This is a genomic window from Phaeovibrio sulfidiphilus (assembly GCF_014861485.1).
GTDB lineage: Bacteria > Pseudomonadota > Alphaproteobacteria > Rhodospirillales > Rhodospirillaceae > Phaeovibrio > Phaeovibrio sulfidiphilus.
Genome location: NZ_JACZHT010000001.1, coordinates 1 through 57,671, shown reverse-complemented (window position 1 = coordinate 57,671; position 57,671 = coordinate 1). Strand labels below are relative to the sequence as shown.

General features: G+C 67.3%; 49 protein-coding genes (1 of these 49 running past the window's edge). 36 read left to right on the top strand and 13 right to left on the bottom strand.

Translation table 11 applies throughout. The features are described from left to right. On the top strand, positions 1-908 hold the 3' portion of the coding sequence (locus tag IHV25_RS00245; RefSeq protein ID WP_192532974.1) for an acetyl-CoA carboxylase carboxyltransferase subunit alpha. The gene continues 46 nt to the left of window position 1, outside the view; 908 of the gene's 954 nt are visible here — the last part of the coding sequence; its start codon lies beyond the left edge, outside the window; the stop codon is at positions 906-908. Between the two features lie 77 nt (positions 909-985). Further along, positions 986-1,231 carry a YgaP family membrane protein gene (locus IHV25_RS00240; RefSeq protein WP_197974899.1) on the top strand — a complete coding sequence of 82 codons (246 nt, stop codon included), beginning with the start codon at positions 986-988 and terminating at the stop codon, positions 1,229-1,231. Positions 1,232-1,323: 92 nt separating this feature from the next. On the opposite strand, the gene IHV25_RS00235 is transcribed toward IHV25_RS00240, so the two are convergent. The 4 genes from IHV25_RS00235 to lgt all read right to left on the bottom strand — a co-directional run bounded on the left by IHV25_RS00235 (position 1,324) and on the right by lgt (position 5,421). Continuing rightward, positions 1,324-2,367: a hypothetical protein gene (locus IHV25_RS00235; protein ID WP_242018718.1), complete on the bottom strand. Its 1,044-nt coding sequence runs from the start codon at positions 2,365-2,367 to the stop codon at positions 1,324-1,326. Next, positions 2,364-3,137 (bottom strand): peptidoglycan editing factor PgeF, encoded by a 774-nt coding sequence (pgeF, locus tag IHV25_RS00230; protein ID WP_192532972.1) that lies wholly within the window; start codon positions 3,135-3,137, stop codon positions 2,364-2,366. The genes IHV25_RS00235 and pgeF overlap by 4 nt, the downstream gene beginning before the upstream one ends. 326 nt (positions 3,138-3,463) lie before the next feature. Continuing rightward, a complete protein-coding gene (locus tag IHV25_RS10520; RefSeq protein ID WP_338048558.1) occupies positions 3,464-4,573 on the bottom strand; it encodes a class I SAM-dependent methyltransferase in 1,110 nt (369 codons plus the stop codon). Next, a complete protein-coding gene (gene lgt, locus IHV25_RS00220; RefSeq protein ID WP_192532971.1) occupies positions 4,570-5,421 on the bottom strand; it encodes a prolipoprotein diacylglyceryl transferase in 852 nt (283 codons plus the stop codon). The genes IHV25_RS10520 and lgt overlap by 4 nt, the downstream gene beginning before the upstream one ends. Positions 5,422-5,676: 255 nt before the next feature. Between lgt and IHV25_RS00215 the strand changes: the two genes are divergently transcribed. The 13 genes from IHV25_RS00215 to panC all read left to right on the top strand — a co-directional run bounded on the left by IHV25_RS00215 (position 5,677) and on the right by panC (position 20,986). After that, positions 5,677-6,597 carry a peptidylprolyl isomerase gene (locus tag IHV25_RS00215; protein WP_192532970.1) on the top strand — a complete coding sequence of 307 codons (921 nt, stop codon included), beginning with the start codon at positions 5,677-5,679 and terminating at the stop codon, positions 6,595-6,597. Between the two features lie 348 nt (positions 6,598-6,945). Continuing rightward, positions 6,946-8,187: a bifunctional glutamate N-acetyltransferase/amino-acid acetyltransferase ArgJ gene (argJ, locus tag IHV25_RS00210; protein ID WP_192532969.1), complete on the top strand. Its 1,242-nt coding sequence runs from the start codon at positions 6,946-6,948 to the stop codon at positions 8,185-8,187. Between the two features lie 19 nt (positions 8,188-8,206). Further along, a complete protein-coding gene (locus IHV25_RS00205) occupies positions 8,207-8,662 on the top strand; it encodes a (deoxy)nucleoside triphosphate pyrophosphohydrolase (protein ID WP_192532968.1) in 456 nt (151 codons plus the stop codon). Positions 8,663-8,963: 301 nt separating this feature from the next. Further along, positions 8,964-9,722 carry a competence/damage-inducible protein A gene (locus IHV25_RS00200; RefSeq protein WP_338048557.1) on the top strand — a complete coding sequence of 253 codons (759 nt, stop codon included), beginning with the start codon at positions 8,964-8,966 and terminating at the stop codon, positions 9,720-9,722. Positions 9,723-10,285: 563 nt separating this feature from the next. After that, positions 10,286-12,082: a flagellar hook-length control protein FliK gene (locus IHV25_RS00195; protein WP_192532966.1), complete on the top strand. Its 1,797-nt coding sequence runs from the start codon at positions 10,286-10,288 to the stop codon at positions 12,080-12,082. A 14-nt stretch (positions 12,083-12,096) separates the two neighbouring features. Further along, positions 12,097-13,035, top strand: a complete 939-nt coding sequence (locus IHV25_RS00190) for a flagellar hook assembly protein FlgD (protein WP_192532965.1) — start codon at positions 12,097-12,099, stop codon at positions 13,033-13,035. 187 nt (positions 13,036-13,222) lie between these two features. Further along, a complete protein-coding gene (locus tag IHV25_RS00185) occupies positions 13,223-15,730 on the top strand; it encodes a flagellar hook-basal body complex protein (protein WP_192532964.1) in 2,508 nt (835 codons plus the stop codon). 122 nt (positions 15,731-15,852) lie between these two features. Next, positions 15,853-16,572: a ThiF family adenylyltransferase gene (locus IHV25_RS00180; RefSeq protein WP_197974898.1), complete on the top strand. Its 720-nt coding sequence runs from the start codon at positions 15,853-15,855 to the stop codon at positions 16,570-16,572. A gap of 88 nt (positions 16,573-16,660) precedes the next feature. Beyond that, the gene (locus IHV25_RS00175) at positions 16,661-17,200 is read left to right on the top strand and encodes a hypothetical protein (protein WP_192532963.1); all 540 of its coding nucleotides are present in this window, start codon (positions 16,661-16,663) and stop codon (positions 17,198-17,200) included. 352 nt (positions 17,201-17,552) lie between these two features. Next, positions 17,553-18,200 (top strand): hypothetical protein, encoded by a 648-nt coding sequence (locus IHV25_RS00170; protein WP_192532962.1) that lies wholly within the window; start codon positions 17,553-17,555, stop codon positions 18,198-18,200. Continuing rightward, the gene (locus IHV25_RS00165; RefSeq protein WP_192532961.1) at positions 18,200-18,976 is read left to right on the top strand and encodes an NAD kinase; all 777 of its coding nucleotides are present in this window, start codon (positions 18,200-18,202) and stop codon (positions 18,974-18,976) included. The genes IHV25_RS00170 and IHV25_RS00165 overlap by 1 nt, the downstream gene beginning before the upstream one ends. A 141-nt stretch (positions 18,977-19,117) precedes the next feature. Further along, positions 19,118-19,939: a 3-methyl-2-oxobutanoate hydroxymethyltransferase gene (gene panB, locus IHV25_RS00160; protein WP_192532960.1), complete on the top strand. Its 822-nt coding sequence runs from the start codon at positions 19,118-19,120 to the stop codon at positions 19,937-19,939. A 72-nt stretch (positions 19,940-20,011) separates the two neighbouring features. Then, the gene (gene panC / locus IHV25_RS00155) at positions 20,012-20,986 is read left to right on the top strand and encodes a pantoate--beta-alanine ligase (RefSeq protein WP_192532959.1); all 975 of its coding nucleotides are present in this window, start codon (positions 20,012-20,014) and stop codon (positions 20,984-20,986) included. Positions 20,987-21,358: 372 nt separating this feature from the next. Here the strand turns inward: panC and accC are convergent, their stop codons facing one another. Then, positions 21,359-22,699, bottom strand: a complete 1,341-nt coding sequence (gene accC, locus IHV25_RS00150; RefSeq protein ID WP_192532958.1) for an acetyl-CoA carboxylase biotin carboxylase subunit — start codon at positions 22,697-22,699, stop codon at positions 21,359-21,361. A 53-nt stretch (positions 22,700-22,752) separates the two neighbouring features. Then, on the bottom strand, positions 22,753-23,208 hold the full coding sequence (gene accB / locus IHV25_RS00145) for an acetyl-CoA carboxylase biotin carboxyl carrier protein (protein WP_192532957.1): 456 nt from the start codon (positions 23,206-23,208) through the stop codon (positions 22,753-22,755). 299 nt (positions 23,209-23,507) lie between these two features. On the opposite strand from accB, the gene IHV25_RS00140 reads away from it, so the two are divergent. The 15 genes from IHV25_RS00140 (at position 23,508) to puhE (ending at position 41,423) form a co-directional block, all read left to right on the top strand. Continuing rightward, on the top strand, positions 23,508-23,783 hold the full coding sequence (locus IHV25_RS00140) for a hypothetical protein (RefSeq protein ID WP_338048556.1): 276 nt from the start codon (positions 23,508-23,510) through the stop codon (positions 23,781-23,783). Between the two features lie 200 nt (positions 23,784-23,983). Next, the gene (locus tag IHV25_RS00135) at positions 23,984-24,343 is read left to right on the top strand and encodes a cell division protein ZapA (RefSeq protein ID WP_192532955.1); all 360 of its coding nucleotides are present in this window, start codon (positions 23,984-23,986) and stop codon (positions 24,341-24,343) included. Positions 24,344-25,411: 1,068 nt separating this feature from the next. Then, positions 25,412-26,029, top strand: coding sequence for a 5-formyltetrahydrofolate cyclo-ligase (locus IHV25_RS00130; protein WP_338048555.1), 618 nt, complete (start codon positions 25,412-25,414; stop codon positions 26,027-26,029). Beyond that, positions 26,026-26,850, top strand: coding sequence for a TIGR00282 family metallophosphoesterase (locus IHV25_RS00125; protein WP_192532954.1), 825 nt, complete (start codon positions 26,026-26,028; stop codon positions 26,848-26,850). The genes IHV25_RS00130 and IHV25_RS00125 overlap by 4 nt, the downstream gene beginning before the upstream one ends. A 474-nt stretch (positions 26,851-27,324) precedes the next feature. After that, positions 27,325-27,831 (top strand): 2-vinyl bacteriochlorophyllide hydratase, encoded by a 507-nt coding sequence (bchF, locus tag IHV25_RS00120; RefSeq protein ID WP_420825410.1) that lies wholly within the window; start codon positions 27,325-27,327, stop codon positions 27,829-27,831. Continuing rightward, entirely contained in the window at positions 27,828-29,105 is a 1,278-nt protein-coding gene (locus IHV25_RS00115; RefSeq protein WP_192532952.1) for a ferredoxin:protochlorophyllide reductase (ATP-dependent) subunit N, read from the top strand. Before bchF ends, IHV25_RS00115 begins: the two co-directional genes overlap by 4 nt. Positions 29,106-29,109: 4 nt before the next feature. After that, positions 29,110-30,720 carry a ferredoxin:protochlorophyllide reductase (ATP-dependent) subunit B gene (gene bchB / locus IHV25_RS00110; RefSeq protein ID WP_192532951.1) on the top strand — a complete coding sequence of 537 codons (1,611 nt, stop codon included), beginning with the start codon at positions 29,110-29,112 and terminating at the stop codon, positions 30,718-30,720. After that, positions 30,695-34,405: a magnesium chelatase subunit H gene (locus tag IHV25_RS00105; RefSeq protein ID WP_192532950.1), complete on the top strand. Its 3,711-nt coding sequence runs from the start codon at positions 30,695-30,697 to the stop codon at positions 34,403-34,405. The genes bchB and IHV25_RS00105 overlap by 26 nt, the downstream gene beginning before the upstream one ends. Positions 34,406-34,456: 51 nt before the next feature. Beyond that, on the top strand, positions 34,457-35,338 hold the full coding sequence (gene bchL / locus IHV25_RS00100; protein WP_192532949.1) for a ferredoxin:protochlorophyllide reductase (ATP-dependent) iron-sulfur ATP-binding protein: 882 nt from the start codon (positions 34,457-34,459) through the stop codon (positions 35,336-35,338). Next, positions 35,338-36,039 carry a magnesium protoporphyrin IX methyltransferase gene (gene bchM, locus IHV25_RS00095; protein WP_192532948.1) on the top strand — a complete coding sequence of 234 codons (702 nt, stop codon included), beginning with the start codon at positions 35,338-35,340 and terminating at the stop codon, positions 36,037-36,039. The genes bchL and bchM overlap by 1 nt, the downstream gene beginning before the upstream one ends. Next, the gene (locus tag IHV25_RS00090) at positions 36,036-37,799 is read left to right on the top strand and encodes a BCD family MFS transporter (protein ID WP_242018717.1); all 1,764 of its coding nucleotides are present in this window, start codon (positions 36,036-36,038) and stop codon (positions 37,797-37,799) included. The genes bchM and IHV25_RS00090 overlap by 4 nt, the downstream gene beginning before the upstream one ends. Before the next feature lie 22 nt (positions 37,800-37,821). Further along, positions 37,822-38,562 carry a photosynthetic reaction center subunit H gene (gene puhA / locus IHV25_RS00085; protein ID WP_192532947.1) on the top strand — a complete coding sequence of 247 codons (741 nt, stop codon included), beginning with the start codon at positions 37,822-37,824 and terminating at the stop codon, positions 38,560-38,562. Between the two features lie 6 nt (positions 38,563-38,568). Next, positions 38,569-39,282 carry a photosynthetic complex putative assembly protein PuhB gene (gene puhB, locus IHV25_RS00080; protein ID WP_192532946.1) on the top strand — a complete coding sequence of 238 codons (714 nt, stop codon included), beginning with the start codon at positions 38,569-38,571 and terminating at the stop codon, positions 39,280-39,282. An 80-nt stretch (positions 39,283-39,362) separates the two neighbouring features. Further along, on the top strand, positions 39,363-39,854 hold the full coding sequence (gene puhC, locus IHV25_RS00075; protein ID WP_192532945.1) for a photosynthetic complex assembly protein PuhC: 492 nt from the start codon (positions 39,363-39,365) through the stop codon (positions 39,852-39,854). A 126-nt stretch (positions 39,855-39,980) separates the two neighbouring features. Next, entirely contained in the window at positions 39,981-41,423 is a 1,443-nt protein-coding gene (puhE, locus tag IHV25_RS00070; protein ID WP_192532944.1) for a putative photosynthetic complex assembly protein PuhE, read from the top strand. 257 nt (positions 41,424-41,680) lie between these two features. Here the strand turns inward: puhE and IHV25_RS00065 are convergent, their stop codons facing one another. Both IHV25_RS00065 and IHV25_RS00060 read right to left on the bottom strand, forming a co-directional pair. Further along, a complete protein-coding gene (locus IHV25_RS00065; RefSeq protein WP_192533536.1) occupies positions 41,681-42,166 on the bottom strand; it encodes a threonine/serine exporter family protein in 486 nt (161 codons plus the stop codon). Further along, positions 42,166-43,149, bottom strand: a complete 984-nt coding sequence (locus tag IHV25_RS00060) for a threonine/serine exporter family protein (protein ID WP_192532943.1) — start codon at positions 43,147-43,149, stop codon at positions 42,166-42,168. The genes IHV25_RS00065 and IHV25_RS00060 overlap by 1 nt, the downstream gene beginning before the upstream one ends. Before the next feature lie 276 nt (positions 43,150-43,425). Here IHV25_RS00060 and rpsB point away from each other — a divergent pair, with 276 nt between their 5' ends. Together rpsB and tsf are read left to right on the top strand one after the other, a co-directional pair. Next, positions 43,426-44,214 (top strand): 30S ribosomal protein S2, encoded by a 789-nt coding sequence (rpsB, locus tag IHV25_RS00055; RefSeq protein WP_192532942.1) that lies wholly within the window; start codon positions 43,426-43,428, stop codon positions 44,212-44,214. Positions 44,215-44,316: 102 nt separating this feature from the next. Next, positions 44,317-45,246, top strand: coding sequence for a translation elongation factor Ts (gene tsf, locus IHV25_RS00050; protein ID WP_192532941.1), 930 nt, complete (start codon positions 44,317-44,319; stop codon positions 45,244-45,246). A gap of 303 nt (positions 45,247-45,549) precedes the next feature. On the opposite strand, the gene IHV25_RS00045 is transcribed toward tsf, so the two are convergent. Continuing rightward, complete coding sequence (locus IHV25_RS00045) at positions 45,550-46,158, bottom strand: LOG family protein (RefSeq protein WP_192532940.1); 609 nt, start codon at positions 46,156-46,158, stop codon at positions 45,550-45,552. A gap of 166 nt (positions 46,159-46,324) precedes the next feature. On the opposite strand from IHV25_RS00045, the gene IHV25_RS00040 reads away from it, so the two are divergent. The 4 genes from IHV25_RS00040 to IHV25_RS00025 all read left to right on the top strand — a co-directional run bounded on the left by IHV25_RS00040 (position 46,325) and on the right by IHV25_RS00025 (position 51,076). Next, positions 46,325-46,915 (top strand): HdeD family acid-resistance protein, encoded by a 591-nt coding sequence (locus tag IHV25_RS00040; RefSeq protein ID WP_192532939.1) that lies wholly within the window; start codon positions 46,325-46,327, stop codon positions 46,913-46,915. Positions 46,916-47,046: 131 nt separating this feature from the next. Continuing rightward, positions 47,047-48,852: a translation elongation factor 4 gene (lepA, locus tag IHV25_RS00035; RefSeq protein ID WP_192532938.1), complete on the top strand. Its 1,806-nt coding sequence runs from the start codon at positions 47,047-47,049 to the stop codon at positions 48,850-48,852. 331 nt (positions 48,853-49,183) lie between these two features. Beyond that, a complete protein-coding gene (locus IHV25_RS00030; protein ID WP_192532937.1) occupies positions 49,184-50,110 on the top strand; it encodes a hypothetical protein in 927 nt (308 codons plus the stop codon). A gap of 60 nt (positions 50,111-50,170) precedes the next feature. Next, the gene (locus tag IHV25_RS00025) at positions 50,171-51,076 is read left to right on the top strand and encodes a hypothetical protein (protein WP_192532936.1); all 906 of its coding nucleotides are present in this window, start codon (positions 50,171-50,173) and stop codon (positions 51,074-51,076) included. Positions 51,077-51,345: 269 nt separating this feature from the next. On the opposite strand, the gene IHV25_RS00020 is transcribed toward IHV25_RS00025, so the two are convergent. The 4 genes from IHV25_RS00020 to IHV25_RS00005 all read right to left on the bottom strand — a co-directional run bounded on the left by IHV25_RS00020 (position 51,346) and on the right by IHV25_RS00005 (position 57,096). Beyond that, positions 51,346-52,560: an NADP-dependent isocitrate dehydrogenase gene (locus tag IHV25_RS00020; RefSeq protein WP_192532935.1), complete on the bottom strand. Its 1,215-nt coding sequence runs from the start codon at positions 52,558-52,560 to the stop codon at positions 51,346-51,348. Between the two features lie 311 nt (positions 52,561-52,871). Next, complete coding sequence (locus tag IHV25_RS00015) at positions 52,872-53,414, bottom strand: helix-turn-helix domain-containing protein (RefSeq protein ID WP_192532934.1); 543 nt, start codon at positions 53,412-53,414, stop codon at positions 52,872-52,874. 216 nt (positions 53,415-53,630) lie between these two features. Then, positions 53,631-55,559: an apolipoprotein N-acyltransferase gene (lnt, locus tag IHV25_RS00010; protein ID WP_242018716.1), complete on the bottom strand. Its 1,929-nt coding sequence runs from the start codon at positions 55,557-55,559 to the stop codon at positions 53,631-53,633. A gap of 271 nt (positions 55,560-55,830) precedes the next feature. Beyond that, positions 55,831-57,096 carry an MFS transporter gene (locus tag IHV25_RS00005; RefSeq protein WP_192532933.1) on the bottom strand — a complete coding sequence of 422 codons (1,266 nt, stop codon included), beginning with the start codon at positions 57,094-57,096 and terminating at the stop codon, positions 55,831-55,833. Positions 57,097-57,671 lie beyond the last annotated feature (575 nt).

The window sequence follows — 57,671 nt, the reverse complement described above, 5'->3', positions numbered from 1 at the left end:
AGATTGAGGAGCTGCGGCACCTGTCCGATGCGGACGGCCTGAATATCGCCGAGGAGGTCGGCCGCCTCCAGGTCAAGGTCGACAAGCAGCTGAAGGGCGTTTACGCCAAGCTGACCCCCTGGCAGAAGACCCAGGTGGCCCGTCACCCGAACCGGCCCCACTGCATCGACTACCTGAAGGCCCTGTTCACCGACGTCACGCCGCTGGCCGGAGACCGGGTGTTCGGCGAGGACCGGGCGATTATCGGCGGTCTGGCCCGCTTCCGGGGCCAGGGCGTCGTGGTTGTCGGCCAGGAGAAGGGCGACGACACGGAAACCCGCCTGCGCCACAACTTCGGCATGGCCATGCCCGAGGGCTACCGCAAGGTCTGCAAGCTTCTGGATCTGGCCGACCGTTTCCAGCTTCCGGTGCTGACCCTGGTGGACACCGCCGGCGCCTATCCGGGCGTGTCCGCCGAGGAGCGCGGCCAGGCCGAGGCCATTGCCCGCTCCATTGATGCCTGCCTTGATCTGCGCGCGCCCCTGGTGTCGTGCGTGATCGGCGAGGGCGGATCGGGCGGCGCCATTGCCATCGCGGCCGGCAACACGGTCATGATGCTGGAGCACTCCATCTACTCGGTGATTTCCCCCGAGGGGTGCGCCTCGATCCTGTGGCGCTCGGGCGGCATGGCCCAGCAGGCGGCCGAGGCCCTGCGCCTGACGGCTCAGGATCTTCTGGAATTCAAGATCATTGACGAGGTCATTGCCGAGCCCATGGGCGGTGCGCACCGCGACCGCGCTGCGGTTTTCGCCTCCGTCGGGGATGCCTTCGAGCGGCACCTGAGGGAACTGGGGACGCTGGACGGGGCCACCTTGCGCCAGAAGCGTCGCGAGAAGTTTCTGCGTATGGGGCGTGAGGGGCTGGCCTGACCGGGCCGGTTCCGGCGGCGCCCTTTCCGAGGGAAAGGACAGACTCCATGGCTTTTTTTGATCGTTTTCCAAAAAATATGAGCTCCAGGGACCGCACGGTCCGCATTATTGTGGGCATTGCCTTCCTTCTTCTGGCCATCACCAACAACGTGGGCTTTTTCGGCCTGTTCGGGCAGGTGCTGGTCGGACTGATCGGCGCGGCCCTGCTGGCCAGCGCCTGGCTGCAGTTCTGCTTTCTCTACACGATCCTGGGTCGGGATGGTGACGGGGACGGGGACGGGACGTCGCCCCCCGAGGACGACGACAGCCGCTTTCAGGGCTGAGGCCCGCTGACGGAGCCGGTTTCCGGCTCCGTTTTTTTTTGTCCGGATCCGGGCCGCGCGGTCCTGGCGCCTTCGGGCCGTTCCGGGCCGTCTCAGGGCGGCGGGGCGGCCAGGATTTCGCCGATGCCCTCCAGGGCTCCGGCGGCGATGGTGTCCGCAAGCGGTCCCCAGGGCTGGTCCAGAAGACCGGCCGGGATGAAGTTCTCCTGGGTGGCGGTTCCCAGCACCGCGCCGGAGCGTGGATCCTGAACCTCCCAGACCAGGGTCACCTTCTCTTTCTTTCCCGCCACAGGTTCCGTGGTGACCGTGCCCACAATGGCGAAGGTCGCCTTGGCCGGGTTTTCCGTCAGGCGGACCCCGGCGGCGGTGATCTGTGCGCTCAGGGCGCGGGTCAGCGCCTGGACCCCGTCCCCGGGGGCCCGGGTGATCCGGGGCTTGAGGGCCACCACCGTGGCGGCCTCGGCGGCGCGCTCGCGCTCGCGGCGCTGCTCCTCGGGGCTTGTCCGGGCGGCAGGGGGCACACGGGGCGGGGCCTCGGCCCTCGCGTCCGGGCGGGGCGGGGCTGCGGGACCGGCACCGGGTTCGCTGTCCGCTGATGCCTGTGCGCGGGAGCGGGGCTCTTCCGGTCCGCCGCCCAGCTGCCGGGCCAGGGCCTCCACCACCGGGCGGGCCACGGCGATTGCGGCTTCCGGAGCGGCCCGGTCCCACAGGACGGCCTCGACGGGTACCGTCACCGGCTCGCCGGGCTCACCGTCCAGGGTCCAGGCCAGGCGGATCACGCGCGGTCCCTTCGGCGCGGAGGCCCCGGCCGCAGGGGTATCGGTGGCCATGGGCGCGCCGTCCAGGGTCCAGGTCAGGGTGTGCCCGAGGGGGCTTGCGGTTCCGGTTTCCGCGGGGATTCCCTGTCCGTGCAGAAGCTCCACCGCCTCCAGGGCGATCAGGCGGTTCCAGGGAACGGGCAGCCCCTCCACCGGCCTGACCGTGACACCGGCGCCGGATTTCAGCGCCACCAGCGGGTTCTCCAGCCGGCCCAGGTCCCGGTGGGCGTAGGGCCCGGGCATTTCGGCGCACCCCGCCAGCAGGGCGCCGCACAGGCCGCCCAGAAGCGCAGTCCGGCGGGCGTGGCGGGGGGTCATGGCTCCAGGGCTATGGCGGAGAGCTGGCGGCCGCAGACGCCGCCCGAGTGCAAGGTGGCGTGGCGGTAGCTGAAAAACAGATCCTGCTCCTGGAAGGTGTCCCGGTCCAGGCGAATGACCTCGCCCACGTTCATGGCGTTGAGCCGGTCCTCCACAAAGCCGTTCAGGTCGAAGTGCCAGGGGCCCGCGTCGGTGGCGCGGGTGAAGAAGCGGGCGCTGGCCTCGTCCTTCTTCAGGAACGGGGCGCGGAAGTCGTCGCCGACCTCGTAGGAGGCGGTCCCGATGCAGGGCCCGATGGCGGCCAGAATGCGCGACGGACGGGCGCCGGCGGATTCCATGGCCTCAACCGTGGCCTCGACGATGCCCACCAGCGCGCCCTTCGATCCGGCGTGGCAGGCGCTGATGACCCGGGCCTCCGGATCCACCAGAAGGATCGGCGCGCAGTCGGCGGTCATGATGCCCAGAAGAAGCCCCGGGGTGCGGGTGACCAGGGCGTCCGCCACCGGTGGCGTTTCCCTGGGCGAGAAGGGAGCGTTGACGCTCAGGGCCGTGTTGGTGTGATCCTGGGTGACGGTCAGGAGCCCGCCCTCCCCGTAGCCCAGGGCGCGGGCGGCGCGTCTGCGGTTTTCCTGCACGGCCTTCGGGGAATCCCCGTTGGAGCGCGACACGTTCAAGGAGGCGTGGACGCCGGTGGAGACCCCGCCCTGGCGGGTGAAAAAGCCATGCTTCAGCTTGGGAAGGGAGGCGAGGACGGGGACTGTGATCAACATGGCGGGAACCCTCTGAAAATGCGCATGGTTCAAACGATGCCCGAAGGCGCAGGGGGCGTCAATCACCCTGCGGAGGATGCGGCCGAGTGACGGGCGTGGGCAGGACAGGCGGGCACCGGTCGCGCTCCCCCGCTCCGGGGTGCGGCTGCGTGAGACCTCCGGAACCGGGGACAGGGGGCGGGGCGGGGCCCTCCGCCCGGGGGGTGGAGGACAGGGGGGCCGGTCCCTCTGTTGTGCCGCATCCCCGCGCACCCGCTGGCTCCATCCGGGCCGCCGGGCTCCCGGGGTGCGGAAGACGCGTCGGCCAGCGGGGTGCGGAAGGCGCGTCAGCCCGCCGGGCCCGAGAATCCCGGCAGGGGCGCGAGGCCCTCGGAGCGCATCCCCATGACCTTGAACAGGCTTCCCATCTGGAGGGGATCCACCAGGCGGCGCACCGCATCTGCAATGGCGAGCTTTTGGGACTCGTCGGCGGTGCCCGCCTGAAGGGCCCGGGCGCGCTCCAGCAGGCCCAGGCTGGTGAGAAACGCACCCTGCCGGACAAGGGGCTCGACCCCCGCGCCCGCAGCCCGGGCCGTGTGGGCCAGGGCCTGGAAGTCCACGTGGGCGGTCAGGTCCACCGCACCCGGCTCGTCGAGCAGGGGGGCATAGGCGTGCCCCTTCAGGGCCTGGAGACTGTCGCCGGGCGCACTGGCCGCCGGGCCGTAGTCCAGGAACAGGGCGGCGCCGGGGCGGGTGGCGAAGCGCCGCGCCAGAGCCTCCACCACGGCGTGGGCGGCGGGACAGGTCTCCACCCACTCTCCCGGCTGGGCCTTCCGGTGGGCCGGCTGCAAAAACGGCGGATCCCCGGCCAGCGGGGGCGAGAGGCAGAAGGCCAGGCGCAGGGGGTCCGGGCTCTCCATCCGGACCCGGCGCTCGCACCAGCCATCAGCGCTCCGCTGGTATTGCCGGATGGGCAGGGCGTCGAGAAACTCGTTGGCCAGAAGGATCAGGGGCGCGTCGGGCAGATCCTCCAGGCGGTCGAACCAGCGCACGGGAACCGGGCTGTCGGCAAGGGCCTGCTCCTGCTGGCGGCGCAGGGCGGGGCTTGTCTCCACCAGGGCCACCGACACGGCGGCCCCGAACGCCGGGACCAGGCGGCTGGCCCGCAGCGCATCGCGCATCAGGGTGCCGCGCCCGGGTCCGGCCTCGGCCAGGATCAGGCCGGCGGGGCTTCCCATGCTTTGCCAGACCACCACGGCCCACAGCCCCAGAAGCTCGCCGAAGATCTGGGTGCACTCGGGGGCGGTGATGAAGTCCCCCCGGGCTCCGATGGCGGTTCCCCGGGCGTAGTAGGCCTGGGCGCACAGGCCCATCCATGTCTCCACCGGGATCTCGCGGGCCTGCTCCAGAAGGGCGCGCAGGCTGTCCCCGGCCGGGGTGTTGGTCCCGGTGCTCACGACGCCCGGCCCCGCGCGGGGGCGTTCGTCCCGGTGCCGGCGCTCACCGGAGGCCGCCGGAGGGCCATGACCAGGAACACCAGCCCCGCAAGGATCAGGGGCACCGAGAGTACCTGGCCCATGGTGAGGCCTGCCTCCAGGAAGCCAATCTGGGCGTCGGGCTCCCGGAACAGCTCGCAGACGGTCCGCGCCGTTCCGTAGCCCATCAGGAACACGCCGGTCATGGCGCCCGGGCGCCGGGACAGGCCCGTGAAGCGCCACAGAAGCCCCAGGAGCACCAGCAGCAGGAGTCCTTCCGAGAAAGCCTCGTAAATCTGGCTGGGGTGCCGCGGCTCGGGGCCGCCGCCGGGGAAGATCACCGCCCAGGGCACGTCCGTCGCCACCCGTCCGAACAGCTCGCCGTTCACGAAATTCGCAAGCCGCCCCAGGAAAAGGCCCAGGGGCGCCACGGTGACCACCGCATCCGCCATGCGCAGGAACCGGGTGCCCGTGCGTCGGGAAAACAGCCACAGGGCTCCGATGACCCCGAGCACGCCCCCGTGGAAGCTCATGCCCCCTTCCCAGACCTTGATCACGTCCAGAGGGTTCTGGAGATACCAGGTCGTGTTGTAGAACAGCACGTAGCCCAGCCGGCCGCCCAGGATGACGCCCAGGGTCACCCAGACCAGCAGATCCTCGGTCTGGCGGTCGTCCATGATGGGGGGCGATGAGCGGCGGCACAGCGCTCTCAGGTACCACCAGCCGAACAGAAGTCCGGCCACATAGGCGAGGGCGTACCAGCGTATGGCGACCGGCCCCACCTGAAGCAGGACCGGGTCGATGGCGGGAAACGGAATCGCAAGGGTCATGACGGACCTTTCGGGGCGCTGCCGGAGAAAAAACCGAAGAAAAAAACAGTTTCGACTTACTTTGTACGATTTTCCCTCAGGTGAAAAAAGTATAAGGTGCTTTTTGCCTCCGGAAGCTGGACACCTCGTGTTGCGGAGCTCGGCGGGATCCGTTATCGGCCTGCCGCGACGGTTGAGTGTTCACAGTGTCTCTTGTTTCACCTCTGTCCGACTTCCCGGGTGTTCCGGGGCTGTCCATCTGTAAGGAAATTGACGATGTCCCTCTCTCGCTTTCGCCGCCTTGCCCTTGCGGGTGCCGCTCTTCTTCCGCTGAGCCTTGCGGCCGGTGGTGCGCTTGCCCAGGCTCCGGCTGATCCGGTTGTGGCGCGGATCAACGGCACGGACCTGCACCTGTCCGTCATCCAGGCCCGTTTCGACAACCTGAAGGCCAGCCAGCCCCAGATGGCGGCTCTGCCCCTGTCGGTTGTCTACGAGCAGATCCTGGAAGGCGTTGTGGATGCAAAGCTCCTGACCGAGGCCGGGCGCAAGGCCGGTCTCGACAAGGATCCGGAGGTCCAGAAGGATCTGGCCACGCTGCTTGACCAGCTGGTGGGGAACGCCTGGGTTGCCAAGGTTCTGCACGACCGCATCACGGATCAGGACATCCAGAAGCGCTACGACGAGCTCAAGGCGTCCTTCAAGCCGGAGAAGGAGGTCCACGCCCGCCACATCCTGGTGGACACCGAGGAGGCGGCCAAGAAGCTGATCGAGCGCCTGAAGAAGGGCGAGGACTTCGCGAAGCTCGCCAACGAGAACACCCAGGATCCGGGCGGCCGTCAGAACGGCGGCGATCTGGGCTTCTTCTCCGCCGAGCGGATGGTCCCCGAGTTCTCCCAGGCGGCCTTCGCCATGAAGAAGGGCGAGGTCTCCCCGAAGCCCGTCAAGAGCAGCTTCGGCTGGCACGTGATCAAGGTCGAGGAGTTCCGTGACTCCCAGTTCCCGCCGCTTGATGCGGTCCGGGAGCAGATTCGCGCCATGCTCGCCCAGCAGGTCATCGACCAGGAGCTGACCCGCCTGAAGAAGGAGGCCAAGGTCGAGATGTTTGACATGGACGGCAAGCCCCTGAAGGCCGACGAGGACGCGGCTGCGGCCCCGGCTCCGGCTGCCGCGCCCGCCGAGACCGGCAAGAAGAAGTAACCGAACGCCCGGTTTGCTTCGTCGCCCTGCCTGCGGCATGATGTGCCCGCGCTTGCGGCATGAGGCGCCCCTGCCTGGGGCAGGATGACGTCCGGTGCCGCTGTGCGGCGCTCCAATTCTGGCGAGGAGAGGTGCCCGGGTGCCTCTCCTCGTCTTTGCTCCGCCTGTGCGCCATCGGCCCTTTGGGCTGTGCGCGTGCGGCGCGGAGCCCGATGTCCGCGCGCTGTGCGCCCGCGTTCCCGTGGCGTGTCCGCCCGGCCGCCGGGCTGCGCGGGTGTGCGGCCGTGTTTTTCTGTTCCATCCGTTTCCGTGTTCCATCACGTTCCCGTGTTCCAAGGAGTTCCCTGCATGTCTCTGGCCCGCTCGCCCCTGGCTCCTGCTGCTTTTCCTGACCTTGCCTCCATCGACGGCGTCGGGATGGTGACCACCAACACCGGGCTGCGCTACCGGGGGCGCCCCGATCTTCTGCTGATGCGCTTTTGCGAGGGGACGACGGCGGCCGGTGTGTTCACCCGCTCGAAAACCCGTTCGGCGGCGGTGGACTGGTGCCGCCAGGCTCTGGCCGCCGGGGCCGGGCGTGCCCGGGGTCTTGTGGTGAACTCGGGCAACGCCAACGCGTTCACCGGTGCCCGGGGCCAGGAGGGCGTGCGGATCACCATCGAGGCCGCCTCGCGCATTCTGGGCTGCCGTCCCGAGGAGATCTTCCACGCCTCCACCGGGACCATCGGCGTGCCCCTGGACGGTCCGAGGATTGCATCGTGCCTCGAGGCCATGGCACCGGAGCTGTCCTCCGAGGCGAGCTGGGAGCAGGCGGCCACCGCCATCTCCACCACCGACACCTATCCGAAGGGCGCCGGAGCCGAAACCAGCATCGACGGCAAGACGGTGCGCATCAGCGGTATCGCCAAGGGCTCGGGCATGATTGCCCCGGACATGGCCACCATGCTGTCCTTTGTGGTGACCGACGCCGCCATTGCGCCCGACGTTCTGGAGGCTCTTCTTCGGGAGGGTGCGGACCGGTCCTTCAACTCCATCACGGTGGACAGTGACACGTCCACCTCGGACACGCTGTTGGTGTTCGCCACCGGAAAGGCCGGAAATGCCCCGGTCACCGACCTGGAGGATCCGCGCCTGGACGGCTTCCGCGCGGCCCTGTTCAGCGTCCTTCTGGATCTGGCCCACCAGGTGGTCCGGGACGGGGAGGGCGCCACCCGCTTCGTCACCGTGACCGTGACCGGCGCCACCTCCAACGACGCGGCCAAGCGCATTGCGCTGGCTATTGCCAACTCGCCGCTGGTCAAGACCGCCATCGCCGGGGCCGACGCCAACTGGGGCCGTGTGGTTATGGCCGTGGGCAAGTCGGGCGAGGAGGCGGACCGCGACCGTCTTCGCATTGCCATCGGCGGCGTTGTGATCTCCGAGAACGGCGAGGCCGTCGAGGGCTACGACGAAACCCCCGTTGCCGAGCACATGAAGGGTCAGGAGATCCTGATCGAGGCCGATATCGGTCTGGGGGACGGACGGGCCACGGTCTGGACCTGTGACCTGACCCACGCCTACATCGACATCAACGCCGACTACCGGACCTGACGGGACGGGGCGCGCGGTGATGGAGGAATGGGAAGAGGGGGGCTGCCGGTCCGTTGCCCGGCAGTCCGGTCCGGCGGGGCCGCTGGTGCTTGTGGTGGCCTGCGCCCTGATTGATCCGGACGGTCGGGTCCTGGTGGCCCAGCGTCCGGAGGGGCGCTCCATGGCCGGTCTGTGGGAGTTTCCGGGGGGCAAGGTCCAGCCCGGCGAGACCCCCGAGGCCGCCCTGGTCCGGGAGCTGGCCGAGGAACTGGGGATCGACACCGGCGAAAGCTGCCTTGCGCCGCTGACGTTTGCCTCCCACGCCTACGAGGACTTCCATCTGCTGATGCCGGTCTTTGCCTGCCGCACCTGGGAGGGCCGGCCCCGCGGGTGCGAGGGTCAGGCCCTGAAATGGGTCCGGGGCGCCGAGCTTCCCTCCCTGCCCATGCCTCCGGCGGACATCCCGCTGATCCCCCTGATCCAGGACTGGCTGTAGGCGCCGGGCCGCCCGCTCAACACAGCGGCCCGCCGGTGACGGAGGGGGGCGGTTTAGCGCACCGGTTCGCCGGTAACGGATGATGGAGGCCGGGGCGCCGGGAGATGGGTTTCGTCTCCGTCCAGGGTCTCCGCACCGCACTGGCCGGGGCGCCGGGAGATGCGTCATGGGGCCCTGTCATCGCGCTCAGGGTGGCCGGAGCGACCGCCCTGGCCGCGGCAGTCTGTCTGTTCATCTTGCCCTGTCCGGCTCCGGTCCCGCGCGCCCGGTGCCCTCCGGGGCCCAAACTGGAGATCTGACGGTGAAGGGTACAATTCACGCGGCACTTGTCATTATCGGCGACGAGATCCTCTCGGGGCGCACGCAGGACCGGAACGCGGCCTATATCGCGGGAAAGCTGAATGCCCGGGGGATCGCCCTGCGCGAGATCCGGGTGGTGCCCGACGTGGAGGAGGCCATCATTGAGGCCGTCGGGGCCCTTCGCGCGCGCAACCGCTATGTGTTCACCACCGGCGGCATCGGCCCCACCCACGATGACATCACCACCGCAACCATCGCCAAGATGTTCGGCCGCGCTGTGGTCCGCAATGCGGAGGCCGAGGCGGCTCTGGCCCGCCACATGATCGGGCGCGCCACCTTGAACGCGGCCCGGCTTCGCATGGCCGACATCCCCGAGGGGGCCGAGCTTCTGGAAAATCCTGTGAGCGGCGCTCCCGGGTTCCGTCTGGAGAACGTGTACGTCCTGCCCGGGGTGCCCCGGATCATGCAGGTCATGTTTGATTGTCTCGTGGAGGGGCTGGAGCAGGGCCTTCCCATCCTGTCCGTCACGGCAGGGGGCTACGTGCGCGAGGGCGAGATTGCCGACGTGCTGGCCGAGATCCAGGACCGCTACCCCGAGACCGCCATCGGCAGCTATCCGTTCCTGGAGGACGGCCGCCCCGGAACGCGGGTGGTCCTGCGCGGGACCAATGCGCGGGCGCTGCGCGACGGGCTTTCCGAGACCGTGGCGCTCTTTCGCACCCACGGCGAGGAGCCGGATGTAAGCGGCGACGCCGTCTGATCCCTTGCACGCTGGCCCGCGGGCCGGTGACGCTGTCTGATCCGCACGCTGGCCGGTGATGCGGCCTGATCCCGGGCGCGGACAGGCTGGCCGATGTCCGGCGCTGGGCGCGGGGAGGCCTGCGGGCACTGCCTCGCGGCGCCTTTCCCTGGGCTCCCCTCGGGTGGCCCCTTGTCCGGTCCCGGGCTCCCCGGTGTCGCACAGGCCCCGTCCCGGCGAACTCCCGTGCCCCTTTGTTCCCGCGGTCGTGTTTGCGTTGTCTTGGCTGCTCTGTCCTGGCTGCTCTGTCCTGGCTGCCCTGTCTCGGGCCGTCCTTTCCCGCTCCGGCGCCGGTGCATTTTGGTCCGTGCAGGCAGGTTTTGCCGGGCAGGGCAGGGGGAGCTCCGCCCGCCGGTGGGGCGCCCGCCGGTTTTGCAGTCTCACGAGACTCGGCAGGAAACCCCCGGAATGTATGGGAATGCCAGGCTTTTTCGAGTTTGGCACGATGTTTGCTTCTCTGGTGACAGAGGGCGCTTTCGGGCGCCCGCCGGGTTTGTTTCACGCCAGCCAGGGGGCTTCGACCAATGGAAGTGAATGGCATCATTCAGGGGAAGGGTGCGGCTGTTGCCCAGAGCGGCACGGCTGGCGGTCCCTCGTCCCGGAAAGAGAACAGCGCTGCCGAGCTTTTTCAGGCCCTTCTGGATGCCCGCTCCGAGAGCCTCGGGTCGAAATCCGTTGAGGTGGACCTGCACCGGAAGATGCTCCGGGACATGGAGCGCTCCAGCAGTGCCCGCAAGGACAAGGCCGCGGCGCCCGCCCCGGCACCGGCTCCCGCCCGGGCAGCCGCCCCCGAGGCCCCGAAGCCCCGCGAGCGCGAGCGCACGGATGCCTCCGGCCCCGCCCAGACCGCGGCCCCGGCCCGTCCCTCAGAGGCCGCTCCTCAGGAACCGTCCGCGCCCGCCGTCGGAACCGGGCTTGTGGAGGCCTCCACCCTTGTGACCCTTGGCGCCGCCCTGACCGACGTTGCGCCTGTTTCCGGAACGCCCGGGGATCCGGCCGCCGGTGGGGTTACCGGTGGACCTGCGGCACCGGTGGACGGTCTGCGGGCCGGAAACCCGGACGCCATGACCGGGACCGGCACACCCGCCGACACGGCCGGGAAGGCTGCGCTCACCCAGGCCCAGGCGGCGACCGAGGCCCCCGCGCCCGCGGCGCCGGAGCCGGTTCCGACAGAGGTCTCGCCCCGCGCGGACCGCACGCCCTCCGGCCCGGTTCCGGGAACGGTGGCGGGCACCGCGACCGCTCCCTCCGGCACGTCAGCCCAGACCGCTGATCCGGCGGTGCAGGCCCAGGCCGCCGATCTTGCCCGCTCCCTTGATGCGGACAGCCGTCTTGATGTGCGGGTCCGGGTTACGGACCAGGGCGCCCGGGGCACTGCCGCCCGGAGCGCCGAGGCCGACACCGCGCGCCCGGTGGCCGAGCCCGCCTCCTCCGGCACCGATACGGGCGGGCAGCAGACCGCGCGGGACGGCTCCGGGCTCAACCGGAGTCCGGCCCAGCAGACGGTTGTGCAGCAGGCCCAGGCCTCGAACCTGGGGCAGAACACAAACCCCGCGGCGGCTGCGACCCAGGGCCCCGCATCCTTTGAGAAACTTCTGGCCGAGCGTCAGGCGGCTGCCAAACCCGAAGCAGCCCGCACGGACGCGCTGCGCACCGAGGCCCGCAAGGCCGAGACCGCTGCCACCGTGCGTCAGGCCGCCGGGACCGCGTCGGCGACGTCATCCGCCCCGGCTGCCGGAGCCGCACGGGCCGGCGCGGGCGCCGAGATCCAGTCCGCCCAGATGGCTGCGCCCCAGTCCTCCGGGCGTCCGTCCGACGTTCCGCAGGTGGAGCAGGCCACGCGCACAGCCCCCCGGTCCCACACCCCTGCCCAGGCGAGGGCCGTGATCGACCAGGTCCGGGTGAATATCACCAAGGCCCTGGACCGGGGTATGGACGAGATCCGCATCCAGCTGCGTCCCGCGTCCCTGGGGCGCGTTGAGGTGAAGATGGATCTGTCGTCCGAGACCGGGCAGGTCCGGGCCGCGATCATTGTGGACCGGCCGGAAACCCTCGAGATGCTGCGCTCCGACCAGCGGACGCTGGAGCGTGCCCTTCAGGACGCGGGCCTGAAAACCGACAGCAACGGCCTGAGCTTCGAGCTGCGCAGCCAGCAAAACGATGAAGGCGGCCGCCGCCAGGGCGCGGGAGGCCCGGGACGGCTGGCAGGGATGGACGACGCGGATGCCGCCGCGGACGAGGCCGTCCTGCTTCAGGATGATATGGACCAGCAGCGTCTTGCCCGCGCCCGTGCCCGGGGCGGTGTGGACGTTCGGGTCTGAGCGGAGAACAGAACATGGTGCAGTCAACCGCCACGAGCTTTGTCAATTCCTCGGTCCCGAATGGACCGATGACCCAGTCCACAAAGGACCAGATTTCCTTTCTGGGGAATTTTGACACCTTCCTGAAGCTCCTGATCACCCAGATCCGGAACCAGGATCCCCTGTCCCCGATGGAGTCCAGCGAGTTCACAAACCAGCTGGTGCAGTACGCCTCGGTGGAGCAGGCCATCCAGACCAACAAGAACCTCGAGACCCTCTCGGGGCTGACGGTGGCCAACCAGGCGGCTCTGGCCACGAACTACCTGGACCAGTGGGTGGAGGCCCCCACGGACGCCATCACCCTCCAGGATGGCGAGGCCCTGTTCACGTACTACCTGCCTGTGGAGGCGTCGAGCGTGAGCCTGACCATCCACACCCTGGACAAGAAGTTCGTCCGCTCCATCACCGGCAAGGACGCCGGGGACTTGCTGACCCAGGGCATGCACAAGGTTCTCTGGGACGGAACCGACGAGGGCGGCACAAAGATGAAGGATGGCGCCTACCGGGTGACCCTGACCGCACGCGACGAGACGGGCGCGATCATCTACCAGAGAGACGCCCAGGGCCGCGAGATCCTGGATGCGAACAAGGCCAAAGTCCCCCTGACCCCCAACGCTGTGGGCCGGGTGACCGCCTACACCACCGACTCCCAGGGGGGAACCAAGATCGCCATGGGCGAGAGCGCGGTGGACCTGGCCCACGTGGTGGGCGTGTTCCGCAAGCGGCCCGACGAGGGTGCCGTCAAAATGGGCGTGCCCCCCGAAAAGCCGAAGGACGAGGCCAAGGACAAGGATGCGGACAAGGACGCGGCAAAGGCCACAGACACAGACAAGGACAAGGCGAAGGCCGAGGACGCGGACAAGGGCAAGGACAAGACCGCGGACGCCGACAAGGACAAGGACAAGAAGGCCTAGGGATCCCGGGACACCGCTGCCGAGACCGGGGACAAGAAGACCCCGGGCCGCGGCGGGTCCAGGACAGGACCGGTACAGTTTCACGGAAGACAGGGGGCCCGTCCCCGCATTCCCGCACTTTTTCAGGTTTTGAGCCCCGGGGCAGACACGGTTTCCCCCACCGGGCGGACAGGCAGGAGCAAGCAAGATGGCATCGCTGTATGGAGCGCTTTTCTCGGGTGTGTCGGGGCTTCAGGCCCAGACCGTCGCCATGGGCGCAATCGCTGACAACGTGACGAACATCAACACGGTCGGATACAAGTCGACGGACACCCAGTTCCAGACCCTTGTGACCCAGCAGATCTCCCGCTTCAACTATACGGCGGGCGGCGTGCAGGCGCGTCCGCGCATGATGATCGAAAACCAGGGCATGCTTCAGGCCACCACCAACCTGAACGACGTGGGTATCGCCGGCTCGGGCTTCTTTGTGGTGTCCCCCGGCCCCAACACCGGGACGTTCCTGTACACCCGGGCGGGCTCGTTCCAGACGGACCAGAACGGCTACTTCGTCAACGCGGCAGGATACTATCTCCAGGGCTGGCCGCTGATGACCTGGGACGGGGATCCGTCGCGGGAAACCATCAAGATCGGTGACGATGTCTACATGCGCGCCTACCCCACCGAGGAGGGCGTCATCCGGCCGATCCTGTCCAACGACATGAGCCCGGAAAACCTGCGGCCCCTGAACGTGGGCGTGCTGGGGAGCTCGGCCGAGGCCACCCGCAACATCAAGCTGAGCATCAACCTTCAGGGCGATGCCAAGGTGGGCGTGGCGCGGCGGGTCAACGTTCCCATGTATGACTCGCTGGGCATTGGCCACAGCCTGTCCTACAACTGGACGAAGGTGGGCAGCCAGCGCTGGGATTCGTTTATCGATCCGCCCAGAGGGGCCTACAGCATCCAGCAGAAGTCCCAGCTCGGCAAGGTCTACGAGTCCTCCGGGCGCCTTGATTTTACCGAGAAACCGGCCGCCGGTTCTGACCTCAAGGTGACGCTGAATGGGAACCAGTGGACGCTGAAGTTTATCGATTCGGCTTCGGGTGGTACCGCGAATCCGCTGAACCAGTCGGAGGGAGATGATCCTTCCGATGCCGGGGCGCCCAACGTCATCTCGATTGATGTGAGCAGCCAGCAGACCCTCCCGGCAATGATCGACAAGGTGGCCAGGGCCCTCCATCTGGCCACCTGTTACGAGGCCCGCACGAAGTACAAGGACTCGGCGGCCGAGGTTCTGGCGCAGGGCAACGTTGACACAGCACAGCAAGGTGTGACCAGCGCCGACAAGGCCCTTGCCAAGGCGAAGACTGAACTGGTCATAGCAATAGCCGCAACGGCCTATGATGCCAGCTATGATCTGACGCTTACGCCGGCGGACTCGGGATACAATGCGGTAAAAAAGGCAGCAGGAGACGCCAGGGCCGCGGCCATTGCCGCGAATCCTGCCTACGTTGCGGGCTATGATCTGACACTCACGCCGACGGATGCGGGATACGATCAGGCGAAAAAGACCGCCGGTGACAACGTTATGGCCGCAGTTGCCGCAACGTCGGTCTATGATGCAAATTATGATCTGACCCTCGCGCCGGGGGCGCCGGGATATGATGCGGCAAAGAAGGCCGCGGGTGATGCGGTTCAGCCCTTTCAAGCTGCTGTGACCACTGCCCAGAAAGATCTGGCCACTGCCAAAACGACCCTTGCGGATGCCAAGGCTAAACTGGACAAGGTGAAGGTGACCGGTTCGGTCAAGACGGTGACGGGTGGCAAAACCGTCCCCGCCACCTGGGTGGAGGCCAAGACCGCCGACCAGGCCGTGATCATGCGCAACGCCTTCGGTGTGGACATGGTGGTTGATACCGCCAATACGAGAAATACAGCCGGAAAATCCGCCGTCCTTCAGGTTAATCCCCTCAAGGATGACGGGAGTGACGTCGCACCCTGGACGATCCTCGCCCTCGACCTGCGCGATGCGACCATTGACACGACCGCACTGAAGCCGCAGGACTGGCGCGGAGCCTGGATCAACCGCAATGATCAGGGCAAGATCGTCGCCACCAACGAGAACGCCGCCGACTACCCGTGCGCCCTGTGGTTCGACGGTTCGGGCAACGTGATGAAGATTTTCGGGACCGACAAGGAAGGCGACACGGACCCCACCACCAACATCGACATCGCCTGGGCGAACGGCTCGGCGGCCCAGAGCATCAACCAGTGGCTGGGGAACTACGGCGCCAAGGACGGCATGCAGCAGCTGGACAGCGCCTTCGTGGAGCACTACAAGACCCAGGACGGCAAGAAGTTCGGCAACTTCCAGGAAATCGAGATCTCCCCGGAGGGCATCGTCATCGCCAAGTTTGACAACGGCGTGCGGCTGCCCATCTTCCAGATCCCGCTGGCCACGTTCATGAACGGAAACGGACTTGCGGCCGTCACCGGCAACACCTTTATCGACACGTCCCAGTCCGGTCTGCCCACCTTGCGCGAGGCCAACTCGGGTCTTGCGGGCAAGACCAACCAGGGAACCCTGGAGGCCTCCACCGCTGATATCGGCACGGAGTTCACGAACATGATCACGACCCAGCGGGCCTACTCGGCTGCGACGAAGATCATCACCACCTCCGACGACATGCTGAACGAACTGGTGAACATCAAGCGCTAGTGCGCTGCGAGATCCCGTGCTCCGGACGAAGAATTCGTCCGGCCCCGGGTGCCCCGGCGCGAACGCCGGGGCTTTTTTATGTCTGTTCCCCCGCACGTCCGGGGTCTGGGAAAGGAACGCCTGTGGATCTGTCCCGTATGGAAATGGTTCTGGGCCCCGATGCGGTCGACGCCCTGCGGCGCTCCTCCGCTCTGGTGTTCGGGATCGGTGGCGTGGGCTCCCACGCGCTCGAGGCCCTGGCGCGCTGCGGCCTGGGGCGCATCGGGCTGGTGGATTTCGACACCATCGCCGCCTCGAACATCAACCGCCAGATCCCAGCCCTTGTCGGGACAGTGGGGCAGCTGAAGGCCGAGGTCATGGCCCAGCGCATCCGCGCCATCAACCCGGACTGCCAGGTGCAGGTGGACACCCGCCGCTATGAGCCCGGCGGGTTCGGGGCGCTCTTTGGCCCGGGGTATGATGCCGTGATTGATGCGGTCGATGACGTGGCGGCCAAGGTGGACCTGTGCCTGGAGACCCGCGCGCGGGGGCTTCCGTTCGTTTCGGTCATGGGAACGGGGAACAAGATCGCTCCCGAGTTCCTGACCTGCACTGACATCGCCCGCACCGAGACCTGCCCGCTGGCCCGGGTGGTCCGCAAGCGCCTGCGGTCCGAGGGGGTCACGTCGGGCGTGCGGGTGATCTGGTCGCGGGAGATGCCCCGGCGGTGGAACCCGGAGACGGCGGTGCCCGGGAGCCTGACGTTTGTGCCGGCCTCGGCCGGGCTTCTGGCCGCCTCGGTGATTGTGCGCGATCTCCTGGCCCGCGCCGGACACCTGGCGGATCCGCCCCGGGCGTCCTGAGTGCACACGGCCCGAACCGGTGTACACACGGCGGTTCTGCGGGTTACCGGGCCGGGGCGCAAAAGAGAAAGGGTGTCGTGGAATGGGAGTGAAGACGAAAATCGGGTGCGGCGTCGCAACAGGACTGCTTTTGGGCTGTCTCGTCACGATCGCGGGTGTCGTGGGTTTGACGATCTACAATGACCTGCCCGTGGAGTTCGAGGCCGGAGCGCCCATTGTGCCCCACGAGGACGATGACGTCATGGTTATCGGGTTTTCCAATGACACTGTGGACGTAACGGCCCAAAGATCGGCCTCCGGCGCCCCGTTTTCGATTCTGGTGACGTACCGCTCCGGCAAGAAACCGCGACACTGCATCAGGCCGAAAGATCTGGATGGCCTCCTGGACCCGCTGGCCAGGATCGTTGCACGGCGCACTGTACCGCTGCCCGGGTTTCCCGAGACCTGGCCGACCGAGCTGGGACTGTTGGAAATCAAGCGGGGCGCTGTGGATTTTATTTCCTGGCCCGTTGTTGTCCGTCAGGCCCGGGACGGACGGATTGCCGTGAAGATCTATGACAGTGCGGCGGAGGTGGACCTGGATCCCCGGGTTCTTGAGAAACTCCAGCGTCTGTGTGACCCGCCGTGACGACGCCTGGGACCCGTGTCCCGTGCACATCACAGACAGCGGGGTGACTGCCTGGGGATCACGAGCGGGTGCAGCCAGCCGGACCGCGAGTGTGCTGGCGGTGTGCTGTCGCGGCTTCTGGAGCGCGCTTCTCTCCGGCAGAGGGAAGGGGCCCGGGTCGCGCCGGGGTATGGAGCGCTGGTCTAGATTGCTGTTCTGGACCCTGTGTCTGTTTCGTCGGATGTGCGCGCCGGGGCGCAGAGGGCAGGGGCGTCCGAACGATGATTGTCTTGCCCCCTCAGAGTCGGTTAGAATTGCTTTCAACGACGGTTCGGGCATGCCCTGTGGAAACTCCGTGTGGAAGACGGCGACAATGACTCTGAAGACGATCGCGGGCGTGATGGTCCCCGCCTTTCAACGATCAGGATCCCGGGGGCGGGGAGGGCGGTCCGTGGGCCGTGAGGCCCTGCGCGCCGCTGCGCTGTCCCGCAGTGGGCCCGGTTTGCATCGTGGCGCCCGGACCGCTGCCCACCGTGGTGCCATGGTCGGTGCCCTGGCCGGTGCCCGCTCGGGCCCCCGTTCCGGCTCTCCGGTCGGCAGGGCAGAGGCCCCGTCCGCCCGGTCGGGGGGCTGGTCCGGCTTTCGCGTGTCCGCCCGGTCGGCGGCTCTGGCGCGGGGGCTGGCGGTGTGGGCCCTTCTGGCCGCCGTCCTGGTCCTGGGCCTGCCCGCAGAGGCCGGCGCCGGCAACCGCAGCATCCAGATCGTGAACGCCTCGAAGGAGGCCTACTGCTATGCCTATCTCTCGCCCCGGGGGCAGGAGAACTGGACCGAGCTGAGTTTTGGCACCAGCTGCATGGGCCCCGGCGAGACCTGGAGGCTTCCCCTCGTGGACGACACGGTCGGCCAGTGGGATCTGCGCCTGAGGAACGACAGCGGAGACTACCGCGACTATCCTCCCATCGAGGCGGCCACAACGATCAAGCTGACCCTTCTCGACAACGGTCTGTGCAAGGTGAACTGATGCCGGCCTCCGATCCCCTGCGTATTGCGTTTGTCGCGGCACCGATTGCCGCAGCCCAGGAGGCGATCGGGCGCCTGAAGGCCCGTTATGAGTGGGTTCCCCCGTCCGAGGCCAACATCATCGTGGCCCTTGGAGGGGACGGGTTCATGCTGGAGACCCTTCACGCCCATCTCCAGAGCCGCGTGCCCATTTTCGGCATGAACCGGGGGTCGGTCGGCTTCCTGCTGAACGCCTATTCGGAGGACAACCTTCTGGAGCGCCTGCGGTGCGCCCAGCCCGTCACCCTTCACCCCCTGGAGATGCACGCCACCACCGTGGACGGGCAGAAGGTGGTGGCTCTGGCCATCAACGAGGTCGCCCTGCTGCGCGAAAGCCGCCAGGCCGCCATCTTGCGCCTGATCGTGGACGGAAAGGTCCGGCTGGAGGAACTGGTCTGCGACGGGGTTCTCCTGTCCACCGCGGCCGGGTCCACGGCCTACAATGCCTCGGCTCACGGGCCCATCCTGCCGCTCGGGGCCAATGTGCTGGCCCTGACCCCCATCAGCGCCTTTCGTCCCCGGCGCTGGCGCGGCGCCGTGCTCCTGAACCGGGCCCAGGTGGTGATCGAGGTTCTGCAGCGGGAGAAGCGGCCCGTGTCCGTGTCCGCCGACTTTACCGAGGTGCGCTCCATCGAGCGGGTGGCCATCCGGGAGAAGCGCTCGATCTCCCTGAACCTGCTGTTTGATCCGGAGCACAACCTCGAGGACCGGATCTTGAACGAGCAGTTTATGAATTAGGTGCCCTGTGTCCGCTTTTCGCGGTTTCTCCTGCAAAGGGCCTGAAAAGCGCCACATTGGTACCTTTTCCTTCCCCTTTGCCGGTGGAGCGGGTACAAGAACCCGCTATCCGGGACCGCTCGTGGGGGGGAGCTTCTTGAAATGAGCGCTGCAGGAGAGAAAATCAAACGCTTCAGCGTGAACGACGTCCTTGCACGGAAAGGCGGGACGCCGCTCGTGTCGCTGACGGCCTACACGGCGCCGATGGCCCGGTTGCTGGACCCCCACTGTGACTTCCTTCTGGTTGGGGATTCCCTGGGCATGGTGGTCTACGGCATGGACACCACCCTGTCCGTGACCCTGGACATGATGATCCGCCACGGGGCGGCCGTTGTCCGGGCCTCGCGCCGCGCCATGGTCGTTGTGGACATGCCCTTCGGCACCACCGGCGAGGGCCCCGGCGTCACCTTCCGCCACGCGGCCCGCCTTCTTGCCGAGAGCGGCGCCCAGGCCGTGAAGATCGAGGGCGGCGAGGAAATGGCCGAGACCGTCGAGTACCTGGTTCTGCGCGGCATTCCCGTGATGGGTCACATCGGCCTTCGGCCCCAGATGGTGAACGTCATGGGCGGCTACCGGACCCAGGGTCGTGACGCCCGCGCGGCCGAGCAGATTGTTGCGGACGCCCGCGCCCTGGAAAACGCCGGTGCCTTCTCCATCGTGATCGAGGGAACCGTTGCGGCGCTGGCCCGGGAGATCACCCGCACGGTGACTGTGCCGACCATTGGTATCGGTGCCTCGGTGGAGTGTGATGGCCAGATCCTTGTGGCCGAGGATCTTCTGGGCCTGTTCACCGAGTTCACGCCCCGTTTTGTCCGCCAGTATGCCTCCCTTGCCGGGGAGGTTGACCGGGCGGTTGCCGCCTACGCCGACGATGTGAAAAATCGCCGGTTCCCCGGTACGGCCGAGATGGTTGCGCCCCTCTAGGGGGCAGACCGGCCTTTTTGTTCCTGTTTTTTCCAGCCGATTTGTCCTCAACTTTTTCGAGACCGCTTCTTCATGACAAATGCACAGAACGAGACGTCCGGCTCCTCCCGTCCGACTTCCGACCTGGAGGTCGTTCACGACACCGCGGCCCTGAGGCGGAAAACCATGGCCTGGCGGGCCCAGCGCCTGAAGGTCGCCCTGGTGCCCACCATGGGAGCCCTGCACGAGGGGCACCTGGCGCTGGTTCGCATGGCTCTGGAGCAGGCGGACAAGGTGGTTGTCTCCGTCTTTGTGAACCCGACCCAGTTCGGTCCGGGCGAGGATTTCGAGCGCTATCCCCGGTCCCTGGAGGATGACGCGAAGAAGCTCCGGGAGGTCGGCGCCAGCATGCTGTATGCGCCCTCCGTGGAGGACATGTACCCCGAGGGCTACGCCACCAACGTCACGGTCGAGGGGGTCTCCCGCGGGCTGTGCGGGGATCGCCGCCCGGGCCACTTCCGGGGCGTGGCCACCGTGGTGACCAAGCTCCTGATCCGGGTCATGCCCGACATTGCCATCTTCGGCGAGAAGGACTACCAGCAGCTTCTGGTGATCCGCCGTCTGGCGCGGGATCTGGACATACCGGCCCGCATCGTGCCCGCGCCGACCCAGCGGGATGCCTCCGGCCTTGCCCTGTCCTCGCGCAACCAGTACCTCACCGACGAGGAACGGGAAATCGCCCCCCTGTTCTACCGCAGCCTGGTCAACATCTCGAAGTGCATGATGTCCGACGTGGAGCGCGAGAAGTGCGGCATCCAGACCCGGGGCCTCCAGAAGTGCATCGACTGCGCCAAGATTGCCCTGTCGAACGCCGGCTTCACCGCCATCGACTACATGGAGCTGCGGGACGCCGACACCTTCGAGCCGGTCACCGAGGTTGATCCCTCCCGTCCGGCGCGGCTTCTGGGCGCGGTCTACCTGGGGCAGACCCGCCTGATCGACAACGTGACCGTGCCCTTCACCGGTGACGACAGCGTTGCCCCCTGGTGCGGCTGCTGCAGCCACTGAGGCACTGCGGGAAGCGGGGTCGCGAGCGCGCCGGGCCTGTGCGGGTCCGTGGGGCTTGCGGCTTTCCCCCGCGCCCGGATCCCGTCCGGTTGCTGGGTGGTTACCCTCGGATCCTTCCGGGAGCGCGCCCAACAGGCCCCCGCATTCCCCAGGGGGCCCGGGCGGTTCCCCCGGGGTCCAGGGCGGTTCACCCGGCTTCCCCCAAAGATCCCTCTCAGGTGCCGTTCGGCCCCCTTGCATTCCCCTGAAGATCCGTCCGGGAGCGTGCCCAACAGCCCCCTGGATTTCCCCTGATCCCCGAATGCAAAAAAGCCCGGCTGCGTGAGCGGCCGGGCTTTTTCTGTGTCCTGGTGGACGGTTCGGGCAAGGGCCTCAGCCCCCGTCCACAAACCGCTCCAGCCAGTGGATGTCGTAGGCCCCGTCCAGGAAGTCGGGGGAGCCCATGAGCTTGCGGTGGAGGGGCAGGGTGGTCTTGATGCCCTCGATCACAAACTCGTCCAGAGCGCAGCGCAGGCGCATCAGGCACTCGTTCCGCGTGGCCCCGTGGACGATCAGCTTGGCAATCATGCTGTCATAGTAGGGGGGGATGCGGACGCCCTGATACAGGCCCGAGTCCACACGCACGCCCATGCCGCCGGGCTGGTGGAAGTCCGTCACCCGGCCCGGAGAGGGCGCGAAGGTTTCCGGATCCTCGGCGTTGATGCGGCACTCGATGGCGTGGCCGTAGAAGCGGATGTCCTCCTGGGTGTAGCCCAGGGGCGCTCCGGAGGCGATGCGGATCTGCTCGCGCACCAGGTCGATGCCCGTGATCATCTCGGTGACCGGGTGCTCCACCTGGAGACGGGTGTTCATCTCGATGAAGTAGAACTCGCCGTTCTCGTAGAGGAACTCCATGGTCCCGGCGTTGGTGTAGCCCAGGTGCACGACCGCCTTGCGGGCGATCTCGCCGATGCGGGTGCGCTCCGTCTCGTTCAGGGCGGGGGAGCGGGCCTCCTCGAGAACCTTCTGGTGCTTGCGCTGGAGCGAGCAGTCACGCTCGCCCAGGTGCACGGCACCGCCGTGGTTGTCCCCCAGGACCTGGATCTCGATGTGCCGCGGCGCGCCCAGGAACTTCTCCATATAGACGTCCGGGTTGCCGAAGGCGGCGCCGGCCTCCGCACGGGCGGTGCGGAAGGCCTCGTCGATTTCCTCGTCGCAGGTGGCGACCTTCATGCCGCGGCCACCGCCTCCGGCTGTGGCCTTGAACAAGATGGGGTAGCCGAACTCGCGGGCCAGCTCCCGGGCCTCGGCCTCGCTGCGCACGGCGCCGTCCGAGCCGGGGACAACGGGCAGGCCCGCCTTGATCGCGGCGCGCTTGGCCTGGATCTTGTCCCCCATCATGCGGATGATCTCGGGGGTGGGGCCGATGAAGGCAAAGCCGTGGGCCTCCACCATCTCGGCGAAGTCCGCGTTCTCGGACAGGAAGCCGTAGCCCGGGTGGATGGCGTCCACTCCGGTGATGGTGGCGGCCGACAGGATCGCTGCCGGATTGAGGTAGCTTTCCCGGGAGGAGGGCGGGCCGATGCACACAGACTCATCGGCAAGGCGCACATGCATGGCCTCCGAGTCCGCCGTGGAGTGGACGGCGACGGTCCGGATCCCCAGCTCCCGGCAGGCGCGATGGATGCGCAGGGCAATCTCGCCGCGGTTGGCGATAAGTACTTTCTCGAACATAAGGCGATATCCCTGAAGCCGGATACAAGGACGCGGAGGGAAGCGTCCGCGCTTTACTCGATGATGACGAGCGGCTCGCCGAACTCGACCGGCGTGGCGTCGTCCACCAGAATGGCGGCAACGGTGCCGGAGCGGGTCGCGCGAACCGGGTTGAACGTCTTCATGGCCTCGATCAGGCAGAGGGTCTGGCCTTCGGTGACCCGGTCTCCGGTGCGGATGAACGGAGGGGCACCCGGCTCGGGAGCGTGGTAGATCACGCCCACCATGGGAGCCTTGACGGCGCCGGGGTGGTCGCCCGGGTCGCCGGCTGCGGCGGCCTGGGGGGCGGGAGCTGCGGCCGCGGCGGCCACGGGGACAGCAACCGGTGCGGTCGCCTGAACCGCCGGCGCGGTTTTGGCAACCCGCAGGCGGACCTTTCCGTTGTCGTACTCGATTTCGGTCAGGCCGGTTTCAACCAGAAGGTTCGCCAGCGTCCGGATGGCTTCGCTGTCGATGGCGGGATTCGACATGGGGAGTTCTCTCTTGCTCGGTTCTTTTCAGGGGCCGTCCCGCCGGACGGGATCGGCATGACGTGAAGGATCTCTTTGAACGTAGGGTTCATACCATGGAACGGGGCAACCGCAACAGGGGGTAACGCCCTTGAATCGCCGGCGTTATCGTTAATTTTGGCCGGATTGGGGGTTAATCTTCCGTAATGTTGCGGTGCGGCCGCCTCCGGGCCGGGCCGGAACGTTGACCGGCAGACGTTTCGCGGGCATAGTTCGCCGGAGGCCCCACGGGGCAGGAACGACCAGGCAAACGGGGCAGGGTGTTGGAGAAGGAAATCGCGATTTACAAGCTGGACCGCATCGAGCAGGCCCTGGACGGGCTCAGCCGGGCGGTGGACAGGCTGGACGCTGCGACCATCGGACTGAAGGAGCCGCGCGATCCCCGGGACGGGTTCCCCTCGTCCCAGGAGGAACAGCTGCGGCGCGAGATCGAGGATCTGCGGGCCAACTACCAGAACCTTCTGACCATATCCGACACGGTCTCCCGCCGGGTCGAGAAGGCGATCGTCCGGGTGCGGGGCGTTCTGGGCTCCTGAGGAACCGGGCCTTGCGCTCCCCGGCCCGCCCGGGCTCGCGGGCCCTGTCTGTGGAAGGCCCGGTCTGTCCGGTCAGGCCAGGAGCCGGGCGCAGGCCCATGTGCCCCCCGGAAAAAGAGCGTTTTTAGAAATCCCGGGACGTGTATACTTCCGGACGAACCCCAAGGAACCGGACTTCCCAGTATGAGGCCAGGACGATTATGCCCACCCTTCCGATACAGATAAACGGCAAGACGTACCGCATCGCCTGTGAGGACGGCCAGGAGGAGCATCTTGTCCGGCTCGGGCAGTACGTGGACCACCGCTGCCGCCAGCTTCTGTCCTCTGTGGGCCATGTCCACGAGAACCTGATGTTCGTGATGGTGTCCCTGCTGATCGCCGACGAGCTGTCGGACGTCTCGGCCGAGCTTCACGACCTGCGCAAGGCCCTGGGGGCCGGGCCGGACGAGGACGGGGACGGTCCCAGCGCCCGCGAGCTGGCCGAGGAAAAGCTGGCCCGGGTGATCGAGCGTCTCACAAGCCGGATCGAGGGAATCGCCGAGGGGCTGGAGCGCACCTGACGCTCCCCTGACACCCTTTCCTGACACCCGTCCAGGGCTCGGGGAGTCCGGTCGGCTTGGCGTGCGAAAAACCCGTCCCGGCGGAGAGAATTTTTCGTCGGACCCTTGCGAAAATCCCGCCTCCCGACGGCAATAAATTTTCGCCGGACCCTTGCGAAAATCCCGTCTCCCACGGCGATAAATTTTCGCCGGGCCCTTGCGAAAATTCCGCCTCCCACGGCGATAAATTTTCGCCGGACCATTGCGAAATCTCCCCGTCGGGGTTAGTATAAGACTGTGCGGACGCTGTTGGATGCGTGAGGCAAGCACACTCCCGGGGGCTATACGATTCTTTTCGGGAGCTGTCCCTGACCGGACCCTGGTCCGGCCATATGGCGCCCACGTAAGTGCCTGCGGCCCGAGTGGAGGTCGCGTACCCACGGTCTTTATGGCGGCCGCACACCTAACTCCTTTTTTCTTTGGGTCTTCAAAGGGCTGCGGTGTTTCCGCCGCCCTTCTTTTTTGCCATGATGGCGGCTTGCAGTGCGCTTGCGCCGCCGTGGGCGGGCATTGCCCCGGACGGTGCGGGGCAGGATGTCCGCGCATCGGGCTCGGTGCGCCGCGCCCGGGGAGCGCGCGGGGCGCCCGTTCGGGGTGATGCGGGGGAGGATGACCCGCAAGCCGGACGCCGCGGGCTTGGGGTCCGCTGTTTTACCCCTCTCCTGGCGCCAGCGTGGTCTGGCCGGGAGCTGCCCGGTCCGTTCGCAGAGTGCTGCCGGGCTGGCGGAGGCATGGATCCCATGGGGCTGCGGTACGGTAACGGCGCACGCGGGCCGTATCTGTGTGCGGAAGCGCGGAGTGTGTGCAGGCTGCATGTGGCGCACACGTCGCGCGTATGGGATGTGGCGCGCACCCGGGGCGCACCCGGCGCCTTTGCGGGGTGCACGCGGGCATCCGGGGGCGGGGGAGTGCGGCGGTTGGCCGCCGGTCCGGCACCCGGCGCCTTTTTGGAGATCCGGATGCGAATCCGGACACACGATGTGCGGGAGGCCCGGGCCCCGTGCGCACGCGATCAGAGGGAGGCTCCGGGTGTCCGGCGCTCAGATCATGGACAAGACCGGCCTGCGCCGCCTTTTGCGGGCTCGCCGTCGTACCTTTTGCGCAGACCACGGCGAGGCGGCCGCCAGGGCCCTGGTGCCCTTCGCGCTGGAGCGCTTTGCCCCCCAGGGCGCGGGCGCGGTTGTAGCCGGGTACTGGCCGATCCCCGGCGAGGTGGATCCCCGGCCGCTCATGCGGGCGCTCGAGGACCGGGGCTACCGCCTTGCCCTTCCGGTCATTCGGGATCCGGGCTCATCTCTGGGCTTTCGCGCATGGACTTTCGGGGATATCCTTGAGGCCGGTCCCTGTGGGGCCCTTGAGCCCCCGGCGACGGCTCAGGCGGTTGTTCCGGATCATGTTCTGGTTCCCCTTCTGGGGTTCGACCGGACCGGTGGCCGTCTGGGTCAGGGCGGGGGCTATTACGACCGCACGCTCGAGGCTCTGGCCGGGGCGGGCGGGCAGGAGGTTCGCACCCTTGGGCTGGCCTTTTCCTGCCAGCAGGTTGAGGGGCTTCCGATGGAGCCCCACGACCGCAGGCTGGAGGCCGTGGCCACCGAGTGCGGCCTGTTCGATTGTGGAGAAACGTTCCTGAAAGCGGGTGCGGAATGAGGATTTTGTATTTCGGGGACGTGGTCGGGCGCACGGGTCGTGACGCTCTCCTGAACGTTCTTCCGTCCATGCGCGAGCACTACCGGGCGGACCTGGTGGTGGTCTGCGCTGAAAACGCGACCCATGGGTTCGGGCTCGGCGCCAAGCATGCCGAGACCTTCCTCGCGGGCGGCGTGGACGTGATCACCATGGGCAACCACGTCTGGGACCAGCGCGACCTGATCCCCTATATCGACCGGGAACACCGGGTGATCCGCCCGGCCAACTTCCCCGAGGGCACGCCCGGTGTGGGTGCGGTAGTCGTGGACGTGGGCCGGGGGCGCAAGGCTCTGGTGCTTCAGGTCATGGGGCGCCTGTTCATGGAGCCTCTCGACTGCCCCTTCCGGATTGTGGACGAGATTCTGGCCCGCCACCCCCTCTCGGGCCGGGTGAACGCCATCGTGGTGGACGTCCATGCGGAGGCCACCAGCGAGAAAATGGCCATCGGGCACTACTGCGATGGCCGGGTGTCCCTTGTGGTGGGTGGCCACACCCACGTGCCCACGGCCGACCACCATATTCTGGCCGGCGGAACGGCCTACATGACCGACGCCGGGATGTGCGGCGACTATGATTCGGTCATCGGCATGGTGAAGGGCTCGTCCATCCACCGTTTTGTGCGCAAGACCCCGACCGAGCGGCTCACGCCTGCCGAGGGCGCGGCCACAGTCTGCGGGCTGTTTGTGGAGACCGACGAGCGGACCGGCCTGGCCCTGGCGGTCGAGCCCATTCGCATCGGCGGCAGCCTGACGCCCACCGGATTTCAGGGAGCCGCGCCCTGAGGCCGTCGGCCGTCGGGGCCTGACGCTCCCCTGACGGGCGCCGCCGGGTTCGGCCCTGTCCGGTGGCCGGGTGTTCTTCGGTCTTGACCTGAAATGGTTTTTGGCACCGGCCCGGTGTTCGTCGGCGGGCCCGGCGTCCGGCCCGGTGCCGGTCCCGGCACGCGGCGGGCTGGCACTCGCCATCCGGGCTGGTCCCGGCGCCGTGCGCGAACCCGTCCGGATTGAACGGATCCCCGTCCCTGTTCCCGGCGTTGCAGGGGGCGGTGCCCCGGCCCGCACCCGTCCCGGCAGCACGCGCCGAAGCCGTGCGCCCGGGCGGCTTTCCCCCACAGTCCGGTTGACACCGTGCAAGGGGGGCCTCTAGTGTATCGCCCCGAGCGGGCCCCCGTCCCGGGGCCCATAGAGCGACGGCTCCCGCCTCTTTTTGTCCTGTGCCGGACCTGGGAGGCGACCAGCAAAAGTGAGGCAGTCTTGGTGCAGGGTCCTCTCTACACGCCCGAACAAAGGGCGCGGCGCGACCAGTCCCCCTGGACAATCGTCCAGGCGATTCTCGCGCCCCTTCAGTTTCTTGTTTTTCTCGTCAGTCTTGGCCTTGTGGTTTACTACCTGGGCATTCCCGATGGGGAGGCCGCGAAGGAGAGCGCCTTCCTGTGGGCGACGGTCTCCATCGTGATCAAGACCCTGATCCTCTACTCCATCATGGTCACCGGAGCCATCTGGGAGAAGGTGGTGTTCGGCAAATACCTGTTTGCCCCCGCGTTCTTCTGGGAGGACGTGTTCTCCATGCTTGTGATCGCGCTGCACACGGCGTACCTGGTGGCGCTGTTCACGGGCGCGGATCCGTTTGTCCAGATGATGATCGCTCTTGCGGCCTACGGCACGTATGTCATCAACGCGGGGCAGTTCCTGTGGAAGCTCCGCATGGCCCGGCTTCAGGGCGCCCGTGAGGACGCCAAGCGCCGCGCCGGAGCGAGTGCATGAGCGCCATCACGCTGAACGGGGTCGAGGCCCCGTGTCCGGAGGCCTACCGCGACCGTGGGCCCCGGTCCGTTTTCTGCGGCCTGACGTCGGTGGTGTGGATGCACCGCAAGATCCAGGACGCCTTTTTCCTTATCGTGGGCTCGCGCACCTGTGCGCACCTGATCCAGTCGGCGGCGGGGGTGATGATCTTCGCCGAGCCCCGGTTCGGCACCGCTGTCCTCGAGGAGCGTGACCTGGCCGGAATGGCCGACGCCCAGGAGGAGCTCGACCGGATCGTGACCCGTCTTCTGGAGCGCCGCCCGGATATCCGGCTGCTGTTCCTCGTGGCCTCGTGCCCGTCGGACGTGATCCGGATCGACCTCAAGCGCGCGGCCCACCGGCTGAGCGGGCGTCTTGCGCCCAAGACCCGGGTGCTGGCCTACACGGGCTCGGGCCTGGACACGACGTTCACCCAGGGCGAGGATTCGTGCCTTGCCTCCCTGGTGGCCGAGCAGGCCGAGCCGGCGGACAGCGCCGGTCGCTCCCTCGTGGTGGCCGGGTGCCTTCCGGATGTGGTGGAGGACCAGTTCCGCCGCCTGTTCGAGGCCATGGGCGTCGGGCCTGTTCATTTCCTGCCGTCGCGCACGTCCGAGCCCCTGCCTGCGGTGGGCCCCGAGACCCTGGTTCTGGCCGCCCAGCCCTTTGTGGGCGAGACGGTCCAGGCGCTGGAGCGTCGCGGCGCGCGCCGGCTGTCGGCCCCGTTCCCCTTTGGCGAGGAGGGTACGACCCTCTGGCTGAAGGCCGCGGCGGACGCCTTCGGCGTGGATCCGGCGCGGTTTGACGAGGTCACGGCTCCGGGCCGGGCGCGGGCGAAAAAGGCGCTCGAGCATCACCGGGAAACCCTCGAGGGCAAGACGATCTTCTTCTTCCCGGACTCCCAGCTGGAAATTCCCATGGCCCGTTTCCTGGCCCGGGAACTGGGAATGCGTCCGACGGACATTGCCACGCCCTACTTCAACCGGTCCCTTCTGGATGCGGAGCTCCCCCTGCTGGGCTCGGACCCGTGTCTCAGCGAGGCCCCGGATGTGGACGAGCAGATGGCCCGCTGTCTGGACCTGAAGCCGGACCTGACGGTCTGCGGTCTGGGGCTGGCCAACGCGCTGGAGGCCCAGGGCCGCGTCACCAAATGGTCCATCGAACTGGTGTTCACGCCGGTTCACGGATACGATCAGGCGGGCGACCTTGCGGGAATCTTTGCCCGTCCTCTCGTTCGCAAATCCCTCTTGAAGGTGTGACAGCATGCACTTGACGGTCTGGACTTACGAGGGACCGCCCCACATGGGGGCCATCCGGGTTGCGTCGTCGATGAAGGGCGTCCACTGCGTCCTTCACGCGCCGTCCGGGGATTCCTACGCCGACCTTCTGTTTACCATGGTCGAGCGCCGGCCCTCGCGCCCGGCGGTGACCTACAGCAGCTTTGACGCCCGCGACATGGGCGGGGATTCCGCCGCCCTGTTCCAGGACACCCTGAGAAAGGCCTACGAGCGCTTCAGGCCCCAGGTGATCCTGACGGCCGAGACCTGCACGGGCGAGCTTCTCCAGGACGATCCGGGCGGGCTCGGAAAGGCCGTGGGCCTGCCCGTGCCCGTGGTGCCCCTCAAGCTGCCCTCGTACATGCGCAAGGACAACTGGGGTGCCTCCGAGGCGTTCCACTCCCTGGTGCGCGGCATTGCGGGGCCCAAGGCTCCGCCGGGGGGCAAGCGTCCGCCCCGGCCCGAGGGGGCAGCCCCCTCGTGCAACATCCTGGGCCCGATTTCCCTCGGATTCCGGAACCGCGACGACGTCGAGGAGGTCCGCAAGCTGCTGGACCTGTGCGGCGTCCGGGTGAACGTGGTCGCGCCCCTCGGGGCCAGCGCCCATGACCTGGCGCGCCTGGGCGAGGCGGATTTCAACGTTGTCCTCTACCCCGAGATTGCCGACACCGCCGCCCGGTTCCTGGAGCGCGCGTTCGGCCAGCCCTCGGTGCGCACGGTGCCCATCGGTGTGGGCGCCACGCGGGACTTCCTGGCCGAGGTCGCCCGGGTGGCGGGGCTGGAGACCGTCCCCGCGCTGGACGATCCCCGCCTGCGGATGCCCTGGTATTCCCGCTCGGTGGACTCCAACTACCTGACAGGAAAGCGTGTTTTCCTGTTCGGCGACGCAACCCACGTGATGGCCTGTGCCCGGGTTGCCGCCGAGGAGATGGGGTTTGCCGTGGTGGGGCTTGGGACGTACTCCCGGGAGTTTGCCCGGGACGTGCGGGCCTGCGCCGAAAAGTACGGCGTCGAGGCCCTGATTTCTGACGACTACCTGGAGGTGGAGGCCGCCATTGAGGAGGCCCGCCCGGAGATCGTTCTGGGAACCCAGATGGAACGCCACATTGCCAAGCGGCTGGGTGTTCCCTGTGCGGTGATCAGTTCGCCCGTCCACGTCCAGGACTTTCCGGCCCGCTACGCACCGCAGATGGGTGTCGAGGGAGCAAACGTACTGTTTGATACCTGGGTCCATCCGCTTATGATGGGGCTGGAAGAACACCTGCTTGGCATGTTCCGTGAGGACTTCGAGTTCCACGCGGGCGCCGGTGCGTCGCACCTTGTGGGGGGCGTTGTCCCCCGCGGCGACGAGGCACTGGCAGAGCCCGCGACCGCTGTGGCGGAAGCCGACGGGGACAGCCCGTCGTCCGCATCCGGCGGGGCCTCGGGTGACGGGGCGCCTGTCTGGGAGCCCGAAGCGGAACGCGAGCTGAAAAAGATCCCCTTCTTCGTACGGGGGAAGGCACGTCGTAACACGGAGCGCTACGCTGCGGAACGCGGTCTTGCGCGCATTTCTATAGAGACGCTCTACGATGCAAAAGCCCATTTCGGAAGCTGACCGGCGCGCGCCCCTGCGCGTCGTTATTATCACCCTGGACGGGCACCTTGCCGGTGCCGTCGCACGGGCCCGCGCGGATCTGGTGCGGGACATTCCGGGGATCGAGCTGAACATGCACGCCGCCGTCGAGTGGGCGGACAATCCCCGTGCCCTCGAGCAGGCGGTTGCGGACGTCGGCCAGGCCGACATCATCGTCGCCACCATGCTGTTCCTGGACGACCAGATCCAGGCCATCCGGCCCGCCCTCGAGGCGCGCCGCGACCACTGCTACGCGCTGTTCGGTGCGCTGGCGGAGGGGCAGATCGTCAATCTGACCAAGATGGGCGACTTCACCTTCGAGGGCGCGAACCGCGGCCCCCTGGCCATGCTCAAGCGCCTGCGCGGCGACAAGGGCAAGAGCTCGGAGGGCGGCGCAAACCAGATGGCCATGCTCAAGCGGCTGCCCAAGCTGCTGCGCCTGATTCCCGGCAAGGCCCAGGACCTGCGGGCCTATTTCATCGCGCTCCAGTACTGGCTGGCCGGGTCCGACGACAACCTGGTCAACATGGTCCGCTTCCTGATCGACCGCTACGCACGGGGGCGCCACGCCCACCTGAAGGGCACCCTCAAGCCCGCAGCGCCGGTGGAGTACCCGGAAACCGGTCTCTACCACCCGCGGCTCGAGACCCGGGTGACGGACGACCTCTCCCATCTGCCGGCGGTGGATGGCTCGAAGGGAACGGTGGGCCTTCTGCTGATGCGCTCCTACGTTCTGGCGGGCAACACCGAGCACTATGACGCGGTCATCACGGCCCTCGAGGAGAAGGGCCTGCGGGTCATTCCGGCCTACGCGGCCGGGCTCGACAACCGCCCGGCGGTCGAGGAGTTCTTCTTCGACAAGGCGGGCCGTCCCACCATCGACCTGCTTCTGTCCCTGACCGGGTTCTCCCTGGTGGGCGGACCGGCCTACAACGACTCCCACGCCGCCGAGGAGATCCTCTCCCGGCTGGACGTGCCCTACATGACCACCATGGCGGTGGAGTTCCAGACCCTCTCCCAGTGGAAGGAGTCGGAGCGCGGCCTGATGCCCGTGGAAGCCACCATGATGATGGCCATTCCCGAGCTGGACGGCTGCATCAACCCCATGCTGTACGGGGGCCGGGCCGATGGCGCCGACGACCGGCAGGGCCACGAGATGTGCGCCGAGCCCGAGCGGGTCGAGACCCTGGTGGGCCGTGTGCTGAAGATGATCCGCCTGCGCCGGAAGGCGCGGCAGGATCGCAAGGTGGCCATTATCCTGTTCAACTTCCCGCCCAACGCGGGGGCGACGGGAACGGCGGCCTATCTTTCGGTCTACGAGTCCCTGTTCAACACCCTCAACCGCATGAAGGCCGAGGGCTACGACGTGGGCGAGGTTCCGGAAAGCCCGGACGCCCTGCGCAAGATGATCCAGGGCGGCAATGCCTCCAAGTTCGGTGCGCCTGCCAACGTGCATGTGCGCATCCCCACGGACGACCACGTCCGGCGCGAGAAGTACCTGGCGGACATCGAGGCCCAGTGGGGCTCGGCTCCCGGCCGTGACCTGACGGACGGCGCCACGATCTTTGTCCTGGGCCAGCAGTTCGGGAATGTGTTTGTGGGCATCCAGCCGACCTTCGGCTACGAGGGTGACCCCATGCGCCTTCTGTTCGAGCGCGGTTTTGCGCCCACCCACGCGTTTGCGGCGTTCTACCGCTACCTGCGCGAGGTGATGGACGTGGACGCGGTGCTGCACTTCGGCATGCACGGCGCGCTGGAGTTCATGCCCGGCAAGCAGACGGCCCTGTCCGGCAAGTGCTGGCCCGAGCGTCTGATCGGGGATCTGCCGAACTTCTACTTCTACGCCTCGAACAACCCGTCCGAGGGCTCGCTGGCCAAGCGGCGCGGGTCGGCCACGCTCATCACCTACCTGACGCCCTCCGTGACCGAGGCCGGTCTGCACAAGGGGCTCCAGGAGCTCAAGTCCTCGCTCCAGCGCTGGCGCTCCAGCGGCCCGGACGACGACGAGAGCGAGCGTTTCCGCATGATCGACGTGATCCAGGCCCAGGCCGCCGAGCTGGAACTGGCCGAGGCCGAACCCCTCTGGGGCGAGGATGCGGCTCACAAGGTGGACGAGCTCTGGACCAAGCTGCTTGAGGTCGAGCAGACCAACATTCCCTTCGGCCTGCACGTGATCGGCAAGCCGCCGTCGGCGGACGAGCGCAAGGATCTTCTGGGCGCCATGTGCGAGGCGACCCACGGCTTCAAGGCCTCGAAAGAGGATCTGGACCGTCTTTTCGCCGGGGAGAAGCCCGAGAAGATCGCCGGAAAGGACGAGAAGGCCCGCGAGGCCTGGGCGGATCTGGCCCGCATCAACGGGCTCCTGTCCGAGGATCACGAGCTTCCGGCCCTGGTTGTGGCGCTGGACGGCCGCTATGTGCGCCCGGCCCCCGGCGGCGACCTGCTGCGCTCCCCCGCGGTTCTGCCCACGGGACGCAACATGCACGGCTTCGATCCGTTCCGCATTCCGTCGCGCTACGCGATGGAGGACGGTCGCCGTCACGCGGACCTGATCATCGAGCGCCACAAGGCGGACAACGGTGGCGCCTGCCCCGAGACCGTCGCCATGGTCCTGTGGGGCGCGGACAATCTCAAGAACGAGGGTGTCCCCGTGGCCCAGGCCCTGTCCCTGATGGGCACGCGTCCCCGGTTCGACAACTACGGGCGCCTGTGCGGGGCGGAACTGATCCCGGCCGAGGAGATGACCCGTCCCCGCGTGGATGTGGTCATGACCCTGTCGGGCATTTTCCGCGACCTTCTGCCGCTCCAGACCCGTCTGCTGGCAGAGGCGGCCCTGCTTGCCGCCCGCGCCGACGAGCCCGACGAGATGAACTTCGTGCGCAAGCACACCCTGGCCTACATGGCCAAGCAGGGCTGTGACTTCGAGACGGCCGCGCTGCGGGTGTTCTCGAACGCGGACGGAGCCTACGGCTCGAACGTGAACCTGCTTGTGGACTCCGGGCGCTGGGAGGGCGGCGACGAGCTGGCCGACACCTTCACCCGGCGCAAGAGCTTCGCCTACGGGGTCAACGGTCGCTCGCAGGCGCAGGCCGAGCTGTTCCAGACCATGCTCTCGGACGTGGACCTGGCCTACCAGAACCTGGAATCCATGGAGCTGGGCGTCACCACCATCGACCACTACTTCGACACCCTGGGCGGCATCTCCAAGGCCGTGTCCCGGGCGAAGGGCGGCGAGGAGGTTCCGGTCTACATCGGCGACCAGACCAAGGGCGACGGCAAGGTCCGCTCGCTGGCGGAGCAGGTGGCTCTCGAGACCCGCACCCGTGTCCTGAACCCCAAGTGGTACGAGGGCATGCTGGAGCACGGCTACGAGGGTGTGCGCCAGATCGAGGCCCACGTGACCAACACCCTGGGCTGGTCGGCGACCACCGGGCAGGTCGCGCCCTGGGTCTACCAGCACATCACCGAGACCTTCATGCTCGACGAGAAGATGCGCGAGCGTCTGGGCAAGCTGAACCCCCAGGCCTCGGCCCGGGTGGCCAACCGCCTGCTGGAAGCCCACGAGCGCAAGTACTGGGAGCCCGACGAGGCCACCCTGGAAGCGCTTCGCAACGCTTCCGAGGAGCTCGAGGACGCCATGGAGAACGTGTCGGAGGACGCCGCCTAGTGCGGCGTTCCCCCTTCCGCTCATTTACCGTTTTTTCAAGGAGACAGGCGCGTGCAAGAGGATTTGCACCTTGATGGAGAAGGCAGCGTCCAGGTTCAGTTTGAACCGGACCTCGACGTCGGGCGGGCCCAGGTGTTTGCCATCTACGGCAAGGGGGGGATTGGAAAGTCCACCACCTCGTCCAACCTTTCGGTCGCTTTTTCCAAGCTCGGCAAGCGGGTGATCCAGATCGGCTGCGACCCCAAGCACGACTCCACCTTCACCCTCACCAAGTCGCTGATTCCCACCGTTATCGACGTGCTGGAATCCGTGAACTACCACTCCGAGGAACTCCGGCCCGAGGACTTCGTGTTCCCCGGCTACAACGGCGTTCTGGCGGTTGAGGCGGGCGGCCCCCCGGCCGGAACCGGCTGCGGCGGCTACGTGGTGGGCCAGACGGTCAAGCTCCTGAAGGAACACCACCTTCTGGACGACACGGACGTGGTGGTCTTCGACGTCCTGGGCGACGTGGTGTGCGGCGGCTTTGCCACCCCGCTCCAGCACGCCCAGCGCGCGCTTGTGGTCTCGGCGAACGACTTCGACTCGATTTTCGCCATGAACCGCATCATCCAGGCGATCCAGGTCAAGGCCAAGACCTATGACGTGCGCCTGGGCGGCGTGATCTGCAACCGGTCTGATGCGACCGACCAGATCGACAAGTTCAACGAGGCCTCGGGCATGCGGACCCTCGGGCGCATTCCGGCCCTGGACGTGATCCGGCGCTCGCGCCTGAAGAAGGCGACGCTCTTCGAGATGGACCCGAGCCCCGAGGTCGAGGCCGTCCAGAACGAGTACCTCCGGATCGCCCAGGCCCTTCTGGACGGGGTGGAGCCGCTGGAAAACGCGACCAACCTCAAGGACCGCCATATTTTTGATCTTCTGGGGTACGACTGATGCACGATCCCGCCTATGAACAGCGCCGCGGCGAGGTCGAGCACTACTTCGATCGCCAGGCCGCCCACAAGTGGGCGCAGATGACGTCCAACTCCCCCCTGAACCGCATCCGCCAGACGGTGCGCGAGGGGCGGGACCGGATGCGCAGCACCCTTCTGTCCTGGCTTCCCGCCGATCTTGCGGGCCAGAGCCTGTTTGACGCCGGCTGCGGCCCGGCCATGCTCTCCATCGAGGCGGCCCGCCGGGGCGCCGACGTGGTGGGCGTGGACCTGTCGCGCACCCTGATCGACGTGGGTGTGGAGCGGGCCACGGGCGAGGTGCTCAAGGGCTCCCTGGAGCTGAAGGTCGGAGACGCGTTTGCGCCCGTCTACGGGGACTTCGACCACATCGTGGCCATGGACTGCCTGATCCACTACGACCTGAACGACACGGTCCGGGTTCTGGCCAACTGGGCGCCCCACGTCCGGGGCTCGATCGTGTTCACGTATGCTCCGCGCACGCCGCTTCTGGCGACGATGCACGTGATCGGCAAGCTGTTTCCCAAGTCGGACCGCTCGCCCCGGATCATCCCCCTCGCGGAAGAGCGCTTCCACGAGGCCATCCGTAACGAGCCCGGCCTGAAGGGCTGGAAAATTGGCCGCACCGCCCGCGTGGTGAAAGGCTTCTATATCTCCCAGGCACTGGAGCTTCTTCCGAAATGACCAACAAGCCGGACGACACTGATACGCCCGAATGGCGCGCGAAACTTGGGACTCTGGGCCAGGACCTGGGGGAGAAGTCAGGGGCGCTGTGGAAAAACGTTGTCCGCAAGGCGGGCGATATGGCGGGACGTGTGCAGTCCGGCAGCGCGGGGGCGGACGACGGAGCCCCCGGGGACGGGGAGGGCGCCGCCGGGGGCGGTGTCCTTGACCGCTTCCAGAAGAAACTGGAGGGCTGGGCCTCGAAAGCCGAGTCCGCCGCCGATTTTGTCCAGCTGCCCGCCCGCGAGGGATTCGAGCAGAAAGACCACCTGGTGGACGGGGCGGCCCGCACCGGGCGGACCCTGGCCTCGGCCTGGGGCACGCTTGCGCCCAAGTATCTGCCGTTTGCGGACGCGGCCTCCGACGGACTGCCCCTGAACCGGCTTCTGCGGCTGTCCCTGTTCCAGATCTCTGTGGGCATGGCCATGGTTCTCCTGACGGGAACCCTGAACCGGGTCATGAACGTGGAGATGAATATCCCCATTTTCGCCATCGCCATCATGGTGGCGCTGCCCATCCTGTTCGCCCCGTTCCGGATCCTGATCGGCTTCAAGTCCGACCATTTCCGGTCCTTTATCGGCTGGCGGCGGGTGCCGTTCATCTGGCTTGGCACCTTGTCCCAGTTCCTGGGGCTGGCCCTGATGCCCTTTGCGCTCATGCTGCTGACGGGGGAGGGGAACTCCTCCTACGGCCTTCTGGGCGGCTATCTGGGCGGGGCTGCGGCCTTCCTGATGGTGGGGCTCGGCTTCCACACCACCCAGACCGCGGGTCTGGCGCTGGCCACCGATCTGGCTGACGAATCCCGCCGCCCCCGGGTGGTGGCGCTGATGTACGTCATGCTGCTGGTGGGCATGATCCTGGCCAGCTTCTTCTTCAGCTACATGCTCTCGCCCTTCAGCGAGACGGCCCTGATCCGGACCATCCAGTCCGTGGGCGTGCTGACCCTGATCCTGAACCTGGTGGCGCTCTGGAAGCAGGAGCCCCGGGATCCGGGCCGCATCCGGCCCGATGACGAGGCCCCCGAGCCCGATTTCCGCGAGGCCTGGGCCCGGTTCTCCGAACAGCCCTACCTGAAGACCCTTCTGCTCTCGATCTTCCTGGGCACGGCGGCGTTTTCCATGCAGGACATCCTGCTGGAGCCCTTCGGCGGCAAGGTTCTGGACCTGAAGGTCTCGGCCACAACGCTGCTGACGGCGTTCTTCGCCTTCGGCTCGCTTCTGGGTTTCGGCTTGTCCGCCAAGGTCCTGGAGAGCGGATTCGGTCCGCTCCAGCTGTCCACCATCGGGCTTGTGGTGGGGATTCCGGCCTTTGTCTGCGTGATCCTCTCGGGCCTGCTCTCGTCCGCCATGCTGTACTACCTGGGCTCGATCCTGGTGGGGCTGGGCGGCGGCCTGTTCGCCGTCGGCACCCTGACGGCGGCCATGTCCCTGGCCGAGGACTGGGATGCGGGCCTGACCCTGGGCGCCTGGGGCGCCGTGCAGGCCACGGCCATGGGCGGCGCGACCCTTCTGGGCGGTGTGTTCCAGTGGGTCTTTGAGGGCATCCTGTCCCTGATGCTGAGCCCGAAGGCCGCGGCTTACGGCGGGTTCCTGTGCGTCTATTTTGTCGAAATTGTATTGCTTATTGCCACAGTGGTGGTCATCCTACCCCTTGCTCGCCAGGGATCTGGCGGGACAGGCCTGCCACGGGGCCGTTTCGGGCTCTCCGGGCTTCCGGGCTAGGCGCACTTCAGGAGGCTATGCCATGAATTATGTTGGCCATCTCGTCGGTAACTTTGACGTAGCAACGCTCGTTACCGCGATCTTTTTCGTTACCTTTGTTTTCTGGCTGATCGTCTATCTGCGCATGGAGGACCGTCGCGAGGGCTATCCTCTCGAGCACGATCTCTCCGGTGAGCTGGAGGCCATGGGCCCGCACGCCATGTGCGACCCGAAGACCTTCCACCTTGCCCGGAACCGCACCTACACGGTTCCGAATGACGAGCGCGATACGCGTCCGGTCAAGGCCGCTCCGTCGCGGCGCTGGGCGGGTTCTCCGCTGATCCCGACGGGCGATCCCATCATTGACGGTGTGGGTCCCGCAGCCTGGACCGAGCGTGCGGATATTCCCGATCCCATGTGGGACGGCAGCCCCCGCATTATTCCGATTTCCAGCGATTCCACGTACTGGCTGGCTCCGAACGATCCGGACCCCCGCGGCATGAAGGTCGTGGCGGCGGACGGTGTCGTCGTGGGCGAGGTCACCGACGTGTGGATCGACCGGCCGGAATGCATGATCCGCTACTACCAGGTCGGATCGGTTCTGGTGCCCTTCACCCGTGGCGTTCTGGACGCGAAGAAGCGTACGGTTTACGTCTCGGCGGTTGACAGCGCGCACTTCAATGCGGCGCCGAAGATCGGCGGCAGCACCATCACCCTCCGTCAGGAAGACCGTATTCTCGGCTACTTCTCCGGCGGCGGTCTGTACACGAAGACGGTCTGGTAACATACGATGAGCTTTGACCACGATGATTTCGTTGAGCCCTCTCCCATCAAGGGCTTGCCGAGCGCCCTGCCGGACGGTGAGGATCTCCTCTGGCAGGGGTCTCCGGAGTGGCTCGGTCTTGTTGTCCGGGCCTATCACGTCCGGCTGATTGCAGCGTACTTCGTGGTCCTGTTCGTCTGGGACATCGCGGAGGCCATGTTCCGGGTGGAGGCTCCGGTCTCCTTCCAGGACGCACTGGTCTCCGCGGTGCCTCTCATTGCACCTGCGTGCTTTGTTCTTCTTCTGGTGTTCGGCTATGCCTGGTTCACCGCCCGGGGAACGATCTACACGATCACCTCGAAGCGTGTGGTCCTGCACTTCGGCCTGGTGGTCCCGCGGACCATCAACCTGCCCTTTACCTCCATCGAGTCAGCGGCTCTCAGGCTGCACCGGGACGGCACCGGGGACATTCCCCTTGCGCTGAAGCCGCCGGTGCGCATTGCGTATTTCACGCTGTGGCCCAACGCCCGCCCCTGGCACGTGAAGTTTTCCCAGCCCATGATGCGCTCGGTTCACGACGCGGAGGCTGTGGCCCGTTTGCTTGCGGATGCGGCCGGGAAGGCCCGCGCGGCCTCCGAGGCAGACGAAAGCGCTGCGGCGCCGGCCACCGGAGCGTCTTCGGTTCCGGACGGCTCGTCCGCTCCGGCCCCCGGTCTGGATGGCGGTGGCGCAGCGGCCTGAGCCCGGGCGGCCCCCGGGCGGGGTTTCTGGCGGCCTGTGTGTCCGCCGCGTGATGCGCTGAAAAGGGAGTACTCGTTTCCATGGACCGGTCCCGTCGTCGTCCTCCTTTCCCTCCAGTGGCGGTCTGGGTGATCGCGGTCGTCGTGATTGCGGCCCTTGCCCTTGCGATCGGCGCGCGCCTGACGGGCTATGACCCGGCGGCGGAGTACGACAGCCCGGTTGCCGATTTCGTGGACGTGTACATCCTGTCGCTCGAGAACGAGGCGCTCGGCATCGCCCTGGAGCGTGACGGCCCCCTGCTCCTGACCATCGAGCCCGGCAATACGGGTTTCCTCACCGGCATGACCACCAGCCACCGGCGCACCCGGCGCATGAACGATGTGCCCCTGGATGCGCCCTACCGCTTCCAGATGACCGAGGATCACCGCCTGATGGTGGTGGACCCGGGCACCCCCCTGAAGCTGGAGGCCGCAGCGTTCGGCCCCGCGACGGCGGGACAGCTTCTGCGAATTTATGAGGCGGCCCGCAGCGCCCGTGATGCGCAGGCGACCCCGGCAGGGGGGCGGCCATGACCGGCTCCGGCAGCCTTCCGGGAGACCGCGCGGCCTTCCCGCAGCCGGCGGGGGACGGCCCCTGACCCCCCGCACCGCGTCCGCTTTCCTCGCCCCTCCGACTGTCCCCAGGCGCTCCCGGCTTCCATGATTCTGACCGATTTTCTGTTTCCCGTTCTGTTTGTCCTGTTCACCTGGTGGTTCTCCACCGGGGCGATCCTCTTTCTGGATGGGCTGCCCCGGCGCACCTACCCGCTGACCCTTCTTGCGGCCACCGCTGTGATGCTCGTGTCCCTGTACGGGATTCAGGCGACCGCGTCCCTGACCTCGCTTGGGGCCGTGTACTGCGCCTTCACCTGTGGCCTGCTGGTCTGGGGCTGGAACGAGATCGTGTTCCTGTTTGGCTACATCACGGGGCCGCGGCGCTCCAGCTGTCCGGCGGACGCCACCGGCTGGGCCCGGTTCCGCTACGGAACCCAGACCATCCTCTACCACGAGATCGCGATCGTCCTGACCTTCCTGGTCCTGGTGGTGCTCACCTGGGGCCAGCCCAACGACACGGCCCTGTGGACCTTCGTCATCCTGTGGGGCATGCGGCTGTCGGCGAAGCTGAACCTGTTCCTGGGGGCCCGCAATCTGTCGGAGAGCTTCCTGCCGCCGCACCTTGAATACCTGAAAACCTATTTCCTGTGCCGTCCGGTGAACTTCCTGTTCCCCTTCGTTGTGACCGCCGCCACCATGGTTCTTGCCTGGCTGGTGGGGAGCGCGGGCTCGGCTGCGGCCGCGCCCCCGGCGGACTTTCCGGCCGCGACGGCCTTTTACGTTTTTCTTGCAACCCTGACCGCGCTCGGCGTTCTGGAGCACTGGTTCCTGATTTTACCGTTCTCCTCGGAGACTCTCTGGAAGTGGGGCCTGGTGTCCCACCGGGCCCGTGACGAGTTGAAGGGCGATGTGGCGGCGTTTCATGAAGAGAGGCAAAAAATCATGTCATCGCAGAAGCTGGAAATGAGCGGCCGGATTGGCCCCAACTCGGTGATTCAGGTGCGCAGGGCGCTCGAGGCTCTGGCCAGCCCGGACGACATCCGGCAGGTTTTCGAGAAGGCGGGGCTTGCGGGCTACCTGGTCGCGCTTCCCGAGAAGATGATCCCCGAGGGCGAGGTCATTGCCCTCCACCGGGCTCTGCGCGAGGTTCTGGATCCGGCTGTGTGCGAGCAGGTCATGCGCCGCGCGGGCGAGACCACCGCCGAGTATCTTCTGGAAAACCGGATTCCCAAGTCCGTCTCGTGGCTTCTGAAGCGGCTGCCGCCGCCCCTGGCCGCGCGCATCCTGCTGAGCGCCATTTCCCGCAATGCCTGGACGTTCACCGGCACGGGCCGGTTCTCGTGGAAGGCGGGCTCGCCCTGGACCCTGACCATCGAGGACTCGCCCCTGGCCCGGGAGGCGGCCGGAGGCTCGGGCGCCTCGTGCGTCTATTACGCCGCCACCTTCGAGACCCTGTTCCGGGTTCTGGTCCACCCCCAGTCCCGGGTGACCGAGCACGCCTGTGCGGCGCGCGGAGACTCGGCCTGCGTCTTTGCGGTGCGCTGGTAGGTCTTTGCGGTGCGCCGCGAGGCCGGCGCGCGGACAGACACAGTGGGGGGCGGCTCGCCCCTCACGCTCCGTGTCCCACAGCCGGGACCGCGCATTCCGCCGCGCACACCACCGTGTCCCGGACAGGGTGGCCGTGTTTTTGTGGCAGGAAACCCGCGGCTTCGCCCCCCGTCCTCTCTTTGTCCCCCCGTGTCCGCCCGCGCCTCCCGGCAACCGGGCCCTCGCATGACCCCGGCCCTTGTCCCTCCGGTCCGGGTCTAGAGATCAAGGCCCCGGCGGCGGAAGACCTGAAGCGACAGGGACACCCCCACCCCGAGGGCGGCCAGCGTGAAGACCGCGGCCAGAAAATCATGCAAAACCACCGCCACGAAGGCCGGGTCCGGCGGTCGGGTCGTCAGGGTGAACAGCCCGATGATGGCGCGGGCGATAAAACCCCCGGGCACAAGCGGGATGCATCCGGCCACCGCCAGGGCGGCCCGGGTGAGCCCCAGCTTCCGGTGGGGGATCTGGACGGCCACGCCCACCGCGATTCCTGCCAGAAGGGACGCGCCCTCAAGGGCCAGGCCTGACGACAGGGCGATCTTGCGCACCCCCACCGCCAGAACCCCCATGGCCAGGCACCAGAGCAGGGACCGGGGCGCGAAGTTGAACAGCACGCCGAACCCGGCGGCGGCCACACCTCCGGCCGCAAGGTGCAGGGCGAACTCGGGCGCCAGCAGCGCCTGAACAAGGGGAGAGGTCATCACGGTGCCGGGGCTCCCTGCTCCACCGGCGCCATCCAGGTGCCGAGAAAGGCGTCGGCCTCCAGAAGGAAGGCCGCGTTCCAGACCCCGATGGCCAGGAAGACAATGACCATGGCCACGACGGTCAGCCGGGCCGCGCCCAGGGTGGGGCGCCCCTCCAGGACGTCGGCCAGCCCGTTGATGGCGGGGACACCGGGGACCAGCAGCAGGGTCGGGCCGATCATGGCGGTCCCGGGTGTTGCAGACCCGAACAGGCTCGCAAGAAGCGTCGCCCCCAGGCACGAGGTGAAGGCCAGCAGCAAGATGGACAGATAGTCGTTGAAGTGGCGTCGCTTCAGGACGGCCCGGATCGCCTGGGCCGCGGTGGCCACCGGCAGAACCGCGAGCACCGTGGCCAGGTCGCCCTGGAGCAGGACGCAGAACGCGGCGCACGCCGCCCCCACGGCAAGGGAGGTCACCCACAGGGGATAGCGCCGCGTCTCCCGCTCGATGCGGTCGATTTCCGCCAGCAGGGCGACGGGGGTCAGATCCTCGCCGTCCAGCACCCGGCGCACGAGGGCCCGAAGCGAGTCCTCCAGCCGCTGGTTCACGCCCTGGGGGCCGACCGCGGTCATGCGGGTGATGGAGTTCCGGTCGTGGCGCAGGGTCAGGGTCAGGGAGGCATAGCCCACCCGAAGGTCCACGCCGTCGGCGCCCATGCTGCGGGCAATGGCGGTGACGTTCTCGCGCACCACGGCGGTGTGGGCACCGCTCTGGGCCAGGATCTGGCCGATGCGCAAGGCGGCGTGGTTGATGGCCTCGAGGGCCCGGTGGGTGAGGATGGTGGTATCCGAGGCCTCGGATCCGCTCACAGGCAGGCCGGAGGCACACACCGCCCGGAACGCGTCGTCACCGTGAGCCGGGGCGCCCCCGGACGTGGCCGCAGGCGCGCCCCCGGGGGCGGGGCCGGACGGTCCGGTGGGGTCGGAAGGGCCTGAAGTCATGGTCATACGTCCCGTTTGTCACGGAAAGGGCCAGTATCCTCCCCAGTCTGGAAAGAATCAAGAGTGCGGCGCCCCCCGGAGCCGGTCCGGAGCGTTTGTGCTTGACCCGGACGGCCCGCGTGGATAAATACAGACCCTTATCCCACACGCGAGAGAGCGGTTGCCGGAACCCTGAGCGGGGTCCAGCGTCCCTCCGGTGTCGGTCCGCCCCTGTCGGCGGCTCGACTTTCACACCTCTCGCGGAGGTCCAACCGGAAGAATGAAAAGGTTGCTCACATGACCATGCCCACCTTTACCATGCGCCAGCTCGTCGAGGCCGGTGCCCACTTCGGCCACAACACCCGCCGCTGGAACCCCAAGATGGCGCCGTTCCTGTACGGCGTGCGCGACAACGTGCACATCATCGACCTCCAGCAGACGGTCCCGATGCTGTACCGCGCCATGCAGGCGGCCCGCGAGGTTGCTGCGGCCGGCGGTCGCATCCTGTTCGTTGGCACCAAGCGCCAGGCGCAGGAGCCCATCGCCGAGTACGCCCGTCGCTGCGGCCAGTACTACGTGAACCACCGCTGGCTCGGTGGCATGCTGACCAACTGGAAGACCATCTCCCACTCCATCAAGCGTCTTCGTGATCTGGAAGCCCGTTTCGATGCCGGCGAGCTCCAGGGGCTCACCAAGAAGGAGCAGCTCAACCTGCAGCGCGAGAAGGACAAGCTGTCGCTTGCCCTGGGCGGCATCAAGGACATGGGCGGCCTCCCGGACATGCTCTTCATCATCGACACCTGCAAGGAAGACCTTGCGGTTGCCGAGGCCAACAAGCTGGGCATGCCCGTGATTGCGGTCATCGACTCCAACTCCAACCCGGACGGCATCACCTACCCGATCCCGGGCAACGACGACGCGATCCGCGCCATCCAGATGTACTGCGAGCTCATCAGCGGCTCGATCCTGGACGGCATCCAGGCGCAGCTTGGGGCCCAGGGCATTGACATCGGCGCCGCCGAGAGCCTCCCGGGCGACGTCGCTGCCGACGCCGATGCAGCGGACGACGAAGGCATCGCCGGGTAACGTCTCGCTGTCCCTTGCGGATCCGCGAGTGTCACCATGACCGGGGACGGCGGGCTTCGCTCGTCGTCTGCCGGTCTTATCTATTCAAGAGGAATATTCCCAATGGCTGAAATTACCGCTGCTCTGGTCAAGGAACTGCGCGAGAAGTGCGGCGCAGGTATGATGGACTGCAAGAAGGCCCTCAGCGAGGTCGGTGGCGACATGGAAGCCGCCATTGACTGGCTGCGCAAGAAGGGCCTGGCCCAGGCTGCGAAGAAGGCCGGTCGCACGGCGGCCGAGGGTCTGGTCGGCGCCGCTGTTGAGGGCACCTCGGGTGCGCTCGTCGAGATCAACGCGGAGACCGACTTCGTCGCCCGCAACGATCTGTTCCAGGGCCTGGTCGAGGAGACCACCCGCCTGGCGCTCCAGGCCGGTGGCGACATCGAGAAGCTGGCCTCCCTGCCGTTCCCCGGCGCCGAGGGCCGCACCGTTGCCGAGCAGATCACCCACCTGATCGCCACCATCGGCGAGAACATGAACCTGCGTCGCACGGCCTGCCTGTCCGTCGAGAAGGGTGTTGTCTCCGCCTACGTCCACAGCGCTGTCCGCCCGGGTCTGGGCAAGATCGGCGTCCTGGTGGCCCTGTCCTCCGAGGGTGACCGCGAGAAGCTGGACGCTCTGGGTCGCCAGATTGCCATGCACGTCGCTGCGGCCAACCCGCAGTACCTCGCCAAGGAGCACGTGGAGCAGCCGGTTCTCGACCGCGAGAAGGCCATCCACTCCGAGAAGGCGAAGGCCGAGGGCAAGCCGGAGAACATCATCGAGAAGATGCTCGAGGGGCGTATCCGCAAGTTCCTGGAAGAGATCGTCCTGCTGGAGCAGATCTTCGTCGTCGACGGCGAGACCAAGATCAACAAGGTTCTGGAAAACGCGGCGAAGGACGTTGGCGCTCCCGTGGAGCTGGCCGGCTTCGTGCGCTTCCAGCTGGGCGAGGGCATCGAGAAGGAAGTCACCGACTTCGCGGCCGAGGTCGCGGCGGCTGTCGGCGGCTGATGTGGCTTGAGCCGGGCGGGTTTCTCCCCGGCGTCCCACGCAACGAAAAACCCGGACGGTTCGCCGTCCGGGTTTTTTTGTGTCTGCTGGGGGAGGGGCTTTGGATGTGCCTGCCCCGGATGGGCCGTCCGCGGTTCTGTGGGCGCGGTTCTGTGGGCCCCGTGCCGGGGGCCCTGATGGGGGCTGGCGCCGTGGGTGCAAGGCCGGTGGCCACGGCCGCCTGACGTCCCTTATGGGGCTCTCCGGCGCGGGGGAGCCGCCCGGCATGGCCGGGGCTCGGATGCCGCCCGGCGCCCCCTGGGCTCAGCCCGTGGAGGTGCGGGGCAGCGCGTACTCCGTGGCCGCCGCCTGGGGCTTGCGGTTCAGGAGTTCCCGGGCGGTCGGCACCACATCGTCCACACTCTCGACCCGGACGAACAGCTCGGTGATGTCGGCGGGGGCAAAACCCTCGTCGATCATGGTGCGGATCATGGTGAGAAGCGGCGTCCAGTAGCCGTCCATGTCCACCAGGATGACGGGCTTGTCCAGAATGCCGATCATGCGCCAGGTCAGAACCTCGAACATCTCGTCCAGGGTGCCCAGGCCTCCGGGCAGGATGCAGATGGCGTCCGAGCGGTCATACATGAGCTTCTTGCGCTCGTGCATGGTCTCCGTCAGGTAGAACTCCATCATGTTGCTCAGGGGCTTTTCCACGTGGCGCAGCGCCTTGGGCAGAACGCCCACGACCCGGCCGCCGCCGTGAAGGGCCGCCCGGGCGACCTCTCCCATGAGACCCACGTTGCCCGCTCCGAACACAAGGGTGATGTGGGCCGCCGCAAGGTGGCGTCCCAGTCGCGCGGCGTGCTCGGCGTACAGGGGATTGTCACCGGAGCGCGACCCGCAGAAAACGGCCATGGAACGGGGCTTGGTCATTGGTTTCGGATTCCTCATGCAGTTCGTCCGTCCCCGCCGGATCCCCGGAGGGGGCATTTTTTATACCAGCGTTTGGAGGAAATGGCTTTCCCTAAAATCCGCGTGCGGGTGAATTGTAAACCGTCTAAAATATAGTCTGCCAGCCGGTCAAAAAAAGGAGGTTCTCATGACAGATGTGAAATCGGGAGGCGAGGACGTCATGGTCGTCGAGTTCCGGCGGCTTCTGCCCAGGGAGTGGAAATGGATCGGCCTTCGCGGCCTTCTGGGCGTTGTCTTCGGACTTCTGCTGTTCCTGGCGCCGGTTCCCATGTCGGGTGTTCTGTTTCTTGTGTTTGCCGCCTTCGTGTTTGCCGACGGCGTGATCATCGCCATGACCGGCTGGCGCATGTACACACTCGGGGTGCCCTGGTGGCCCTATGCGATCTCGGGCGCCACCGGGATCCTGTTCGGCCTTCTGGCGCTTCTCAGCCCCCTGATGGCGGCAACCGCCCTCAAGTTCGTTATCGCGTTCTGGTCCATTGCGGCCGGTCTTTTCCTTCTGCGGGCCTCGGGCCACCTGAAGGGGATTGTGGATACGGACACGGTGATGACCGTGTCGGGCATTCTGGCCATCGTTTTCGGTGTCCTGCTGTGCCTGGTGGACACGGTGGCCAGCCTTGTGGCCATGACGCTCGCGGTGGGCATGCTCTCGGTGACCTACGGCGTTCTTCTGATGGTTCTCGCGTGGAAACTCCGGTCCTCCAGCGATTCGGCCTGACAGCCGGCACGAGCACGGCCGGGCGGTCTCCTCAACCGAAGGGACGCCCGGCCCGGCGGGGCATGCCCCTTTTCATCGGGGCGGGAATGCTCTATTGTCGCCTTCTTTCCTGACAGCGTTGACCGGATCCGATGAGCGACCTTTCCCACATCCGCAATTTTTCGATTATTGCCCACATTGACCATGGCAAGTCCACCCTTGCTGACCGGCTGATCCAGCTGTGCGGCGACATCGAGGCCCGGGAGATGAAGGAGCAGCTCCTTGATTCCATGGACCTGGAGCGCGAGCGGGGTATCACCATCAAGGCTCAGACCGTTCGGCTGACCTACACCTCGACCACGGACGGGCGGACCTACCAGTTGAACCTGATGGACACCCCGGGTCACGTGGACTTCGCCTATGAGGTCTCCCGCTCGCTGGCGGCCTGCGAAGGCTCCCTTCTGGTGGTGGACGCCTCACAGGGCGTGGAGGCCCAGACCCTGGCCAACGTCTACCAGGCCATTGACGCCGGGCACGAGATTATCCCGGTGCTGAACAAGATTGACCTCCCCGCCGCCGACGAGGAGCGGGTCAAGCAGCAGATCGAGGACGTGATCGGGATCGATGCCTCCGAGGCTGTGGGGATCTCGGCCAAGACCGGCCTCAACGTGGAGCAGGTGCTCGAGGCCCTGGTCCAGCGCCTGCCGCCCCCGACCGGGGATGCGGATGCGCCCCTCCAGGCGCTTCTGGTGGACTCGTGGTACGACCCGTACCTGGGCGTCATCATCCTGGTGCGCGTGCGCGAGGGAACGGTCAAGAAGGGCATGCGCCTGCGCATGATGGCCACCGGCGCCACCTACCAGATCGACCGGGTGGGCGTGTTCACGCCCAAGATGACGGACACGGGCACCCTGTCCGCGGGCGAGATGGGCTTTATCATGGCCGGCATCAAGTCGGTCGCGGACTGCCGCATCGGCGACACCCTCACCGACGACCGCCGCCCGGCGGCCACGGCGCTTCCGGGGTTCAAGCCCTCGGTCCCTGTGGTGTGGTGCGGCCTGTTCCCGGTGGACACCTCGGACTTCGAGGCCCTGCGCGAGAGCCTGGCCAAGCTCCAGCTCAATGACTCCAGCTTCGAGTACCAGGCGGACACCTCGGCCGCTCTGGGCTTCGGCTTCCGCTGCGGCTTCCTGGGCCTCCTGCACATGGAGATCATCCAGGAGCGTCTGGAGCGCGAGTTCAACCTGGACCTGATCACCACGGCCCCCTCGGTGGTCTACAAGCTGACCATGACGGACGGCACGAGGATCGACCTCCACAACCCGGCCGACATGCCCGATCCGGTGAAGATCGCCTCCATGGAGGAGCCCTGGGTTCGGGCCACCATCATGGTGCCCGACGAGTACCTGGGCCCGGTTCTGGCCCTGTGTACCGAGCGTCGCGGCGTCCAGCTGGATCTGACCTACGCGGGCAACCGGGCGATGGCGGTCTACAAGCTGCCGCTCAACGAGATCGTGTTCGACTTCTACGACCGTCTGAAATCCATTTCCCGGGGCTATGCGTCCTTTGACTACGAGATGGCCGACTACCAGGAAAGCGACCTGGTCCGCATCTCGATCCTGGTGAACGCCGAGCCGGTGGACGCCCTGTCCTTTATCGCCCACCGCTCCCAGGCCGAGTACCGGGGCCGGGCCATTTGCTCGCGGCTCAAGGATCTGATCCCGCGGCACATGTTCAAGGTGCCCATCCAGGCGGCCATTGGCGGCAAGGTCATCGCCCGCGAGACCATCGCGGCCCTGCGCAAGGACGTGACGGCCAAGTGCTACGGCGGTGACATTTCCCGAAAGAAGAAGCTTCTGGAAAAGCAGAAGGCCGGCAAGAAGCGCATGCGCCAGTTCGGCAAGGTGGAAATCCCCCAGAGCGCCTTTATCAGCGCCCTGAAAATGGACGACGAGTAACACCGGCGCCGGCCGCCCCGGGTCTGCGGGGCAGGGGCCGGTCACGGGAACCGTTCCGGGCTCGGACGCCACGTGCGCCCGGGCCCGTTTTGCATGGGCGCGGACGCGGCGTCTCCACTGGGCCACCGTGTGTGGGGCTGGTCACATTGGCCCCGCCTGATACCCCCCAGTCGCCACCGGGACACAGGTCAGAGCCCGGCCACGTTGTTTCCACTCTGCCAGGCGACCTGTGCCGGCGTTCCCCGTGCGCCGCGGTCCGCATCCGCATCCCTTTCAAAAAGTTGTCTTTTGACTTAACATAACTCCAGGGTGAAAGCGGTTTGGGGCTGCCATGGCTAATCATCGTTTCGGCTTGTCGTGTCTGGGGGGGATGGCTCTGGCTGCGGGGCTGCTCCTGTGGCCGGGCGCGGTCGGGGCCCGCAGTGCGTCCCCCGTTGCGCCTCCCGGTGCGCCTTCCAAAGGTGCCGTCAACGGGCCGCGCGCTCTCGCGGACGGCGAGGTGGTCCGGATTGACACCAGCCCCCCGGAGCCCTGTCGGGTGGACCTGGGGCCCCTGTCTCTCGTGGCCTCGCCCGCGGCGGACGGCGGGAGCTTCGATGCGACCCTGTATGACGCCGGGCGCAAGGTCGACGCCAGCGCCACGGGCTTTGTCTTTCTTGGCGCGGGACGGCCGGTGGCCGATGTGCCGCTGCCCGGGTGCCAGTCCCGCCGTGTTGAGCTGTTCAGCGGCGGCGCCAACTGCTGCTCCACCTACTATCTTCTCGGCTCGTGCCCGTCGGGGCCGTTTGCCGTCTACGTCGATTCCGGCAGCAAGTCGTTTATGGAGGACGCTGTCGGGCTCGGGGCGGACGGGAGCGTCCGGGCCTTCCCGGTCACGGATCCCGTATTCCAGTCCTATGGTCCGGACCTGCCGGGGGCGACGAACTGGGTGTCCTTCTCCACCGCGGACTCTCCGGCCGTCAGCCGCTTCATGGTGTTTGAGAACGGGGCCTGGCGCATGGACCGGGTGGGCGAGTTCCCGCAGGCCTATGACGACCTGATCGCCAAAATCCCGGCCCAGCACAGCGTGTCGCCGGCCTCTGCCGCGGTGGCGCGGGCGTATTACACCGCCATGAAAGGCGAGCCCGCGCTGCCGGTTCTCGAGGCCGCGCTGCCCCCGGACTGGCAGCCGTTCCGCGCGGTCATCAACGCCGATATCCTGCGGGCTGTTGGCGGTTTCAATCCAATCCACACCATTCGCCTTGAAGACGCGCCGTAGGCCCCCGCACGGGGGACAGGGCGTCCAGGGGGCGTGTATGCCAGGAACAGGGAGACGTGCATGAGAAAGACATCGGACAGCCCGCGGCGCGGGCGGGTGGCGGCCGTTTCGGGGGCGGCGGCCCTTGCCCTTGCGGCCGCTCTACCCCTGGCGGGCTGTGGCGACGGGGAGGGCGAGGCGGTTCCGGTCAAGCCCGGTGAGGAGGTTCGGATCGACAGTTCCGCCGCCAAAACCTACCGGACGGACTTCGGGCCCTTTGCCCTCCTGGCCGAGCCCGAGTTCGGCGGCGAGACCCTGGATGCCAAGCTCGTGTTCGACGAGCGGGAGGTGGATGCCAGCGCCCGGGGCTTTGTTATCTTCAACCCCCGCGCCGAGGTGCGTGACTTCCCCCTGCCCGGATGCCGGACCCTGCCGGTGGAGATGTACAGTGGCGGCGCCAACTGCTGCTTTACCTACTACATCCTCACCACCTGCACGGATGACAGCGTGTCCTACGCGTCGTATATCGACGCCAACGGCAAGTCGTCCATGGGCAACCCCGAGACCCTCGAGAACGGGACGGCCTCCCTGGTGTTTCCCATCTCGGACCCGGCGTTCCAGTACTATCAGCCGCGGGGCCAGAGTGACGAGAACCCGCTGTTCCTGTCCGGGGCGGACTCTCCGGCCCTGACCCGGTTTCTGATTTTCGATGAGACCATCTGGAGGCCCGACCAGGCCGGGCGCCACCAGGAGGCCTACGATATCCTGATCGCGCAGGTCCGCAATGCGGCCGACATGCATCCGGCGGCCCGGGCCATCGCCATCGCCTACTACACGGCCATGAAGGGGGACGAGTCCCTGGAGGTTCTGGAGGAGCTTCTTCCGGTGGACTGGGCGCCCTACAAGGAGCTGATCAACGCGGATATCCTGGACGCCATCGAGAACTTCGAGCCGGTCCACACCATTGACCTGATCAAACACCCCTGATCTGGTGAAGCACCCCTGAGGCCCGGGGCGGGGCGCTGACTGGGACCGGGCGGGCGAGCTGCCCGATGCGCCAGAATCCCGGCGGCGCCGGGGGGAGTGCTCCCCGATGCGCCAGCATCCCGCCGGCATTCCGCCCGGGGCGGATGGGCCGGCCTGTGGCGCCGGGGGGGCGAGGGCGCCACGCCCGTTCGTCGGTTGCCGCACCTGCTTGCAAAGCGGCGCCCCATGGACAACCGGCCCGGGAGCGTGTCCCCCGGGCCGGAGCGGTCTTACTTCATGCGGGCCTTCAGACCCTCGTCCAGCTTGTCCAGGAACTGGTTGGTGGTCATCCAGGGCTGCTCGGGGGAGATCAGGATCGCAAGATCCTTGGTCATGAACCCGGCCTCCACAGTCTCGACGCAGACCTTCTCCAGCGTGTCGGCGAAGGCCTCCACGTCGGGGGTGCCGTCGAACTTGCCGCGGTACTTGAGCCCCTGCGTCCACGCGAAGATGGAGGCGATGGGGTTGGTCGAGGTCTCCTGACCCTTCTGGTGCTGGCGATAGTGACGGGTGACCGTGCCGTGGGCGGCTTCCGCCTCAACGCAGTTTCCGTCCGGCGTCATCAGGACCGAGGTCATCAGCCCCAGGGAGCCGAAGCCCTGGGCCAGCGTGTCCGACTGGACGTCCCCGTCGTAGTTCTTGCACGCCCAGACGAAGCCGCCGTTCCACTTCATGGCGCAGGCCACCATGTCGTCGATCAGGCGGTGCTCGTAGGTCAGGCCGGCGGCCTTGAAGGCGGTGGCGAACTCGGCGTCGAAGATCTCCTGGAACAGGTCCTTGAAGCGGCCGTCGTAGGCCTTCAGGATCGTGTTCTTGGTGGAAAGGTAAACCGGGTAGTTGCGGTTGAGGCCGTAGTTGAAGCAGGCCCGCGCAAAGCCCCGGATGGAATCATCAAGGTTGTACATGGACAGGGCCACGCCCGATCCCGGGAACTCGAACACGTCCCACTCGACCGGGGCCGAGCCGTCTTCCGGCGTGAAGCGCAGGGTCAGCTGTCCCTTGCCGGGGATCAGCACGTCGGTGGCGCGGTACTGGTCTCCGTAGGCGTGGCGTCCGATCACGATGGGCTGGGTCCAGCCGGGGACCAGGCGCGGCACGTTGCGGCACAAGATGGGCTCACGGAAGACCGTGCCGTCGAGAATGTTCCGGATCGTCCCGTTGGGGGACTTCCACATTTTCTTCAGTCCGAACTCCTCGACCCGGGCCTCGTCGGGGGTGATGGTCGCGCACTTCACGCCCACGCCGTACTGCTTGATGGCGTTGGCGGCATCGACGGTGATTTTGTCATCCGTCTCGTCGCGCTTCTCGATCCCGAGGTCGTAGTACTTCAGGTCGATGTCCAGGTACGGCAGAATCAGTTTGTCCTTGATGAAGCGCCAGATGATGCGGGTCATTTCATCGCCGTCAAGCTCCACGACGGGATTTTTGACCTTGATCTTGCTCATGTTTTTTTCGCCTTCATACCAGAGGTTTGTTGATGCGCAGGTTGTTGGGGGTGTCCGGCGGGGTGCGCCCCAGGCGAAAGGGAACGGGCGGTCGGGGACCGGCTCCGTTCTTCGGACCCGCGCACTATAGCATCAAGGGTCCGGGCACCCAAGGAAAAGGCGGTGGCTGAATCGGGGCGAAATCAGGGACAGGGGGGCGCGCGTGCGGGACGGTCCGGGACGGGAGCCGGGGCTGGCCCGGCGCCAATGGAAAACCCCCGGCTTTGGTGAAGTTCCGGGGGTTTTCTGGAAACAAGCGCCGAAAACGGGGATTATTCGGCGGCGGCTTCCGACACGTCTTCATTGTCCTGGCCCTCGACCGAGAAGGTGGGGCGGGCAGTCGCAACGCTGAGGGACTTGGTCAGCTCGAAAATGCGCTTGCGCACCGAGGAATCCCCGATGCGGTAGTAGGCCCTGACCAGCTCGAGGGTTTCGCGCCGGGTCATGGGATCCGCTTCCGGCAGCGCGGGTTCGCTGGGAACCTGGGCAATGATCATGGGGCTGTGGCGGATGGTGTCGTCGTCCATCTCATCGAAGAAATAGGACATGGACACGTCAAGAACCCGCGACAGATCCCACAGGCGGCTGGCGCCAATGCGGTTGGCTCCACGCTCGTATTTCTGGACCTGCTGGAACGTCAGACCAAGAGCCTCACCGAGCCGCTCCTGGCTCATGCCAAGCAAGGTGCGCCGCAGACGGACGCGGTTACCCACGTGCACATCGACCGGATTGGGCCGTCCCGAGGGAGTCCGTCCCCTGGAAGACCTCCGGGCGCCCGTCTCGTCGTCGTCGTCGGGCTGCTTAATCGCGGTCATGGTTCTGTCCTCGTTTGTTCGGGGGTGGCCTCCAGGAGAAAGGGAACGCAGATCACTGGACCTTCATCAGGCGAGACCGACGCTGTGCTTTCGCTCGAGAACACCGGTTCAGTTCGGGTCGAAACTGAATCACTCGTCAGGATGTAGCACCATAGTCGATCCTGGTCAAGGAAATAGAGACCTTTGTGCCGAAAGGCTGCGGGAGGTGCGGGACAGTCAAACCCGATAGTTGCGAACTATAATATATCCGGAAATGCTGAAAAGGAGAGCGAGAAGAAGGGGAATTCCGTTCCCGAACCGGGCGAAAGGCGTCAGAGTGCCCGCAGGACGGGGGATGTCCACATCCAGAACCCCGGTTCGGTCCAGTTCGATCAGGGGAGAGACCACGCCAAGCGGGGATACGACTCCGGATATTCCCGTGTTGGCAACCCGCACAAGAGATAGTCCTTCCTCTATAGCCCGGGCCCGGGCGATCTGGAAATGCTGGTAGGGCCCGCTGGTGCGGCCGTACCAACCATCGTTGGTAATGTTGACGATCCACTCCGGGCGCGGGCCGGTTTTCGCCACGACCCTCGAGGGGAAAATCACCTCGTAGCACACCAGCGGCGAGAAGGGCGGAAGGCGTCCGGTCGTGAGGGTGCGCGGCCCCGGGCCCGCCGAAAAGTCGGTCATCCCCTCCGTGACCTTCCGCAGGCCGGGAAGGCCCCGGAAGGGGACGTACTCGCCGAACGGCACCAGGTGGGCCTTGTCGTAGGTGTCGAGGATGGTGCCGCTCCGGTCCAGAACGTACAGGCTGTTCCAGACCTGGAAGGTGGGGCTGTCCCCCTCGGACTGGCGCAGTCCGCCCGTCAGGAGGAGGCCGTTCCCGGGGGCGGCCATCCCCACATCGGCCTGGAGCTGGCGCGAGGCGTTCAGGGCGAAGGCCACGGCGGTCTCGGCCCAGATCACCGCATCCACATCGTCCTGGCCCGGCAGGCGGGACAGCACAATGTGGGAGCGGATGTTCTCGTAGCGCCTCAGGGCGCTCCACTTCTGGTCCTGGGGAATGGCGGGCTGCACAAGGCGGGCCCGGAACAGGCGGTCCCTGTCCGCAGGCGGAGTGTCGGCGTGGGGAGAGGGTGCGGGCGTTTCAGCCGGGGAGGGTGCGTCTGCGGGGCTCGCTTCCCCAGGCGGGGTGTCGGCCCGGGCAGAGGGTGCGGGCGTTTCAGCCGGGGAGCGTGGGTCTGCGGGTGTGTCGCCTGCCCGGGGAGCCTCTGCCAGACGGTCGGCTTCCTGTCTGTCGCCAGCGGTGTTCGCAGGGCTATCCGCCCGGTCGGGGTCCGCCGGGCCGGTGGGCGTGACGCTCGGCCCGCCCGTCGCAGACACGGCTGGAGTGGATCCGGCGCTGGCCGGGGCCATCGCGTGGGCCTGTGTCCCGCTGTGCCAGCGGCCGTCCTCGTCCCAGTGCCCGGCGCCGCCGTTCAGGGCGATACGGGTGGCTCCTCCGGCGGCCACCAGGGCCAGAAGGGCGAGCCCGGCTGCGGGCATGGCGAGGGCCCGCCAGCGGGGCGCAGGGCCCGGCGTGCGGGGCTCGTCCCCGAGGACCGCAAAGGACGCGGCGGCGAACACGGTCAGCAGGGACAGGCCCGTGACCCCGAACAGGGCCAGGGACTGGATCATGTCCAGGAACGGCATCCACACCAGCCCCACGGGTGCCCAGGGGAAGCCGCTGAGATAGTACTCCCGCAGCAGCTCGCCCAGCGTCCACAGGCCGGCAAACAGGAGAATTCGCCCCGGTCCCCGGGCGCCCAGAAGCCGGGCGGCGGCGAAGACCAGCGCCGGGATCACCGCGAGCAGCGTGGCAAGGCCCAGGACCGCAACGGGGGCGAGGGCGCCGAATTCCTCGGCGTCCACAAGGAACGCGAAGCCGACCCAGTAGATCAGCCCCGTGAAGTGTCCCAGCCCGAAGAGAAATCCGGTCCCGAGTGCGCCTTTCAGGCTCGTTGTGGCGTCAAGGCGCCAGACCGCCAGCGGAAAGGCAATCAGAAGAGCCGGAAGGATGTACAGGGGGGGCATGGCGGCCACCGCCACAAGCCCGGCAAGAAAGACAATCCCGGCGGCTTTCCAGCCGTCCAGGGCACGAACCCGGTGTGCCAGACGAACCATTGTTCCCCTCAGTGCAGTAAGCCTCCCAAGGGGATATACATACCTCATTCAGGTTGGACTTGTCGTGGGGTTTCCGGCTCGCCCGTGTGCCCGGGGCGGACGGGCAGGGCGCGGGGTCGGTCGTTCCGGGAGCCGTCACCGGGGGCCGGGCGTGGGTGTCCGGCAGGGGGTATGCCCGGGGGGTGGCGGGGCTCGGTACACAGCGCGTCAGGCCGGGCGCAGGCCGGCCCGGCTCACGGAACAGTTCGCCCGGTCTGCAGCGCTGGGGGTGTCAGTCAAGCCTTTGCGCGGGAGGCCCCGCGCCCGTGTCTGTCGCGGGAGGCCCCGCACCCTCACCCATATCCGCACCCGTGTCTGTGTCCGCGCCCGTCGCGGGTGCGGGGCCGGTCCTCCACAGCGCGGCAAGAAGCGTGGTCAGGACCAGGGCCAGCGCGGTCATGAGGGCCCCTCCCGTCAGCAGGGAGAGGGGCAGCAGGCTTCCCAGCCCCACCGAAATCCCCGCCACCACGGGCTGGAGAAAACCAAACAGGGCCGAGGCGGTGACCCGCTCAGTCTCGGGTCCGTTCAGGGCCTCGCTGGCGCAGGGAATGTAGATGAACCCGAACGCCGCCGTTGCCAGAAGTATGCCCGCCACCCCGAACCAGGGGGTTGTCCAGAGGCTGGAGACCATCAGCACCACGCCGCCCAGCAGGATCGCGCAGCCGATCAGCGCCTTGGCTCGGGTCGCAAGGCGTTTGGCGAGCAGCCCGCACACGAGCAGGCCCAGGGCCACCACCACACTGTCGAGGCACAGGACCACGCCCACCCCGAAGGGGCCCAGGCCCAGGTCGTTGGCCGCGAGGAAGGGCAGTCGGGCCAGAAGCGGCGCAAACGAGATCTGCAGCGCGGCCGCCATCAGGGTCGGGATCAGGAAGGTGCGCCGGGACAGGACCGTGCGCCAGCCCCCGTAGGCTCCTGCCGTCTGCGGGTTCGGGTGCGGGCTGCGGTGCCGTACCGTGCTCCACTCGATGACGGCGCCGGCCAGGACGACCGGGGCGACCAGAGCCACCACGGCCCAGCGCCAGCCGAACGCCGCCGCAATGGCGCCCGCAAGGACCGGTGTCGCGGTCTGCATGAGCTCCACAAAACTGCTGGCCCAGGCGAAGAGGCGCCGGAAGCCCTCGTCCGAGGTGACGTTGCGCAGGGCCACCCGGGTGGCGTTCGAGCCGATGCTGTTCACGCCAAACAGCGAGACGAACAGGACCGCAAACACCGCCGGGTGTCCGCTGGTGCAGATCACGGCCGCGGCGGCGCCCAGGTACAGGCACGACAGCCCCGCCGCGTGGTGCAGGCCGATGCGGCGAATGACGGGCACCGAAAGCAACTGGGCGAGGGCGAACACCAGGAAGCACGCCCCGAGAAGTGCCTGGAACGCCGCGTCGCTCAGGGCGTGATCCCGGGCGATGACGGGAAACAGGGGCGCGAGCGAGTCAAAGAAAAGCGCAACAACAACAAACCGGGCAACGGTTGCCGGGAGCAGCACACGCGATCGGTCCATGATGCCGGAGCCTCCTGGGAAGGATTGGCGCTGTCACAGCTCGGCCCGTCGGAGGCGGAGCGGAAGCCGGAAAACGGATTGTGCCTGTGTATCGGTTTCCCGGGAGACTGGCCAGGCCTTTTGTCCGGCTCCAAGGGCGCATTCCGGGGCGGGCCGGTGCCCGCGCCCGGGGTTGCGGCGGGCGGGGAGCCGGGGGGGTGACGACGGGGAGGGGGCGCAATGGTGCCGTCAGGCCGGGTCGCCCGACGCCGGGACAGGCTGTCGCGAGGCCTGGAAACGAACTCCCCCGCCTTCCGGGGAGGGCGGGGGAGAGTTGGGGGAGACCGCCCGGGGACAGCAGGTCGTCTGTCAGGTGGTGGATCCGGGATAGCCTGCGGGGCGGGGATCCGCCCGGGGTGGTGCACCGGATCCGGGCCCGAGCCCACGTCCTGGCCCGTGGCCCGGCGGTTGGGCGAGGGGCCCGGTCGCGGGATCTGCGACCGGACCGCCCGGAGATGTATGGATCCGGGGTGGAGCCCGGATCCGGGTAGACTACCAGCGCCAGGACAGGCGGGCGCGGCCCCCGTGGGACAGGG

Coding starts and splice junctions, on each gene's coding strand:
- IHV25_RS00090 (WP_242018717.1), top strand. CDS start 36,036: ATGACCAACAAGCCGGACGACACTGATACGCCCGAATGGCGCGCGAAA.
- IHV25_RS00125 (WP_192532954.1), top strand. CDS start 26,026: ATGAGGATTTTGTATTTCGGGGACGTGGTCGGGCGCACGGGTCGTGAC.
- IHV25_RS00105 (WP_192532950.1), top strand. CDS start 30,695: ATGCAAAAGCCCATTTCGGAAGCTGACCGGCGCGCGCCCCTGCGCGTC.
- puhE (WP_192532944.1), top strand. CDS start 39,981: ATGATTCTGACCGATTTTCTGTTTCCCGTTCTGTTTGTCCTGTTCACC.
- panC (WP_192532959.1), top strand. CDS start 20,012: ATGACAAATGCACAGAACGAGACGTCCGGCTCCTCCCGTCCGACTTCC.
- lgt (WP_192532971.1), bottom strand. CDS start 5,421: ATGACCCTTGCGATTCCGTTTCCCGCCATCGACCCGGTCCTGCTTCAG.
- puhA (WP_192532947.1), top strand. CDS start 37,822: ATGAATTATGTTGGCCATCTCGTCGGTAACTTTGACGTAGCAACGCTC.
- IHV25_RS00115 (WP_192532952.1), top strand. CDS start 27,828: ATGAGCGCCATCACGCTGAACGGGGTCGAGGCCCCGTGTCCGGAGGCC.
- argJ (WP_192532969.1), top strand. CDS start 6,946: ATGTCTCTGGCCCGCTCGCCCCTGGCTCCTGCTGCTTTTCCTGACCTT.
- IHV25_RS00040 (WP_192532939.1), top strand. CDS start 46,325: ATGACAGATGTGAAATCGGGAGGCGAGGACGTCATGGTCGTCGAGTTC.
- accB (WP_192532957.1), bottom strand. CDS start 23,208: ATGTCGAATCCCGCCATCGACAGCGAAGCCATCCGGACGCTGGCGAAC.
- IHV25_RS00195 (WP_192532966.1), top strand. CDS start 10,286: ATGGAAGTGAATGGCATCATTCAGGGGAAGGGTGCGGCTGTTGCCCAG.
- IHV25_RS00205 (WP_192532968.1), top strand. CDS start 8,207: ATGGAGGAATGGGAAGAGGGGGGCTGCCGGTCCGTTGCCCGGCAGTCC.
- IHV25_RS00185 (WP_192532964.1), top strand. CDS start 13,223: ATGGCATCGCTGTATGGAGCGCTTTTCTCGGGTGTGTCGGGGCTTCAG.
- IHV25_RS00135 (WP_192532955.1), top strand. CDS start 23,984: ATGCCCACCCTTCCGATACAGATAAACGGCAAGACGTACCGCATCGCC.
- IHV25_RS00015 (WP_192532934.1), bottom strand. CDS start 53,414: ATGACCGCGATTAAGCAGCCCGACGACGACGACGAGACGGGCGCCCGG.
- IHV25_RS00170 (WP_192532962.1), top strand. CDS start 17,553: ATGACTCTGAAGACGATCGCGGGCGTGATGGTCCCCGCCTTTCAACGA.
- IHV25_RS00065 (WP_192533536.1), bottom strand. CDS start 42,166: ATGACCTCTCCCCTTGTTCAGGCGCTGCTGGCGCCCGAGTTCGCCCTG.
- IHV25_RS00020 (WP_192532935.1), bottom strand. CDS start 52,560: ATGAGCAAGATCAAGGTCAAAAATCCCGTCGTGGAGCTTGACGGCGAT.
- lnt (WP_242018716.1), bottom strand. CDS start 55,559: ATGGTTCGTCTGGCACACCGGGTTCGTGCCCTGGACGGCTGGAAAGCC.
- IHV25_RS00060 (WP_192532943.1), bottom strand. CDS start 43,149: ATGACTTCAGGCCCTTCCGACCCCACCGGACCGTCCGGCCCCGCCCCC.
- rpsB (WP_192532942.1), top strand. CDS start 43,426: ATGACCATGCCCACCTTTACCATGCGCCAGCTCGTCGAGGCCGGTGCC.
- IHV25_RS00215 (WP_192532970.1), top strand. CDS start 5,677: ATGTCCCTCTCTCGCTTTCGCCGCCTTGCCCTTGCGGGTGCCGCTCTT.
- IHV25_RS00235 (WP_242018718.1), bottom strand. CDS start 2,367: ATGACCCCCCGCCACGCCCGCCGGACTGCGCTTCTGGGCGGCCTGTGC.
- pgeF (WP_192532972.1), bottom strand. CDS start 3,137: ATGTTGATCACAGTCCCCGTCCTCGCCTCCCTTCCCAAGCTGAAGCAT.
- IHV25_RS00045 (WP_192532940.1), bottom strand. CDS start 46,158: ATGACCAAGCCCCGTTCCATGGCCGTTTTCTGCGGGTCGCGCTCCGGT.
- IHV25_RS00005 (WP_192532933.1), bottom strand. CDS start 57,096: ATGGACCGATCGCGTGTGCTGCTCCCGGCAACCGTTGCCCGGTTTGTT.
- puhC (WP_192532945.1), top strand. CDS start 39,363: ATGGACCGGTCCCGTCGTCGTCCTCCTTTCCCTCCAGTGGCGGTCTGG.
- lepA (WP_192532938.1), top strand. CDS start 47,047: ATGAGCGACCTTTCCCACATCCGCAATTTTTCGATTATTGCCCACATT.
- IHV25_RS00025 (WP_192532936.1), top strand. CDS start 50,171: ATGAGAAAGACATCGGACAGCCCGCGGCGCGGGCGGGTGGCGGCCGTT.
- accC (WP_192532958.1), bottom strand. CDS start 22,699: ATGTTCGAGAAAGTACTTATCGCCAACCGCGGCGAGATTGCCCTGCGC.
- bchM (WP_192532948.1), top strand. CDS start 35,338: ATGCACGATCCCGCCTATGAACAGCGCCGCGGCGAGGTCGAGCACTAC.
- IHV25_RS00190 (WP_192532965.1), top strand. CDS start 12,097: ATGGTGCAGTCAACCGCCACGAGCTTTGTCAATTCCTCGGTCCCGAAT.
- IHV25_RS00240 (WP_197974899.1), top strand. CDS start 986: ATGAGCTCCAGGGACCGCACGGTCCGCATTATTGTGGGCATTGCCTTC.
- IHV25_RS00030 (WP_192532937.1), top strand. CDS start 49,184: ATGGCTAATCATCGTTTCGGCTTGTCGTGTCTGGGGGGGATGGCTCTG.
- tsf (WP_192532941.1), top strand. CDS start 44,317: ATGGCTGAAATTACCGCTGCTCTGGTCAAGGAACTGCGCGAGAAGTGC.
- bchB (WP_192532951.1), top strand. CDS start 29,110: ATGCACTTGACGGTCTGGACTTACGAGGGACCGCCCCACATGGGGGCC.
- puhB (WP_192532946.1), top strand. CDS start 38,569: ATGAGCTTTGACCACGATGATTTCGTTGAGCCCTCTCCCATCAAGGGC.
- IHV25_RS00165 (WP_192532961.1), top strand. CDS start 18,200: ATGCCGGCCTCCGATCCCCTGCGTATTGCGTTTGTCGCGGCACCGATT.
- panB (WP_192532960.1), top strand. CDS start 19,118: ATGAGCGCTGCAGGAGAGAAAATCAAACGCTTCAGCGTGAACGACGTC.